Here is a 55,302-nt window from a genome sequence, read left to right on the forward strand (position 1 = left end):
CATCCTCCCCCCCCCCCCCCCCCCCCCCCCCCCCCCCCCTCCCCCCCCCCCCCCCCCCCCCCCCCCCCACCAACCCCCCCCCCCCCCCCCCCCCCCCCCCCCCCCCCCCGGCCCGGTCTCACCTCAGGGTCAGGTCGTGGATCCTCCTCGGTTCAGCCGACGGGGTTCCAGCCGTCGGAACCGGCGAGGTACCGCTGCGGGGTGTAGTTCGCCGCCTGTGAGTCGGGGAGCTGCGGACGGTTGGAGTTCGTCCCCGCACCTGATCCGGTGTTCCGGTACTCGAAGAACCGCGCGTTCCTCCATGAGTTTCCGGACATGTCGGTCCAGGGCTGGGAGGTCTTGATCGTCCCGCTCAGCGAGGACTCCCGGTAGAGCACCTGGGCGTTCGGACCCCAGGGACGTCCCAGCGTGGTGGTGTTGCCGGTCGCGCCGGTGATCCGCGACTTGTAGATCAGGAAGCCGTAGGTCTTGGCGGCCGCGGTGCGCGCCGCGGTGAGCGGCCCGCCGGTGCTGCGCTTCTCGTAGATGTCGCAGTTGTCGAACACGCCGGTGCCGCCGCCGAAGATGAAGTCGACCGTCCCCTCGACGTAGGAGCCTCTGACGTACGCGCGGGCCGAGTCGTTGACCAGCAGGGTGTCCTGGTCGCCGAGCAGCCGGACGTTCGTAAGGGTCGTGCGGTCGGCGTCCAGGCGCAGCGCGACGGCCTGCTGGTCGACCGTGGTGCCGTTCTCGTTGTAGTCGTTGGAGATCGTCAGGTTGGTCGCCGTGACGTCGCGGGCGGACACCATGGCGGTGTAGCTGCTGAACGTGCCGCCGCTGCTGCCCGCCGACCGGTTGTTCACGATCACCGTGTTCGCGGGCGAGGAGCCGAGGCCCTGCAGGGTGACGTACGGCTTGTTGACCGTGACGATCTCGCGGTAGGTGCCCGGCTTGATCGTGATGACGACCCTGCTGGTGTTGTTCGACGGGACGGCGTTGATGGCCGCCTGTACGGTCCGGTACTTCCCGCTGCCGTCGGACGCCACGGTCGGCTGACCGGTCGGCGTGGGAGTCGGTGTCGGTGTCGGTGTCGGTGTCGGTGTCGGCGTGGGCGTGGGTGTGGGTGTCGGCGTGGGTGTCGGCGTGGGTGTTGGTGTGGCCGGGCCGTTGCAGGTGGTGCCGTTGAGGGTGAAGGTCGTGGGGACGGGGTTGGCGCCCGTCCAGGTGCCGTTGAAGCCGAAGGTGGCCCCGGCCCCGGTGCCCAGTGCTCCGTTGTAGGAGACGTTCGCGGCGGTCACCGCGGCCCCGCTTTGCGTGAAGGAGGCGTTCCACCCTTGGGTGACGGTCTGTCCGGCGTCGAAGGACCACTGCAGCTGCCAGCTCGAGACGGGGTCACCCAGGTTGGTGACCGTCACATCGGCGTTGAACCCCCCGCCCCACTGCGAGGAGATCGCGTAGGACACCCGGCACGCCGCCGCCGCCGACGCGTGTGACGGCACCAGGACGAACGCCGAACACACGGCGGCCAGCGCTCCGCCGGCCGGCAGCAACCGTTTCAGCGACAGTTTCAGCGACATATGACCGTGCGCTCCTTCCCCGCGGCGCCGGCCGATGGAGGGAAGGGTGCGGCCGGCCGCGCATGGGAGCTAAGCCGGTTTAATTGGGTTAGTCAACAAACCTATCCGGAGAAACCCCGGGGCAGGGCGGCAGCCGCCGACCGCGTACCTGCGGCTTCGGGAGAGGGGCGTCCCAGCGACCGTCTCCATCGATACGAAACGTTCACGCCCGGAGCCGGTCCGCGAACGCTCCACGACGAGACCGGCCCTCTCGCCGCCGGGGAACCGTGAACGGGGAGAGGGCCGACATCGGCGGGCGAGCGCAGCCGGTCAGATGTTGAGCGACTTCTTGAGGAAGTCGACCTGGAGGTGCAGGAGGTTCTCGGCGACGACCTCCTGCGGGGTCATGTGGGTGACGCCCGACAGCGGCAGGACGGTGTGCGGGCGGCCCGCGGCCAGCAGCGCCGACGACAGGCGCAGCGTGTGCGCCGCCACGACGTTGTCGTCGGCCAGGCCGTGGATGAGCAGCAGCGGCCGCTGGAGCTTCTCGGCGTCGGCCATCAGCGAGGTCTGCTCGTACACCTCCGGCCGCTCGTCGGGGTGGCCGAGGTAGCGCTCGGTGTAGGCGGTGTCGTACAGGCGCCAGTCGGTGACCGGGGCGCCGGCGACGGCCGCGTGGAACACGTCGGGCCGGCGCAGCACCGCCAGGGCCGCAAGGTAACCGCCGAACGACCAGCCCTTGATGGCGACCCGGTTCAGGTCGAGGTCGTCGGGGTACAGCTGGGCGACGCCCCGCAGCGCGTCGATCTGGTCCTCCAGCACCGGACCCGGCACATTGTGCAGCACCTCGCGCTCGAACGCCGGGCCACGTCCGGGCGTGCCGCGGCCGTCGGCCACGATCACCGCGAAGCCCTGGTCGGCGAACCACTGAGGCTCCAGGAAGATGCGCCCGTTGGCCATGACCCGCTGGCCGTGCGGCCCGCCGTAGGGATCCATGAGGACGGGCAGCCGCCGCGAGCCCGGCACGTGCCCGCTCGGCAGCAGGACGGCGGTGGCCAGCTCGCGCCCGCCCGTGCGCACCAGCGAGACGCGGGGCTCCAGCGGGGGGCGTTCGGCGAGCGAGCCGATGTGCAGGCGGCGATCGCCGCGCCGCACCTGGACGGTGGTGGCAGGGCCGTCCAGGGTCTGGCCGCTGATCAGCAGGGTGCCCGCGCAGAGCCGGCCGGTGTACACGCCGGGCTTCTCGGTGAGCGGGGTGATGGACCCGGCCGACCAGGTCCACAGGTGGATCTCGGTCGGGTCGCCGCTCGCGCGGAACAGCACGGTGTCGCCGTCCACGCCCAGCACGTCGCGCACCTGCAAGGTGGGCGGGGTCACCGGGGCGTCCCCGATGATCAGGCGCCGCCCGCCGTCGGCGTCGGCCGTCCACACCAGCGTGCCGTCCGGCAGGCGCGCCGGCACCCCGCCGACGACGTCCACCCACGCCGCGTCGGTGTCCTCGCGCAGGAGCCGGGACGCGCCGGTGGCCGGGTCGACGGAGAAGATCCTGACCGCCTTCTGGTCGCGGGGCATGGTGACGATCACCAGGCCGTGCCGGTCCCAGACGGCCGTCACCAGGTACTCGTCGTCGAACGGGACCGGGACGCGCGAGCCGTCCAGCCCGAGGACCACCAGCTCCACCGTGGCGTTGGGGGTGCCGGCGGCGGGATAGGCCACCGCGGCCGGCGTGCGGGACGGGTTGGCCGGGTCGGCGATGTGCCACACCTGCACGGGGGACTCGTCGGCCCGTTCGGCGAGCAGCGCCGTGCCGTCGGGCGACCACCAGTGGCCGCGGAGGCGGTCGAGCTCCTCGGCGGCGACGAACTCGGCCAGACCGTAGGTGACGCCCTCGGCCTCGGGCGTGGCCAGAGCGCGGCCGGCGCCCGTGGCGACCTCCTGCACGTGCAGCGCCCCGCCGGTCACGTACGCGACCCTGGCGCCGTCGGAGGACAGGCGCGGATCGATCACCGGACCTGAGGTGTCCAGCCGCCGCACGGAGCCCGAGGGCAGGTCTGCCAGGTAGAGCCCGCCCGACAGCGCGAACACGGCCGAGGACACGGCGGCGTCCGTGGCGTAGGCGACGACGCCGCCGGCCTGCTCCCTGGCCCGTTCGCGGCGGGCCCGCTCTTCGGCGGGAAGGTCCTCGTCGGCCGCGCCGAGGTCGGCGGGGTCGACGACCAGGCGTTCGGCGCCGGATGTGAGGTCGAGCTCCCACAGGCAGGTCACGGGATCGGTGCCCGACCGGCTGCGCAGGAAGACGACGCGGCCGCCGTCAGGGGAGATGGTGAACCCGCGGGGCACCCCCAGGGTGAAGCGGCGGGTCTTCGCGTAAAGGCGGGCAAAGCTCTGACTCATCCTCTCATCCTGCCAGTTCGGCACTGAGAGGCGCTTTTCTGTCGGTGGGCTTGGCTAGCCTCTGGGTATGACCGACCGTCGCTTGATGCTCGTGCACGCCCACCCCGACGACGAGACCAGCAGTACGGGCGCCACGATGGCCAAATACGCCGCCGAGGGCGCCCATGTCACGCTGGTCACCTGCACCCTCGGCGAAGAGGGCGAGATCGTCGTGCCCGACCTCGCCCATCTCGCCTCCGACAAAGAAGACCGGCTGGGCGAGCACCGCATCGGCGAGCTGGAGGCCGCCTGCAAGGTGCTCGGCGTCGACGATCACCGCTTCCTGGGCGGCGCCGGCCGCTGGCGCGATTCGGGCATGATGGGAGTGCCCACCAACGACAACCCCGGCTGCTTCTGGCGCGCCGACCTCGACGAGGCGGCCGGCGAGCTGGTGAAGATCATTCGTGAGGTCCGGCCGCAGGTGCTGGTCACCTACGACGAGAACGGCTTCTACGGCCATCCCGACCACATCCAGGCCCACCGCGTCGCCTGGCGCGCCTTCGAACTGGCCGCCGACCCCTCCTTCGGCGAGGGCGAGCCCTGGCAGATCGCCAAGTTCTACTTCACCACCATGGCCAAGTCGGCGCTGCGCAGGGTCGGTGAGGCGATGCGCGAGGCCGGCACCGACTTCTTCACCGACGAGGCGATGGAGGACATCCCCTTCGGCTCCGACGACGCCGACGTCACCACCGCGATCGACGCCCGCGCGTACGGGGCGGCCAAGCTGGAGGCCATGCGGGCCCACCGCTCGCAGATCGACCTCACCGCGCCGTGGTTCGCCGTGTCCGAGAGCCTGGGCGAGTGGTCGCTCGGCATCGAGCACTACATCCTCAAGGCCGGCGTCCGAGGCCCGGCCGGCCACGCCCTGCCGGTCGACCAGGGAGGGCTCGGCGAGCCGTTCGACCGCGAAGACGATCTCTTCGCGGGCATCGGCTAGCCTTCCCAATATGGACGAAGAGCAGGCCAGGGCCGATGCGTTCCGCCAGGCCAGGGCCGACGGCGATGGCCTGCGCGCGGGTGACCATGCGGAGGCCGGCGCCGAGTCCTGGCTTGACAGGTGGCGGGAGGAGTACCCGCCCGAGGCCGAGCCGGGCGCGGCGGTCACCGGTGCCGCGTACGGCGCGCTCTTCGTGCTCGGCGTCGTCTACGGGGTCGTGTCCGGGCTGCAGCACTCCTGGGGTTTGGGCGACTGGGTGACGCCCGTCCCCATCGTTCTCTCGCTCCTGCTCTTCGGGCTGCTGTACGGCGCCGGCCGGCTGATGGGCACCAAGCTGGGCGCCTTCGTCCCCGGCATGGGCTGGATGCTCGCCGCGCTGATGTTCTCGGTCAAGCGGCCAGAGGGCGATCTGGTCGTGGCGGCCACTCCCGCCGGCTACTGGTATCTCGGCGGCGGGGCCGTGGCCCTGGTGGTCGCCGTCCTGCTCATTCCCTCGTCGGGCTCGTGGCTGCTGCGCCAGGGCCCGTTCGGCGCCAAGGCACGGCCCATGAACATCTCGGATGGTATGTCCGCATAAGCTGGCCAGCGTGCATCAGGGATCCGCGGAGAACCGCCTCGATCAGGAGGTCTTCCGGAAGGTGACCGGCCGCTTCGCCACCGGCGTCGCCATCGCCACCACCCTGTCGGGCGGGGTGGACCACGCCATGACGGTCAACTCCTTCGCCTCGGTCTCCCTGGAACCGCTGCTGGTGCTCATCTGCGTCGAGAAGATCGCCAGGTTCCACGCCGCCGTCCTCGACGCGGGCGTGTTCGGCATCTCGATCCTCGGCGAGGACGGCGAGGACGCCTCCCGGGCGTTCGCCACGCGCGGCCTCACGCTGGAAAGGCAGCTCGAACGCTGGTCCCACCGGCGCGGCTCGCTGGGGCTGGCCCTGTTCGACAGCGCCATCGCGACGCTGGAATGCCGGACGACGGCCGTGCACCAGGCGGGCGACCACTCCATCGTGGTCGGCGGCGTCGTCTCGGCGGATCTCCCGAGGAACGCCCCGCCGCTGATGTTCCACGAAGGCCGCTACCGCCGCTCAGGCGGCTGACCGTGCCAAGCCCTCGCCAGGTCGCCTGTTCGGTGGGGAGCTACCGCCCGTCCGGGTCGCTGAGCGACAATCGAGGCATGCGCGGTAGGCACCGGGCCAGGCAGGTGATCAACTATCTCAACCTGTCGACGCCGCTCGGGCTGCTCATCGCCGTGGCCGGGCGGGCCCGGGTGCGGCGTGGCGAGCATGGCCTGCTGTACGCGCACGGGTACCGCATCCGCTTCCCGGTCGCGGGCGCCTTCACGGTGGGCAACGTCGTCCTGACGGCCCAGGGGGAGGGCTACCTGACCGGGGCGCTGCTCAGGCACGAGGCGCGGCACGCCACCCAGTACGCCTTCTGCGTCGGGCTTCCCCTGCTGCTCCTGTACGTGCTCGCGGCCGGGTTCTCCCTGGTCGTCTGCGGCCATCCGGCCTCGTGGAACGTCTTCGAGCGCCTCGCCGACCTGGAGGAGGGGGGATACCCGAGACACGTCGCCCGATGGCGGAGGCGCACCCTGGAGTGAGAGAGGGGCCGGCAGCCCTCGGAAAGGTTACTACGTGTCACACCTGCACTGAGCAGGAGATTTCGGCACATCGTGTCGGCATAAGGGAGGACATGACGGATACCTCGGACGGCTGAGGCATGTTTTCCGCTCACGGGGGATCATGACAGCAGAGTGGCGATCTCCCAACGGAACAACCCGCCTCCACTCGGTGACGAACCAGGAGGGTCGAATGTCGCAAACCGTCAGTCCTGAGGTCCCCCCGGCTCCGCCGAGCGAACCCGTCACTTCCCCGCGCCCGTCCGCGACGCCGTCGCCCGGGCGGGGCGCCTCGGCGGCCGCGCCGGCCGTGCCTTCGACCCGTCCGGCCGTCACCTCCTCCCGCGCACCCGCGGCTCCGGCCCGCCGGCCGGCGCCTCCGTCCCGCGAGCCCGGTGGGCCGGCGCGCCGGCGTCCCTTTCCCGCCGACTTCAAGGACCGCCTGACCTGCCCGCTGCCCGACTTCCGGGAGATCGTCAGCGTCACCTGGCACGGTGGCCTGCGTCCCGACATCGGCGACGTCGACCAGATCCCGGTGCTGCGCGCCGGCCTGCCGCCGGTCGCCGCCCAGGACGCCGCGATCACCTGGGTCGGCCACGCCACGTACGTGCTGCGCATCGGCGGGCTCACCGTGCTGACCGACCCGGTGTGGTCCCGCAAGATCCCCGGCGTCCGCCAGCGGCTCACCCCGCCCGGTCTCGCCTGGAGCGACCTGCCGCCGATCGACGCCGTCGTCATCAGCCACAACCACTACGACCACCTCGACGCCCCGACGATGCGCCGACTGCCCCGTCACACGCCCGTGTTCGTCCCCGCCAACCTCGCGAGCTGGTTCACCAAGAGGGGGTTCACGAACGTCACCGAGCTGGACTGGTGGGAGAGCGCGCAGATCGGCGAGGTGAGCTTCGACTTCGTCCCCGCGCACCACTGGAGCCGGAGGACGCTGTTCGACACCTGCAAGTCGCTGTGGGGCGGATGGGTGCTGACGTCCCCGCACCAGCGGGTCTACTTCGCGGGCGACACGGCCTACGGGGAGCGCTTCAAGCAGATCGGCGAACGCTACCCGGGCATCGACCTCGCGCTCATGCCGGTGGGCGCCTACGAGCCGCGCTGGTTCATGCACGTCACCCACGTCGACCCGGCCGAGGCCGTCCAGGCGTGCGAGGACGCCGGTGCCCGGCGGATGGCGACCATGCACTGGGGCACGTTCGTCCTGTCCGGTGAGCCGCTGATGGCCCCCGTACAGGAGGCCCGCGCCGCCTGGATCGCCTCGGGCCGCGACCGCGCCGACCTGTGGGACCTCGCCATCGGCGAGACCCGCACGCTTACGGGCTGACCCCCGGGGCTCTGTTCGTCCGGCTCGCGTCCCAGGGCGCGGGCCGGAGGAGAACGCGATCACGATTGATTGAGCGGCACGGGTAGCTTTTTCACCATGTCCAGAAGCGGACAGTGGGTCGGATGACCCGGATGCCGCGATTCCGGATGCCGGGAAATGGGTGTCCCCAGGTGGCGCCTCGGTAAGGCGCCGGTCACCTGCCGTAAGTGCGAAACCGGAATACCGGCATCTGACTGTCCGACAGCGCCACTTACCAGGTGGCGAAATAACGGTCAAGACGTTGATTAGCCCTTTAATGCATGGAATACCGGATGCATCCCCGCAAGGAAGGTACGGAGGAGCATCCAGGTGAAAATCCCCCCGATCACCGAGAGAGCCCCGCGATCCACCCGTCGGCTGGCAATGGCGTTAGGAGTCGCCCTCGTCGCGGTCGGAATGGGCACCGCCCAGGCCGCAGCGGCTCCCAAGCCCGTCAAGGACACCGCCACCCAGCCCATCCAGCAGACCAGCGAGGTCCCTGGCGGTTTCGCCTCCTGGAAGGACCTGCTGGCCACCCAGGAGAAGCTGGTCAAGGCGGCCGACCGCGTCACCGCCGCCGCCAAGGGCCAGGGCGGCGCCGGATTCGCCGGCATCATCGCGGCGCCGGAGAACCGCGAACTGCGCGTCTACTGGAAGGGAGGGGTTCCCAAGCGCGTCGGCGACCTGGTCGGTGCGCTGCGCCAGGACGTCCCCGTCAGCGTCCTGCCCGCGGCCTACTCGGCCCGCGAGCTTGAGCGCGAGATGAACCGCCTCGTCCGTGTGTCGGGTGACGCGATCACCGCGATCGCGCCGAACGCCGACGGCTCGGGCCTCACGGTCTCGGGCGCCGACTACGGGCTGACCCGCTCGAAGGTCGCCGACTCCTCGGTGCCGGTCACCGTGGAGGCCGGCGTCAAGCCGTCGCTGACCACCCGCTGGAACGACACCTCGCCCTGGTGGGGCGGCGGTGCCTGGCGCAACGCCAGCACCGGCGGCGGCTGCTCGACGGGCTTCGCGGTCACCTACGGCGGGACGAGCAGGATGCTCTCCGCGGGCCACTGCGGCGACTCCGGTCAGACGGCCACCGACCCGACCGGTCAGGTGATCGGCTCGATCTCGCCGGACAACAACGGCCTCGACGTGCTGCTGATCAACGGCACCTCCGCGGGCCGGGTCTACAACAACAACCCCGGCTCCATCTCGCCGGAGTTCAGCAACCAGGTCATCGGCACCTTCAGCTCCTACGTGGGCCTGTGGGTCTGCACCTCCGGCGCCTACTCGGGCACCAACTGCAGCATCCAGGTGCAGCAGGTCGGCGTCACGATCAACGTGGGCTACCTGATCACGGGCACGGTCCGTGCCGAGCAGTCGGCGCACACCAACGCGGTCGGCCAGGGCGACAGCGGCGGCTCGGTGGAGGTCGTCAACTCGGCCAACACCGCCCAGGTGTACGCGGCGGGCGTCAACACCGCCATCGACGGCAGCACCGCGGTGGCCTGCACCGGCTACGTCACCAGCGGCCGTACCTGCGCCTGGCGGATGTACTACTCGCCGTGGAGCAACGCGACCGCGGCCTTCCCCGGCATCGCCATCGTCCTCGGATGATCGGCGAGGTCTGATCCGGGCGATCAGGGGCCGGCGCGCAGGTGCCGGCCCCTTTTCGTCGCCCGTACGCGGCCGGCCGGGCCCGCGCCGATGTGGACGAGGTACCGACCGGCCGTCGCTCGCGTGAAGTGCGGAGGCCGTCGCTTGGCAGTGCCGAGGTCGTCGCTCAGGAGGATCGCGAAAGTGAACAACCCCCCGAGAACCAGCAGGTCATCCCGATTCCGTTGTCTCGCCCTGGTGATCTGCTCCGTGGTCGCCGCCGCAGGGATGGGCACCGCCCAGGCCGCGAGCGCCCCGGACCCCGTCAAGCCCCGGACCACCGGATCCGTCGAGCACGCCGGGCCGGTGCCGGGTGGCTACGCCTCATGGAAGGACCTGCTGCTCGACCAGCGGAAGATGGTCAGGGCCGCCGACCGGATCACCGCCGCCCTGGCGGACGGCGACGGCGGCGGCGACGGTTACGCCGGCATGATCGCGGCCCCGGAGAGCCGCGAACTGCGCGTGTACTGGAAGGGCGAGCCCCCCAAGGCGATCAACGACCTCGTGGGCCGGCTGCGGCACGACGTGGCGGTCAGCGTCCTACCGGCGCGGTACTCGGCGCGTGAGCTGGAGGGGGAGGCGAACCGTCTCATCCGGGCCAACCGCGATCTTCTCACCTCCATCGAGCCCCTGCAGGACGGCTCCGGCCTGAGGGCCGCCACGGCCTCGGCCGGCGCGACCCGCACGGCGATCTCCGGCGCGGCGGTTCCGGTCACCCTTGAGCAAGGCGTGCGGCCCAAGGTCGCCGGCCGCTGGGACGACACCTCGCCCTGGTGGGGCGGTTCGGTGTGGGGCACCCCGTCACCCGCCTGCACGACCGGTTTCGCGGTGACCTACCAGGGCGTCAGCAAGATGCTGACCTCGGCGCACTGCGCGTCGGTCGGCCAGACCGCCGCGGACCCCACCGGCCAGGTCATCGGCGCCGTCACACACAAGGACTCCTCACGTGACGTGCTCCTCATCGGCACCAGCGCGGGGGGCCGGGTCTTCAACAACCCCCTCGGCAGCGTCGCCACGGAGTTCAGCAACGCCGTGGTCGGCACCACCAGTTCGATCGTCGGCCAGTACGTCTGCACCTCCGGCGGCTTCTCCGGCACCAACTGCACCATCAGGGTCACCGCGGTCAACGTCACGATCAACGTGGGCTGGCTGATCCAGGGCACCGTCCGCGCCGAGCAGCAGTCGTTCATGAACGCGGCCGGCGGCGGCGACAGCGGCGGCCCGGTCGAGGTCACCAACCCGAACAACACCAACCAGGTCTACGCCGCGGGCATCGTCACCGCCACCGACTACGGCACCCAGGTCCCCTGTACCGGCTACCGGCCCACCGGCCGTGTCTGCACCTGGCGCATCTACTACTCCCCGTGGAGCAACGCGACCACGGCCTTCCCGGGAATCGCGATCGTGCTCGGCTGACGTATCGACCGATCAAGAGGCCGGTCTCCGGCGCCGGCCTCTTTCCCGTTTTCCGTTTCACCGCGTTCATGAAGTTCGCCCCGACGCGATGATCGGCGGACGGGGTGGGCAATATATGACATCTAACCGACGAGCCGATAAGTCTCTGAAATATGGACAGTGTGCGGCGGGAACGGCGCGCCGCGGAAATGCGGTGAACGCCACACGGCCGATTTCCGTCTTATGTTCGTCAGGTGTGCGACAACCGGAATCCAGGAGGCGCCATCATGCACCATCAGCATCGCATCGGCACGACGTCCGTGCTCTTCGGCTGTGTGGTCACCGCCATGATGGCCTGCGCCGCCTCCACCCCGGCGGCCGACGACACCCCGCGGCCGCCCTCCGCGCCCCCGGCCGCGGGACGGAGCACGCCAGGGCGGCCCACCGGCGGTCCGGTCCCGGGGCCGAGCGGTCAGGATGAGCTCGCGGTCCTCGCCGGCCGGGTCGAGGACTACCTGCGGCCACGCTTTCCCGGCCATTACGCGGGCGTGGTCCTCGACGTGCCCGGCCACGCCGTGATCGTCTACCGGCGCCCGTCGGCCGAGCTGGACGCCGCCCTGCGACAGAAGTTCCCCGGCGCGCCGGTCAAGCCGCACGATGCCGCCCATTCGGCCCGCGACCTCGACGCGACAGCGCGACGGGTCACCCAGGACGTCCCATACTGGGCGGCACGCGGCATCACGATCACCTCGATCGCCGTCACCCCGGACGGCACGGCCGTGGAGGTCGGCGTGGACAACGTGACCAAGGCCGCCAAGGAACTACCCAAGCACTACGGCAAAGCCCCCCTGAAACTCATCAAAGCCACCCCAACCCTACTAACCCCCAAGCCAAGCACCTCCTGATCCAGCCTGGCCACACGCGGCGCTCCGATCGTCCATGGGGGCTCAGGACACGAACTGCCAGATGACACTGGGCGGCAGGGCGGGCAAGACGGGAAGGTCGTCCTCGGTCCAGGTGTTCATCAGGAGGTCGACCGCCCGGGCGGCGGAAATCGTGGCGCTGCGATAGAGCCGTAGAACCGCCTCCTCGTAAGCCCTGGCCATGAAGGGCGGACTCGGTTCGTTCCCCGGCACCAGGTTGAGTTCGACGAAGTCGGCTCTCGTCGTACAAAACTCGCGGACCTGCCCGGCCTCACCTGACGAGGTCAGCTCAAGCTCCACGAGTCGACGCGCCAGGGTGGACATGTCGACCTGGTATCGACTGGCGATCTTCACGGCGGCCGTGCGCAAGTCGGTATTCGCCCGAAGCCGGTTCCAGGCCTTCTGGAGTCCCTTCGGTGGCAGCAGAAGCCCGCGCGGATTTCAGAACAGCAGGCGAGGGGCCTCAACTATCGGCAGCTCAACGCTCTGTCACAGCTCATGTGGCCGTCATCGGCGGCTCGCCGCCGGCCAGGTGCCGCCGCGCGATCTGGCGTCTGCGGCGATCACGTTCTACCTGGGCGTGAACCTCTTCACCCACCTGGACGCCGACCGCTCCCACACCGAAGCCCTGTTCTCCCTCGCCGAACGAGTGGCCCCCGCGCCGAACTCTCCCGGACGCGCCCCCGGCCGTTGAGACGCGCAGGCGGCCGGGGGCGTCGGTGGTGTGGTTCAGCACTTGGTGTAGGCGCTGGGGGTGGCGGTGTAGGAGCAGGAGTCGATCAGGCGGGCGGAGGCGTCGCGCAGGTAGGCGGCGTCGGTGTCGTTGTTCCAGACGTACTGGCGCCGGTTCCAGTAGACCGTGCTGGTGCCGTCGGTCCCTTGGCCGGTGCGGATGGTCAGCGTCTTGCCGGCTCGAAGCGTCAGGACGCCGATCGTGTACCGGTAGCCGGTCCTGTCGCGCACCGTCCATCCCGTGAGGTCGACCGCCCGGCGGCCGGTGTTGGTCAGGCGGACGTACTCGGCGTTCAGGCTGGTGTTGGTCCGCCGGTCCACGCCCGGCGAGTCGTACCAGACCCGGGTGATCTGGACGGCCGCGGCCGCCGTGGCGGACGCGGCGTCAGTGGTCCCGGCGTGGGCGGGCTGTACGGCGATGGACATGCCGGCGGCGAGTGTCGCGATGGAGAGAAGGGACCTGGCACGCATATGTGCTCCTCATGTGATCGTTGGGGCGAAAGAGGACGGCACATATCAATGTCTGGTTCACAAAGCGTCCACATCCGGACACGCCCCGGCGTGACGATCACATGGTCGCGGCGGGCTTGCGGGCCATGAGGAAGCCCTGCTGAGCCTTCTCCGACTCGTCGGGCTCGCGGAGCAGCCGGGCGGTCAGCTCGAAACCGGCGTCGCGCAGCAGATCCGCGGTGCCGTCCGGGGACAGCCGGTGGAAGACGAGCGAGACCTGGTGGCCGAACGCCTCGGTGTAGACGACGGGCTCGTCGCCGACCTGGAAGGCGAGGAGCAGGTGACCGCCCGGGGCCAGCACCCGGTGGAACTCGGCGAGCACGTCCGGCCGGTGCTCGGGCGGGATGTGGATGAACGAGTACCAGGAGACCAGGCCGGCGAGGCCGCCGTCCGGCAGGTCGAGGGCCGTCATCGACCCCTCCTCGAACCGCAGGTCGGGGTGGGCCTTCCGGGCCAGCGCCACCATCTCGGGCGACAGGTCGATGCCGAAGATGTCCAGCCCCAGCTCGTGCAGGTGCCCGGTGATCCGCCCGGGTCCGCACCCCACCTCGGCGACCAGCCCACCGGCGGCCGTCCCGACGCTGTCGCGCACGATCTCGGCGAAAACCGCGAGCATCGCCCGATCCAGCGGGGTACGGGCCAGATGGCCCCGGACCATTTCCACGTAATCCTTCGCGATGGCGTCGTACCCCGCGCGCGTGTCCTCCAAAAATGACATGTCCGTCATGCCGGAGCACTGTAGTGACTCCGGCGCCCACCGGCCTGGGTATCAGTCGAGACGGCGCGTCGTGGCGTGATCTGCCGCGTCGCCATGTCCGGTCATTCAGGATGCAGGTCCAGGAGCCCGAGATCGCGGTGTCGTCGGCACCGATGGCACGACCGGGACGACCTTCGATCCGGGAGTTCGGCTCGTGTCGAGTCCCACGACTTGTGCGGGAGGGCACCGTGAATCTGATAATCAGATACTCTGGAAGTATGCGGACTATGACCGCCACCGAGGCGTCACGACGGTTCTCTGATCTCTTGGATGCTATCGAGCGTGGCGAGACGATCACGATCACGCGGGGAAATCACGCGGTCGCGGAGATCAGGCCGGCCCATCGGCGTACTGGAGCTGATCTCCGTACGGCGTTGGCCGACATCCCGCCGCCAGATGATCGCTTCGAGGAGGACATCGCGGCCGCGCTGACCCTTCTCCACGGTGAAGAGAGCGACCCGTGGGCCGACGCCTGATCCTGGACACCAACGTCCTCATCGCATATGAGCGTGGCTCCATCGACCGTGGTGCCTTCGACGCCGATGACCTGGCCATCGCGGCGGTGACCGTGGCCGAGTACCGGGTGGGCATCGAGCTCGCGGACTCGGTGGCACGCGCGGCTCAGCGGTCTCGCGCTCTCGCCGCGATCACGTCCGCTGTGGACGTGCTCGACTACACGGACGTCACGGCGGCTCATCATGCCCGCCTGATCGCACACGTGCGCCGAAACGGCACGCCGCGCGGGCCGCACGACCTCATCATCGCGGCGCATGCGCTGGAGTGCGGACGCACGGTCGTGAGTCGTGACGCGAAGGCTCGCTTCGGCGATCTGCCGGGCATCAGCGCTATAGCGGTCTGACGATCGGCGATCCCGCCTCGCCGAGGGGAGGTCCATGGGAAGCGCGGCCCGAGCCTGAGCGCCCCTGGGCGCGTAGGCGAGGGCCTTGGTGGGTCAGGACCAGGTTTGGCCTTCGGGGGTGTCGGTGACCTTGACGCCGAGGGCGGCGAGTTCGTCGCGGAGGCGGTCGGAGGCGGGCCAGTCTTTGGCCTCGCGGGCCTTGGCGCGGGCCTCCAGCAGTTCGGCCGCGCCCGGCGGGAGGACCGGGACGGCGGGCGGCTTGCCGATGTCCACCGACAGGTCGAGGCCCAGCATGTGGTCCAGGTGCAGGAACGTCTCGAACCGCGACCCGGGGTCCACCGTCTCGTCGCGTTCGAGCTCGCGCAGCACGCGCAGGGCGGCGGGGGTGTCCAGGTCGTCGTCGAAGGCGTCCTGGGCGCGGCGGGCGTAGTCGGCGGCGATCGGCCGGCTCGGGGACTCGGCCCACTCGGCGACGCGCTGCCGCCAGCGGCGCAGCGTGCGGTCGGCCGCGTGCAGGGTGTCCCAGGTGAGGTTCATCTGCTGGCGGTAGCGGTGCTCGAGGAACGCCAGCCGCACGGCGAGCGGGTCGAGGCCGGCGTCCTCGACGTCGGAGAGCAGGACGACGTTGCCGGTCGACTTGGCCATCTTGCGGCCGTCGAACAGCAGGTGCTCGCCGTGCACCCAGTGTTTGACGACGTCGTGGCCCACCGAGGCGTTGGACTGGGCGCGTTCGTCCTCGTGGTGGGGGAAGCGCAGGTCTTTGCCGCCGGTGTGGACGTCGATGTTCCCGCCGAGGAAGCGCAGGGACATGGCCGAGCACTCGATGTGCCAGCCGGGGAAGCCCCGGCCCCACGGGGTCTCCCACGTCATCTCGCGGTCGGCGCCCTTCCACAGCGCCCAGTCGGCGTGGAAGCGCTTGCGCTCGTCCACCCCTTCGACGCGGTGGCCGGGCTTGAGCGCGTCGAGCCGGTTGCCCGAGATCTCGCCGTAGGAGGGGAAGCTCTTGGCGTCGAAGAACACCGAGCCGTCGTCCACGGCGTAGGCGTGACCCATGTCGATGAGCTTGGCGATCAGCTCGATCATCAGGTCGATGCTCTCGGAGGCGCGCGGGGTGTACTCGGGGGTGCGCATGTTGAGCGCGGCGGTGTCCCGGCGGAAGGCGTCCTCGTAGTAGCGGGCGATCTCCAGCGCCGAGCGGCCCTCGCGGCGGGCCTGCTGCAGGACCTTGTCCTCGCCGGTGGGGTCGATGGCGTCGTCGTCGACGAGGTGGCCGACGTCGGTGATGTTCTGGCACACCACCGACCGGACGTGGTGCTGCTCGAGCACCCGGCGGATCAGGTCGGGCAGCAGGTACGACCGGAGGTTGCCCACGTGGGCGAACCGGTAGACGGTCGGGCCGCAGGCGTACACGCGCACGACCCGCCCGTTGTCGGGGACGATCGGCTCGAGCCGCCTGGACCGGGTGTCATAGAGCCGCAGCATGCCATCGAGCTTAGGCGATGGATCATCCCGTGTCCGTGGACCTGGCGCCGCCGCTCACCGCCTTTCGATCACGCGGCGCGCGGGGCCCGGCGGTCATGGCGCCTCCGGGTCGAGGAAGGCGAGGATGTCGCGGTCGCCGCGCTCGCGCAGCCGGGTCAGGATCTCCTCCCGGGACGCGCCCTCGGGCAGGCCGATGCGCGCCCCGATCAGGCGCAGCGCCTCCGCCTCCGACGCCACCGGCGCGGTGTACCCGATGAGGTGCAGCGCCATGTTGATCGGCGGCAGCCCGGTGGCGGCCTGCGGCAGGTAGCGGGTGAGCAGTTCGCCGCCGTCCGACACGGTCAGGAAGATCGAGTCGCCCTCGCCGGCGTTGTAGTCGGCCAGCACCGCCCTGATCGACCCCATCGTCGGCTGGTTGTGCCAGCTGATCACCACGTCGCCCGACGGCGTCGAGGTGGTGAGCTGGCCGCCGGGGGCCATGCCGAGGTGCGCGGCGAAGCCGGTCGGCAGCGGCGAGCCGGACCCGCGCAGGTGCTCGGCGTTGACGTCCACGCGGTGCCACCAGCGTCCGTCGCGGCTGCGGAAGGACCGGCGGGTCATCGACACGTCCCGGCGCGGCTGGTACGGCTCGGCCTGCTCGGGCGCGGCGACGCGGATCCAGCCCCGCTGGGTGCGCTCGAAGCCCGGCCCGCCCGCGTACGCGCGCACCGAGCTCTCGCTGACCTCGTAGCGGGTGGTCAGGTTGGCGACGATGCTGTTCACCGACGCCTCGCCGCCCGCCCGCTCGATCTCGCGCACGATCATCTCGCGGATGCCGATGTACTCTTCGCCGCCCCAGCGCGTCAGCCCGTACCTGTTGCGGTCGACGCGCAGGAACCGCTCGTCGGCGGTGAGCTGGTTGCGGATGCCGACCAGGCTGTAGTCCTCGCCGATGCGGCTCTGGATCTCCTCGGGGCTGAGCGGGCTCTCGGCGACGGCCAGCACGGCCTCGGCCTTCTCGTTGACGCTGCGCGGCCAGGGGACGACGTGGCCCTCCAGGATGCGCAGGTGGGGGACCGAGCCGAGCCAGCGTTCGGCGACGTCCTCGCGGATGCCGAGCTGGGCGACCATCGTGACCGCCTCCGGCAGCTTCACCGGGCCGTCGGTGAAGAGCTGACGCGTTTTTTCCTTCAGCTCGTCGCCGCCGCCGGCGACCAGCCACCCCTCCACCTGGTCGTACCCGGTCAGCAGGGAGCGGATGAACCGCCAGGTCGGCACGCCGAGCGTCGACAGGTCGGCGCGGTGCCAGGGGACGGCGGCCGCGAGGTCCTCGGCGGGCACGGCCGAGCCGAGGCGTCCCCGCAGCCAGGCCAGGTGGGCCGTCAGCGGGGCGGCCTCGGGGGCGGCGAGCCGGGCCTGGACGTGGTCGCGCAGGTCGCGTTCGATCTGCCGGATGCGCTCGCGGGTGACCGAGAACCGCTGCGCGAGCTCGTCCAGCGTCACCCGGCGCTCGGCGTAGACGCGGTCGGCGGCGATGGCCCGCTGCCGGTCGTCCAGCTCGGCGAAGATCGCGTCGATCAGCTCGGGGATCGGCCGCTCGGGCACGGCCGGCGGCACCGGCGCGGCGGCGGCGTCGCGTCCGGCGGCGTCGCGTCCGGCGGCGCCGCGCTGGGCGTCGTCGCGTCCCGCGGGGGCGTCGCGTCCGGCGGAGCCGTCCGGAAGGGTCCCGGACTCGGAGGCCAGCAGCCGCGCCAGCACGGCCCCGAACAGGGCCGCCACCTCCTCCCGCGACTGCGGGGGGCGCAGGCACTTGTCCGGGTCGGTCATGCGCAGCAGGGGCAGGATGTCGCCGAGCGGCAGGTGACCCCAGCAGGCCATGGCCAGATCGGCCAGCCGTCCCGCGATCTGCGCGGTTCCGGCGATCAGGCAGGCACGGTCCAGAGGAAGCGCCTGCCACCACGCGTCCGGGAGACGGGCGTCGCTCGCGATCGGCTCGACCTGGCCGGGCGATGTCCAGCGCAGGGGAGGCACGATGTCGCTAAGGCTCAGATTCATGGGGGTCCTACCGGCATGGGGCTTGAGTCGGGATGAGACTCGCTCTTATCCGCAGTTCAGGTTATTGGGTCATGGTGGCAGGAAGGGACTTGCGCGCCCCGAATAGGACACATACAGCCGTTCGGAGGCCCGGGTGCACGCCATGTACAGCAGGCCGCGCTCGCGTTGCAGGTCATGGGCGCGTGCGGTCGGGTCCTCGTCCACGGGGGTCAGCGTTTCCATGGCGGGCACGACGCCGTCGGCCACGCCGACCAGCGCGACGCGGCGGAACTCCAGGCCCTTCAGCCCGTGCATGGTGCTGACCCTGACGCCCGCCGCGGCCTGGCCGAGCGCCGCCCTGACCTGCCTGACCAGCTCGGCGGTGCGCGCCGCCACGGCGATCTCCTCGGCGGGGACGTCTTCCCGCAGCCAGCCGGCGACGTGCGCGGCCAGCCCGGCGAGCTCGGCCTCCGGTGAGGTGTACTCGCGCACCTCGGGACGGTGGCCGGGGCGCGCCGCGCGAAAGCCCACCAGGTCGGTGACGCCGTCCACCAGGCCGTCGACCGGCCCGCCGCCGCGCACCCGCACCGCCCACGTCAGCAGGTCCTGCGGCAGGCGGTGGGAGATCGACAGGCGGTGGCTCTCGGCCTTGACGCCGAGCGTGCTGAGCGCCACCCGCGTGTCGAAGACGCGCTGGTGCGGGTCGCCCACGATGAACAGGTCGTCCGGTCCGGGGGGCACCGCGGCCCGCAGCAGCCGCCACTGGGCCGGGTGCAGGTCCTGGGCCTCGTCCACGACGATGTGCCGGTACGGCTCGACCCGGGGCGCGTCGTCGCCGAGCAGGTCGCCGGTGTCGCGGCCCAGCAGCGTGGACGCCTGCGCGGCGAGCTGGAGCAGCGTGCGCCTGCCGGTGGCGCGCAGCCGCCCGGTCACGTGCTCGATGGCCTTCCAGACGGCCGTGCGCTCGTCGTCGTCCAGCTCCACGCTGCGGCCGAGGCGCCGCGCGGCGAGGTACTCCTGGACGGTGCACAGGTTCTGCGCCAGGATGACCTGCTCCCACTCGCGCAGCAGGAACGCCGCGCTGTGCACGTCTCCGGAGAGTTCGGCGGCCTCCTGCCACAGCGTGGCCAGGTCGGGGCCGCCGACGAGCAGCGGGGGACGCCCCTCCGCCTCGGCGACGATGCGGTGGGCCAGGCGCTCGACGTTGCCCACCTCGATGCGCGCACGGGCGTCGGCCTCCTCGACCATCAGGTCGAGCTTGGCCGCCACGTCGGCCGCGACGCCCTGCGAGAAGGTCACGAGCAGGACCCTGCCGTCTCCGGCGCGGGCCAGGTGGGCGGCGCGGTGCAGGGCGACCAGCGTCTTGCCGGTGCCCGCTCCGCCGGTGACCAGCACCGACCCCTCGAACCCGTCCTGGTGGGAGAGCCGGTACTGCGCCGGGTAGAGGAACGTGCACCAGTGCGGGACGGCGAGGAGCCGGTCGAGGTCGGCCGGGCCGGACACGAACACCGCGCGGTCGGGCGTGCGTTCGAGCGCGGCGGGCAGGTCGGCGACGTCCACGGCGGCGCCGCTCAGCGGCACGGCGGTCTGCCCGTCCAGCGCCCGCCACGCCTCGGCCACCGACCCTCCCTGGCCGAGCACCCACAGCGGGGCGAACTGGCTCTCGGGCAGCAGCGGTTCCAGGGCGTCGAGGTTGGCGTCGGTGGTGATCAGGCGCAACAGGGGGATGAGCTGGGTGTCGACGCCGAGCCCGATCAGGTCGGTGTCGCAGACGTGCGCGAACAGGCGTTCTTCGGTGGACTCCGCCGACCGGCGCAGCGCCGGCTCGACCCGTTCGAGCGCGTCGGCGTCCCACACCTCGGCGACCCCGATGGCCGAGTTGACCGCGAACCGGTGCCGTTGCGCGTACGACCACGCCTCGGCGTCCGGCAGCACGGTCAGCATCCAGTACACGTCCCGCTGGCGCGCCACCACCCCGCGGCACTGGTCGGCGAGCCGGAGCGTCGCGACCCGCGCGTCGCGGGTGTTGCGCACCCGCTCGGGGTGGGGGGCCGAGGTGGTGTTCCGCAGGAACCGGCGCATGGCGACCACGGCGTCCCGGCGCACGGGCTGGGCCAGCGCGTCCAGGTCCCGGGGGACCTCGGGGGCGATCGCGAGCCGGGGCATACGGCTCCCGTCAGACCATCAGGGACAGCAGGTCGCGGTCCCCGCGCTCGCGCAGCCGGTTCATCAAGTCGGGCAGTCCCACCGGCCCCGTCATGCCGATGCGGGTGGCCAGCACCCGGATCGTCTCCTCCAGCGACTCCGCCTTGTCCTTGGTGGTGTGGCCCGTGAGGCGCAGCGCCATCGTGTTCTTGTCCAGGTCGCCGGACGCCGCGGGCACCAGCCGGGCCCGCAGGACACTGTCCTCCTCGGCGACGGTCAGGAACAGGTGGGACCCCGGCTGGGCGCCCATCTCCTGCAGCAGCGGCCCGAGCGACTCGATGACCGGCCGGGCCTGCCAGCTCAGCGTGACGTCCCCGGCGGCGCCGGCCACCGTGTGGCTGTCTCCGGGGTTCAGGCCGAGATAGGACGCGAAGCCGCTCGGCAGCGGGCACTCGCCGCCGCCGAGCTGCTCGGGGGAGACGTCCAGCCGCAGCCACCACAGCCCGTCGGGGTGCTTGAAACACTTGCGGGTCATGGAGACGTCCTTGAGCATGCCGGACGGGGCGGCGTCGGAGCCCTCCGGTTCGGCCGGCCGCTCGCCGGTCGCCGGCGCCTCGGACACCGAGCCCTGGCCCGAGCTCTTGCCGGGCCTCTTGTTGCTCTGGATGCGGAGCTGCGGGACGTTCTCCAGCCACTCCTTGGCGACCTCGGGGTGGATGCCCAGGGTCGAGACCAGCTCCAGCGCGCGGGCCACCGTCGGAGGCCGGTCGGCGTTGAGTATCAGGGCGCAGGTCTGCTCGCGCAGCTCGGCGATGTCGCCGGCGACCAGCCAGTCGTCCTGCACGGTGTAGCCGGGGAGGGTGGCGAGGACGAACTGCCAGGCGGGGACGTCCAGCGAGCGCAGCTCCCTGGTGTGCCACTCGGCGGCGCCCATCAGGCGCGACTTGGGCGCGGCGAGGCCCAGGGCGCCGGGGAGCTTCTCCAGGTGCTGGGTGTACGGCGCGGCCTCGGCGCTGTCGAGCCAGCCGGCCAGCCGGGCGCGCAGCCCCTCCTCCAGGGCGACGATGTCCTCCGGCGTGACCGCGAACAGCTTGGCCAGCTCCTCGGGGGCGGCCGGGGCGTCGGTGAACACGTGGTTCTGCGCCACGGCCCACGTCTTGTCGTCCAGGTCGGCGAAGGCGGCGTCGATGAGCCCGGCGATGTCCGGCTCGGCGCGGTCGGCGCGGTCGGTGCTGAACTCGTCGGTGCCAGGGCCGGTCACGCCGCTCGCCTGCGCCTCGGCCCCGTCGCCGGTCTCGGCGGCGCCGCCCTCCTGGCCCTGGCCGCCGTCCTGGGAACGGTCGCCTGGCAGCGGGTTCTCGGAGGCGCCCGGGGCTCCTGGTGCGGCGACCGGGGCCGCCGGGGCGGCGACCGGGGCGGCCAAGAGGTCGGCGTCGACCGGGCGCGAGCCGACGCCGAACGGGCCGGTGTCCCTGCCCGTAGGCCCCTGGCCGTTGTCCCGGCTCAGGCCCGCCGGGCCGGTGTCCCGGCCGAGAGGGTCAGGGTTGTACGGCTCGGGCTCGGGGACGAAGGGCCGCGGCCCCGGCGGCAGCCCGATCTCGGGCAGCCCGAAGGGCGGGGCCTCGCCGGCCCGCGAGGGGAGCTCCGGCGCGAGCCTTTCAGAGCCTGGCTGCGGCCGGTCGGTGCGCGGCGGCGGGGTGAACAGCGAAGGACGGGGACCGCCCCGGCCGCCCGCGGCCTGCTGCTGCAGGGCCGCCTCGGCCATGCGGGCCGCGGTCAGGCCGAGCGGGTCACCGGCGTCGATGCGGTTGGCGCGGTTGGAGCGCCTCTTGGGCAGCGGCGGCGCGGGGGGACGCGCGGGAAGCGGGTCGGCCTGCGCGGGAGAGGCGGCGCGGCTCGGCGCGGCGGCGTTCGCCCCGGTTCCGGCGGGGCCGGCCACGTTCGCGCCGGGCCCGCTGGAGGCGGCGGCGTTCGCCCCGGCCCCGGTGGAGGTGTTCGTCCCGGTCCCGGCGGCGTTCGTCCCGGTTCCCGTGGAGGTGGCCGCGTTCGCCCCGGCGCCGGTGGAGGAGGCGTCGGCGGCGGGGGCTTCAGGGTGCGCGCTTTGGTCGCCGACCGGCGCCAGCCGGGCGAACACCGCCGTGAACAGCGCGTTCAGCAACGGCCGCGCGCGGATGAACGGCTGGTCGGAAAGCTCGCGGCCGGTCAGCGCCAGCAGACCGGTGTAGGAGCCGACGCGGTCGAGGGCGATCGAGACCTGCGGCTCGTCGGCCTCCTCGGGGTCCATGACGTGCAGCGCGGGCAGGATGTCGCCGACGGCGGCGGCCGGCCAGTGCTCGGTGGCCAGTTCGGTGATGAGCTCACCGAGCGCCTCGGGGCCGAACACCGCGAACACGCGGCTGAGCGGCACGGAGCGCCACCACGCGTCCGGCAGGCCGGGCGCGTCCCGTAGCTGCGCGAACCCGGTCGCGTCACTCCAGCGAAGCGGAGGCACGAGATCACTCAGGCAGAAGTTCATCCCGTTCCCTCTCCGGTGATTCCAATGACCAGACCATAGTCTGGCAAACCGCGCGATCGTAGACGGCCGTTAGGCCCGCACAGCCGCGAATCGCAGTCTCACGTAGTCGGCCATCCACCCCGATTCCCGGCGTAACGCGGGCGCGGCCAGCTCGTTCACCCGGCGCAGCAACGGCTCCACGGTGGCGGGCGGCACCGCGTCGAGCAGCGAGCCGGCGAACATGCGCACCCAGTCGGCGGCGCCGCCCGGGCACTCGTCGAGCGGCGTCGGCCGGTCGAAGTACTCCAGCAGGCGGACGGTGAACCCGCCCTTCTCCAGGCGGAGCGCGTACTCGGCGGGGGAGGGGAAGTACCAGGGCAGCTCGGGCTCGGGCAGACCGTACTCGCGCCAGGCGGTCAGCATCGCGGAGGTGAGCGCGGCGCAGTTGCCCGCGCCGCCCATCTCGGCGACGAAACGCCCGCCGGGGGCCAGAGCAGAGCGCACACAGCGGATCACCGCGTCGGGGTCGCGGCCCATCCAGTGGAGGGCGGCGTTGGAGAACACCGCGTCGTAGGGCACCGGGACGCCGAAGCCGGCGCCGTCGCCGACCATGAAGTCCAGCCCGGGATGGTGGGCGCGCGCCACCTCGATCATGGTGGTGGAGCCGTCGAGGCCCAGCACGGTGGTGCCCCGGGCCGCGATGTCGGCGGTCAGCACCCCCGTGCCGCAGCCGAGGTCGAGGATGCGCTCGCCCGGCCGGGGGTCGAGCAGCTCGATCAGCGGCACCCCTTGCGCCGAGACATAGCCGAACGAACTGTCATAGGCGCGTGCGTTCCACCGCATCAAGCTCGGCGTTTCGTGTCGCAAGGCCATCAGCTCGCATTCTCAGACATCGCTTCCCCGTGTGTCCGTAAGTACTGACACTTTAGAGCCTTGATGTCCTTGCGACACATCTGTCCGAAAGCTTGCCCGCCGGTGATGTCAGCCCATCGAGCGGGCCCAGTTGGCCCTGAGGTAGGTCTTGCCCTCGTCGGTCTGCGGGATGGTGAGCAGAACGGGGGTGCGGGGAACGGGCGGAAGCTTGGCCGCCGCACCCCGGTCGAGCTTGCCGGACATCTCCAGCGCCTCCATGCGCGCCGGCCGGGCGAAGCCCTTGAGGAAGAGGTTCTGCACCTCGTCGCTGTAGAGGAACTCCTCCCACAGGCGCGCGGCGGCCGGGTGCGGGGCCTTCTTGCTGATCGCCTGCACGTAGTAGGAGGCGAGCGCGGCGTCGGCGGGCACCACGGCCTTCCAGGCGGGTTTGTCGTCCCCGGCGGTCTGCGCGGCCTTCGCGGCGTTCACGTAGTCCCAGTCGACCAGCGCGTTCGCCTGCGAGGGCAGGCTGAAGCGGCCGGTCTTCTTGAGGTGGGTGAACAGGGCGAGCCCGCGCTCGGCCTTGGGCCTGCCGCCCTGCAGCGAGGCCGCCATGACGCCGTAGAAGGCCGCCGCCGTCTGGAGCGGATCGCCCGGCAGCGCCACGGCGTACCCGGGCTTGGCCAGGTCGGCGAAGGTTCTGGGGGCGGGGACCTTGCGCGGGTCGTACCCGATGGACATATAGCCGCCGTACCCCGCGTACCACCGGCCCTTGAGGTCCTTGACGCCGTCGGGGATGTCCTGCCAGGCGGTCACCTTGTACGGGGCGAAGCGCTGGGCGTTGGCCACCGCGACGTCCACGCCCACGTCGAAGACGTCCGGCACCCGCTCGGGCGCGGTGGCGCTCTTGGCCACGTCGATCTCGCGCTGGCTGCTCGCGCCCGGCTCCAGCACGTTGATCCGCACCCCGTACTCGCCGGTGAAGCGGTCGATGATGGCGCCGTAGTTCACCCAGTCGCGGGGAACGCCCACCAGGTTCAAGGAGCCTTCCTTGCGCGCCGCCTCGACGAGGCGGTCCATCGTGCCGAACCCCTGGGCGAGGCTGGCCGCCTTGGGGTTGACCGGAGGCTGCTTGGTGTCTGTGGTCGTCGTGGAGGAGCACCCGGCCACGGCTGTGGCGAGGAGCGCTGCTGCGGCTGCGGCACGTGATGTCACGAATCGAATACTCAGCGTCATATCCTCCCGCGTCGAGGAGGCACGCGGAAGTTTGCGGCAGCATTGCCACACGGCGGAGGGCGGGCGTCCCGGATGGCGGCGGGGCGGGCGTCGCCGGACGGCCGCGGGCCGGCGGCGCGCGGACGGGGGGTCAGCGCTCGGCGACGACCCTGGCCGCGACGATGGTCTCCTGGCGGATGGCGACGAGCGTTCCGTCGCGCTTGCGCACCCGCAGCAGGCCGTCCTGCCAGGACTCCAGCACGCCCACGGCGTCGCGGAAGCCGTCGGGATCGGCGCGCCGCACGGTGACGCGCCGGCCGACGTCGGAGGGCGAGATCGCCACCGTCAGCCTTCCGCCAAAGTGCGGTGTCACACGCTTCGCCCCCCTCCCGTTTCAGACATGTGGGTGGCACGGCAATACTAGGTCTAGCAACCCGCGGTCGAGTCGTGCGAAGGCGCGGAGAAGAAGGAGCCCGAGGTGACCTACGTCATCGCGCAGCCTTGCGTTGATGTGCTGGACAAGGCGTGCATCGAAGAATGCCCCGTCGATTGCATCTACGAGGGCAACCGCATGCTCTACATCCACCCAGACGAGTGTGTGGACTGCGGCGCGTGCGAGCCGGTCTGCCCGGTCGAGGCGATCTTCTATGAGGACGACACGCCCGACCAGTGGAAGGACTTCTACAAGGCCAACGTCGAGTTCTTCGACGAGCTGGGTTCCCCCGGCGGGGCGTCCAAGGTCGGCAAGATCAACCGCGATCACCCGATCGTGGCCGCGCTCCCGCCGCAGGTCGCGGAGCACTGACCTTCCGCACGTCGGCGATAGGCGAACGGGTACCGTGACCGTCAGGTCGCGGTACCCGCCGTCGCCATGAGCATCGCCGTCCACGATCGACCTTGGGGGTAATCGGTGATCGGGCTGCCTGACTTCCCGTGGGACCGGCTGGTGCCGTACAAGGAACGGGCGCTCGCCCACCCGGGCGGCATCGTCGACCTGTCGGTCGGCACGCCCGTCGACCCGGTGCCCGAGGTGGCCCGCGAGGCGCTCGCGGCCGCGGCCGACAGCCCCGGCTACCCGCTCACCCACGGCACCGAGCGGCTGCGCGCGGCCGCCGCCGGCTGGCTGGCCCGCAGGCACGGTGTCACGGTCGACCCGGCCGACGTGCTGCCGACCATCGGGTCCAAAGAACTGGTCGCCTGGCTGCCCACCCTGCTCGGCGTGCGGCCCGGTGACCGCGTGGTCATCCCTTCCCTGGCCTATCCGACCTACGACGTCGGCGCGCGCATCGCCGGCGCCACGGCGTACGCGGGTGACGGGCTGCTGGGGCTCGGCCCCGAGAGGGTGCCGCTGGTGTGGGTGAACTCCCCGTCGAATCCGACCGGCCGCGTGCTGCCCGCCGAGCACCTGCGCAAGGTCGTCGCCTGGGCACGCGAGCGGGGCGCGGTCGTCGCCTCCGACGAGTGCTACATCGAGCTGGGCTGGGAGGAGCGGCCGGTCTCGATCCTGCATCCCGACGTCTGCGGCGGCTCCCACGAGGGCCTGCTCGCCGTGCACTCGCTGTCCAAGCGGTCCAACCTGGCCGGCTACCGCGCGGCGTTCGTCACGGGTGATCCCGCGCTGGTCAAGCGGCTGCTGGAGGTGCGCAAGCACGCCGGCATGATCATGCCGGCGCCGGTCCAGGCCGCCATGGCCGCCGCGCTCGACGACGACGGGCACGCCGCCGAGCAGCGCGAGCTGTACGGCGCGCGGCGGGCCCTGCTGCGGCCGGCTCTGGAGAAGGCCGGCTGGCGGGTCGAGCACTCCACCGCCGGGCTTTATCTGTGGGCGACCGATGACCGGAACTGCTGGGATCAGATGGCCGCACTAGCCGAAATCGGCATTTTGGTAGCGCCGGGCGACTTTTACGGGCAAGCGGGAAAGTCGCATATCCGTATCGCTATGACGGCGACCGACGAACGGGTCAATGCGGCGGTGCTCCGCCTCCAGTAGGATCCCGCGGCATGACCGTTGCGGTCGTGCTCGCAGTGAGCGCAGCCATTTTCGTCGTCGTGCTGGGCGCGGTTCTCGGCACGCGACGGCCGAAAAAGACGGCTCGACCGGCTCCCAGACCCCCTGAGCCGGCACCCGAGCCGACTTCGCCGCACCCGGCGCTGGCCCGCCCGATCGTCCTCGACCCCGACTCCCTCGACCCCCGGACGATCAAGGTCGGCGACATCATCGAGCGCCAGTCCTTGCGGTCGCGCGTCCTCGGCGCCCTGCACGTGTCATGGCAGGGCGACCAGTGGACCGAATACCTGCTCGAAGAAGGCATGGGGCACTACCAGTGGCTGTCGGTCGAGGAGCGCCAGGGCCGCGGCCCCGACGACCCGCCGTACCTGGAGGTCTACCTCTGGACGCCGGTGCCGACCCAGGGCATGATCCCGGCCAAGAGCATGCTGATCATGGAAGGGGTCGAGTTCCATCCGATCGAGCGCGGCACCGCCACCTTCCGCTCCGAGGGCACGACGGGGTATCCCGAGCGCGGCCTGTTCGACTTCGCCGACTACCGCGCCGACGACGGGCGGCTGCTGACCTTCAACCGGGTGCAGGGCCAGGCGTGGACCGCCGCCTACGCCCAGCCGCTGGCCCCCGGCTCGATCAACGTCGAACGCATGCTGTGACCACGCCCGGCGGCGAGCCCTCGCCGCCGCCCGCGCGTCTCCGGCGGTTCCAGCACGTATGGGGACGACCTGGCGCCGGTGAGAGCCGGACGCTCGTGCCGGCTCAGATGATCTCGACGGTCTTGGCGGCCGCCTTGGCATCGGGGACCCAGCCGTCCTGGCCCGCGGCCGCCGACCACGCGACCCCGGCGTAGCGCACCTTGCGCAGCCCGTACTTCTGCGCGTGGGCGACCGACCAGGAGGCGATCAGCCAGCCGCGGCGGTCGGTAGGGGCGCTGATGTCGTTGCCCCGGCCGGGATCGTCGCCGAGGGCCCTGGCCAGATCTTTGCGGGCCTTGGCCGCCTGCACCGGCGCCGGCTTGTCGGGGACCGGGTACCAGCAGTGCACGGACTTGGGCGTCCGCCCGGTGAACGCCGCGGCGAGGATCTTGGCGTCCTCCTCGTGCTGGGCGTACGCCGAGCCGTCGGCGGACCGCTGCACGGCCTGAGCCGCCTCGTGCAGGGGCAGCCGCTGGTAGCGCTTGACCTTGACCAGCGCGGAGAAGAACTTGCGGGTCGCGTACACGGGGTCCTGCAGCTGCTCGACGGTGCCCCAGCCCTGCGAGGGCCGCTGCTGGAACACCCCCACCGAGTCGCGGTCGCCGAAGGGCAGGTTGAGCAGCTTGGACTCCTGGATGGCGGTCACGTACGCGATCTCCACGGCCCGCTCGGGCAGCCGGCGGTCGGTGGCGACCGCCGCGATGGTGGCGGCCGTACGCGCCTGCTCGATCTCGAGGTCGAGCGTGCCGAGCGAGGTCTTCACCTCGCAGTGCTCGCCGATGGCGAGCGGCTTGGCCCTGTTGAGCAGGTAGTACACCCCGAAGAATATGGCCGCGCCGAGAACGAGGACGATGCCTAGGATCGTCAGGACCGCCCGTGAGAATCGCCTCGCCACGGACAAGAACCTACCGGCCCCGCCGAGGTCCACGTGCGGCACTAAGCTTCCCTTGCATGAGCGAGACCTTCGAAAGCCCGTTGCCGGCCACTGTGGACGAGTTGTGGGAACGCCGCGCCGAACTGTCGCCCGATGACGGCGAGGCGCGCGGCGTGATCGTCGGGGCCGTGGACATGCTCGACACCGGCAAGGCGCGCGTCGCCTTCGTCGATGGCTCCACCGGCGAGGTGGTCGTGGACGAGCGCGCCAAACGCGCCATCCTGCTCAGCTTCCGGGTGCTCGGCATGGTCAGGAGCCAGGTGGGCGACTTCCACCACAACGACCGCATCCCGTTGAAGACGTCCCTGGAAGGCGTGCGCGTGGTGCCCGGCGCCATCGCGCGCTGGGGCTCCTACCTGGCCTCCGGCGTCGTGCTGATGCCCTCGTACACCAACATCGGCGCCTACGTCGACAGCGGCACCATGGTGGACACCTGGGCCACCGTCGGCTCGTGCGCGCAGATCGGCCGCAACGTCCACCTGTCGGGCGGCGTCGGCATCGGCGGGGTGCTGGAGCCCCCGAACGCCGTCCCGGTGGTCATCGAGGACGAGGCGCTGATCGGCAGCCGCTCGATGATCGTCGAGGGCGCGCGGGTCGGCAAGGGCGCCGTCGTCGGCGCGGGCACGATCCTGTCGGCGTCCATGCCGGTCATCGACGTGCAGACCGGTGAGGAGATCTCCCGCGGTCGCATCCCCGACTGGTGCGTCGCCGTCGGCGGCACGCGTCCCAAGGAGTTCCCCGGCGGCGCCTTCGGGCTGCCGTGCGTCCTGGTGCTCAAGCGCCTGGAAGAGGGGCAGCGCCACGACAAGGCCGAGCTGAACGACGTGCTGCGCCAGCACGGCGTCAATGCCTGACGTCCCGCCGCTGGACCTCGCCGGCGACGTGCGCGCGCTGACCGCCGCGCTCGTCGACGTCGAGTCGGTCAGCGGTGACGAGAAGGCCCTGGCGGACGCCATCGAGACGGCCCTCGCGCCGCTCGCGCACCTCACCGTCGTCCGCGACGGCGACGCCGTGGTCGCCCGCACCGAGCTCGGCCGCGCCGAGCGGGTGGTGATCGCCGGGCACATCGACACCGTGCCGCTGGCGGGCAACCTGCCGTCGCGTGTCGAGGGCGACCTGCTGTACGGGTGCGGCACCTCGGACATGAAGAGTGGCGTCGCCGTGGCCCTGAAGCTCGCCGCCGGCGTGCCGGAGCCGGCCAGGGACGTCACCTACGTGTTCTACGACTGCGAGGAGGTCGAGGCCGTGCGCAACGGCCTCGCCCGCCTCGCCCGCACCCGTCCCGAGCTGCTGGCGGGCGACTTCGCCGTGCTCATGGAGCCGACGAGCGGCGAGATCGAGGGCGGCTGCCAGGGCACCCTGCGGGCGCAGGTCGTCGTCCAGGGCCGGCGGTCGCACAGCGCCCGCTCCTGGTACGGGGTCAACGCCGTCCACGGCGCCGAGCCCGTCCTGGCCCGGCTGAACGCCTACAAGGCCCGCGAGCCGCTGGTGGACGGCCTGACCTACCACGAAGGGCTGAACGCCGTCGGCATCGCCGGAGGCGTGGCGGGCAACGTCATCCCCGACGAGTGCGTGGTGACGGTGAACTACCGCTTCGCCCCCGACCGGTCGATGGAGCAGGCCCAGGACCACGTGCGCGAGGTGTTCGAGGGGTATGAGGTGCGGTTCACCGACGGCGCCCCCGGCGCCCGTCCGGGGCTGACCCACCCGGTGGCCGCGGCCTTCGTGTCCGCCATCGGAGGCACTCCTCGGGCGAAGCTCGGCTGGACCGACGTCTCGCGGTTCTCCTCGCTCGGCGTCCCCGCCGTCAATTACGGGCCCGGCGACCCCAACCTGGCCCACCAGGCGGGCGAGTACGTCTCGCTGGAGATGACCGCCGAATGCGAGCGCAGGATGATCGCCTGGCTGAGCGCGCCGGTGGCCTGAGCGCGTGCGGCACAAAAGAAAGTGGCTTTCCTCGCCGGCCATTTGGCGGGGAAAGCCACTTTCAGTCCCGAGCAGCACCCTCGGTTCTTAGACGCGGCCTTGCGAAGAATCGGTTCCGCCGCCCGGCGCAGATTTTCCAAGATTCTTTTGCGGCTCCGGCGGGACGTCCCGATCCGGTACGGCTTGTGCGCTCCCGCGGGCGGTTAGCGTGATCGCATGAACAGAGCATCACGCGAGGAGCGCCGCCAGGGACCGTCTCTCGTCCGGGGGAAGTTCCTCCCCGACTCCACCTACGACGAGAGGCTGCTGGACCACCGGGGGTCGACCGAGTGGCTGCACATGGACCCCTGGCGGGTCCTGCGCATCCAGGCCGAGTTCGTCGAGGGCTTCGGTCAGCTCGGCGAGCTGCCGCCCGCCGTCACCGTGTTCGGCTCTGCGCGCACCGGTGCCGACGACCCCGACTACGCCATGGGCGAGAGGTTGGGCAAGGCGCTGGCCGAGGCCGGCTACGCCGTCATCACCGGCGGCGGGCCCGGCATCATGGAGGCCGCCAACAAAGGGGCGCGCCACGCCGGCGGCATCTCGGTGGGCCTGGGCATCGAGCTGCCCTTCGAGCAGAAGCTCAACGACTACGTGGACCTCGGCATCGAGTTCCGCTACTTCTTCGTGCGCAAGACGATGTTCGTGAAGTACGCGGTCGGGTTCGTGGCGCTGCCGGGCGGGTTCGGCACGCTGGACGAGTTGTTCGAGGCCCTCACGCTGGTGCAGACGCGCAAGGTGACGTCGTTCCCGGTGATCCTGCTCGGCTCTCGATTCTGGGGCGGCCTGCTCGACTGGATCCGCGACACCCTGCTCGCCTCCGGCAAGATCTCGCCGCAGGACGTCGACCTGATCCAGGTCACCGACGACGTGGACGAGGCGGTCCGCATCATCGCCGAGTCCGACCACGAGCGCAACTCCTCCCGCCGGCAGGTATGACGGCACGCGACGACCGACCCGCCCAGGCGCCCCCGTCGCCCGCGATCAACCTCGACGCCACAAGGCGGCACTCCACGTTCGACTCTCCGGATCTGACAATGTGAGAAATCAGAAGAACCTTCGAGGAGCTTGTCATCTGATACGAGTGACCTTCCTGCGTCGCATGCGTCGGAGCGCGGACGCGCCGAGGATGAGTGCGGTGAGCATGAGGGCGATGCCGCCGGCGCCGAGGGTCTCCACCCAGGAGGAGAGCGCGCTCTGGACGGCGACGGCGGCGTGCACGAGCGGGTCCCCGCTGGTGGCGCCGGAATAGAGGCGCAGCTCATACCAGCCGTAGTAGATGACGTACAGTCCGGCGGGGAGGAGCAGGGCGCCGCTGATTCGGGACAGGTAGGGCAGCAGCCGTCGCAGGCGCGCCACCGCGGCGGCGTGGGCCAGCGCGACGGTCAGCGACAGCAGTGCGATGACCAGTGCCATGCCGAGCGCGTAGGCCACGAAGATCGCCAGTCCGCCGGGCAGGCCGCCGCTCGCCACGGAGGCTGAGACGACCGCCAGGAACGGCCCGATCGTGCAGGAAAGCGACGCCACCGCGTACGACAGGCCGTAGCCGTACAACGACACGTCGGAGGTGGTGGTGGGCCGGCCGATGGCCAGCCGGGGCATGCGCAGCAGCAGTTCGCGACCGGCCAGCAGCCGGCCGCCGAGGCCCAGCAGGAGCACGCCGATGACGATCGTCACCCAGGGCAGGTAGCGGCCGACCGAGAGGGCCAGCGGGGCCACGACCAGCCCGAACAGGCCGAAGACGGTGACGAACCCGGCGCTCATCGCCGCCGACAGGACCAATGCCCGGCTGACCGGGCGGCGGGGGGAGGATCCGTCGCCGGTGATGAGCAGGGTGAGGTAGGCGGGCAGCATCGCGAACCCGCACGGGTTGAACGCGGCCACCAGACCCGCCGTCAGCGCCAGCGCGAGCGGAAGACCGGCGATCACCGGCGGCCTGCCCCGCTACGGGCGTCCGGCGGCATGAGCGGTCTCATCCGGCCAGGCGTTGGACGAGGTCGGCCAGTTCGGCGGAGTCGAGCGGGCCCGGCACCTTGGCCGTCACCCCGTCGGGTCTCATGAGCACGTACGTGGACTGCCGGCTGACGCCGAGCTTGGTCCACACCGTGCCCTTCTTGTCCGACAGGTGCACGATGGTGCCGGTGCCGGTTCGCCGGACGAATTCCTTCATCGCCGCCTCGGTGTCCAGACCGGCGACCCCGACGAAACTCACCTGCGTGAATCTGGCCGCGGTGGCCTTGACCGCGGGCGCCTCGGACAGGCAGTTGGGGCACCACGGCGCCCAGAACCAGAAGACGACCGGCTTGCCCGCCAGGCTCGCCCCCTCGAACTTGTCACCGCTCAGGGTCGTCGCGGTGAACCGCAGCGCGTCGGGCACGGCGACCCGGCCCGGTGTCGCCGATGCCGACGTGGCAGACGGCAGGGCGGTGGACGGTGGAGCCGCGCCGCCGGCCGGATCGGCCGCCTGACTGCCGTTGAGGCCGCCACACGCGGACACCAGCAACGCCGCTGAGGCGGCGGCGACCGCCGCGCGGGTCCCGCGAATTGGGATCATGCGATCAGACTAGAGACAGGAGCGGCGCTGAGACCTTACGAGCCGGTGACGCCTCCGGCGGCGGCCGGCGGCCGGCTCCGTTCGGCCGGAGCAGGCCGGGACGGCGGGCGGGCGGCGGCTTCGAAGACGGGGGAGGAGCGGTGGCAGGGCCCGCACCAGGCGGCCCACAGGCCGATGAGGGTGATCCCTGGTCGGTGACGTGCTCGCTCCAGTTGACGGCGGTGATGGTGATCGCCTTGGTCATGGCCTGCTCCCGTTCTCAATATCCCCAGGGCTGACGACGGCCGGGTGCGACGCGTGATTTCCCGGCGGTCGGCCGGCGTCGCCCCAGCGCGAGGACGACGCCCGACGCCAGTGCTGCCAGCGCCGCTCCGGCGGCGGTCCAAGCGCTGTGCAGCAGCGCGGGCGGTGCCTGTTGGAGGAGGACGAAGGCGCCCATGGCCAGCACGAACCATCCGAACGCCTTCCGCAGCCGATCGGCGTTGATTCGGCCGGCGAAGCTGCCGCCGATGAGCCCGCCGACGACGGCGGCCGCGGTCACCGGAAGAGCCAGCGCCCAGTCGATCGTGACGCTGTGCAGGTATCCGGCCAGCCCGGCCAGGGACTTCATGGCGATGACCAGCAGCGAGGTGCCCACCGCCACGCCCATGGGCAGGCCGCCGAGCAGCACCAGCGCGGGCACCACGAGGAAGCCGCCGCCCGCGCCGACGAGCCCGGTCACCATGCCGACGGCGACACCCTCGGCGATCACGTGCAGGACGGGTGTTTCCCCGTCCTTGGGCCTCGCGGCCGGGGCGCGGCGGTCGCGGATCATGGCGAAGGCGGTGGCGAGCATCATGGCCGCGAAGCCCGCCATGAGCAGCGCCTCAGGCAGGTACGGGCCGATCAGGCCACCCCCGTAGGCGCCCGCCATGCCGGCCGCGCCGAAGATCAACCCGGTGCGCCAGCGGATGCGTCCCGCTCTGGCGTGGCTGACGGCGCCGGCCGCGCTGGTGACGGCCACGACGAACAGCGACATGGCGATGGCCGCCCTGGCCGGCACGCCGGCGAGGTAGACCAGCACCGGCACGGTGAGGATGGACCCTCCGCCGCCGAACAGGCCGAGCGTCACGCCGATCACGACGGCGCCGGTGAGGGTCAAGGCGATCATAATTACCCCCGGGGGTATGTAAAGGGCAAGCGGAAGCCCCTGGTCACGAGCCCGGCCGCGAGGAGCTCTGACGCAGGCGGAGCAGGGCGGTCTCGATGTCCACGTCATCGGCGCGGTTGTAGGGCAGCTTGGCCAGCAGCATGCCCATGGCGCAGGTGCCGGTGAGCGCGGCGACCGTCAGGCCCGCGCCGATGACCGCGGCGAGGAGCAGCACGGCGGGGATCCAAAGGCTCGCCACGACGGAGGCGAGCACGATGCTCCCGGCGACGAGGCGGACCTGCCGCTCCAGCGTCCAGCGCGCCCGGCCGCGATTCACGGGCGCGCCGGCTGTGATCCAGGCGTTCATGCCGCCGTCCAGGACCGCGACGTCGGACAGCCCGGCCTTGCTCAGCGCCGACCGGGCGCGCTCGGCCCGATTGCCGGACTGGCAGATGAGCAGCATGCGCCCGCCCGCGTCGGTGACGATGCGCCGCAGGTGGGCGTCGACCTGGTCGAGGGGCAGGTTGATGGCGCCGTCGATGTGCGCGGAGGCGAATTCGGCCGGGGTGCGGACGTCCACGATGAGCACGTCCGGGTTGGCCGCTATCAGCGAGCGGGCGAAGGCGGCGTCGATACGGGACACGAAGGGGTTCTCCTGCCGGTTCTTGATGGAGTGGATCAGGCGGCGTCGCGCGTGCGGCGCAGCGCGGAGACCACCTCGGGGACGCCCGCGCCGGTGAGCGCGACCGGCCGGTAGCCCTCGCGGGCGAGCAGGCTCGCGGCGATGGCGGCGCGGCGGCCGGAGGCGCACGCGACGAGGACCGGACGCCCCCGATCGAGCTCGGCGGGGACACCTCGGGTGACCAGGTCGGGCAGGAAGCGCTCGACGGCGCCGGCCGCCCGGGCCTCCTCCCGTTCGCTGGGCATGCGCACGTCCAGGAACTGGGCGTCCGGCTGGGTCAGGCGCGTGAGGAAGGTGTCCAGTTCAAGCAGTTCGTAGGTCTGGGTGGCGGTCTCGCCGAGGGTGCGGACGACGCCCCGGACGGTGTCGATGCCGATCTGGGCGAGCTGGGTGACGGCCTCGGCGACGTCCTGGCCGGGTTCGGCGACCAGGGTGATCGGCGCGGCGTAGGGCAGCAGCCAGCCGGCCCAGCTGCCGAAGTCGTCGTCCACTTCGATGCCGAGCGAGCCGGGCAGCATGCCCCGGGCCTGGACGTGACGCGGGCGGATGTCGACGACGTGACCGGTGGGCCGGTCGAGTTCCGGCACGCGGACGGCCGGCATGGGCGGCACGCCGAGCGTGTTGGCCGGGCCCATGTGCCGGTAGAAGGCGGGGATGGGCAGAGGTGCCGCCAGCAGCGTGTCGGCGAACTTCTCCGGGTCGTCGATGGCCAGCAGCGGGTTATCTGTCAGCTCCGCGCCGATGGTGGAGGTGAGTCTGCCCGCGCCGGTGGCGGTGCAGAACGAGCCCTCACCATGGGTCGGGTACAGGGCGACGCCGGGCGGCAGCGCGGCAAGGCGGCGCAGCGAGATGTGCTGGAGGCGTGCCAGGGAACGCGCCCGCTCGGGACCGAGGAGGTCGGGCCGTCCGGCCGAGGCGACCAGCAGGCTGCCGCCGGAGAACAGCGCGACCGGCGCGCCGTCGATGAGCACCAGGTAGCTGGTGTGCTCGGGGGTGTGGCCGGGCGTGTGGATCGGGCGGACGGCCAGCCCGCCGCCGCCGTCGAGGTCCTCCAGGTGGAAGGCGGGCGTGTGCCGGTAGGCGGGCGCGGCGGCGGCCGGCAGCACCAGCTCGGCGCCGGTGCGCAGTGCGGCCTGCTCGCCGCCGGAGACGTAGTCGTTGTGCAGATGCGTCTCCAGCACGAACCGCAGCTCGACGTCCCGCTCCGTGGCGGCGTCCAGGAAGCGGCCGAGGTCGCGCTGCGGATCGACGAGCACCCCCCGGCCCTCGTGGGTCAGCAGGTAGGTCTGGTCGCCCAGACCGGGCGTCCGGAACGATATGACGTCCATCGTCCGACTGCTCCTCTCTATACCCCCGGGGGTATACATCGGTCACAAAAGTGCGGCCACGGTCGATCCGTGGCCGCTGGTCTCAGGCGAGGGCCAGGAAGAGCTTCTCCAGTTCGGCGACGCTCATGGGCGGCTCGCCGCCTTGCCTCTCGGCGTCCTGGCAGTGCCGCAGGCCGGTGGCGACGATCTTGAATCCGGCCCGGTCCAGAGCCTTGGAGACGGCGGCGAGCTGGGTGAGCACCTTCGTGCACTCCTCGCCCGCCTCGATCATCGCGATGACCCCGGCCAGCTGGCCGTGTGCCCGCTTCAGCCGGGTCAGCGCGTCACCCACCATGCCCTCGTTCAGCTCCATGTCCCGAATATACCCCCGGGGGTACCCTGCGGCAAGTCCGATGAGGCCGAAGGCCGCGCCGTGCGGGAACATCGCCCAGAGCCCGCGGGCCGGTGAGGACGAGCGTGCGCTCGGGACGTGCGCATCCGCAAGTAGGGGCTTTCGGCCCTCCGCCGAGGCCAGGAGCGGCAAATACACCTGGGGGTATGACAGGGCGGTCCTCGTCGTGGAGGAGGAGAAGGCGATCCGCGAGTTGCCGCGCCGCTGTCTCGAACGGGCCGGGCACGGCGTCCTCACGGAGCCGGCCGGCCTGCCGCGACCCACCAAAGGAGATCATCATGAACACCCATGACCGGACGGCCCCGCCCACTCACCAGCGCATGATCACCGCGTGTGGACGTGAGATCGTCGTCGGCCGCCTCCCCTTCGAGGGCGCCGGACACCCGTCCGGCCGGGTGACGCTGGATGTCGGCCTGCGCTCCTACGACCACGACGATGCCTGGCTCAGCCTCACCCCGGCCGAAAGCCGCCGCCTCGCCGAGCACCTGCTGGCCCAGGCCGCCGACGTCGAAGACCAGGGTCTGGACGGCATCGAGGTGACCCACGTCGGGGGAGAGGCGTACGCGATCACCGTCCGGCGGCATGCCCTGCTCGCCGACCAGCCCTGCGACCAGGGCGGCGACGACAGCGCCGCCACGCCGACCGAGTTGTTCGTCGCCTCGCTGGCCGGTTGCGTGGCCTTCTACGCGGGCCGCTACCTCGACCGGCACGGTCTGGCGCGCGACGACCTGCGAGTGAGCGCCGGATTCACCATGGCCACCGACCGGCCCGCACGCGTCGGCGAGATCCGCCTGCGAGTGTCGGCCCCTGGCCTGCCCGAGCAGCGCCGGGTGGGGCTGCTGGCCGTCGCCTCGCACTGCACCGTGCACAACACGCTGCGGCAGCCGCCCGAGATCACCGTCGAACTGACGTGATGAGTGGCAGCAGCCTGATCGCAAGCGCCCCTGAGCATGCCGTGCCGGTACAGCGCCGACAGTCTGCGTGCCAGGAGTCGTCGTCCGGCTCCTGGACTCCGGAGGGCAGCGGAGAGGGGGCTCGGAGCCTTCGGCGTCGCCCGCTACCTGGAGCCGGCGGGCCGCGAGCTGCTCGACCTGGCGGTGGACGACGGGCACGGGCTGGTCGGCCGGCAGGTGCGCGAGCGTCAGAACTGACCGACGAACGCTGCTACTCGTCAACGACGAGACCAAGGCCGGGGCGCCCGCCGGTCTCCATGGCATCTCCACACGCGCCACACGGCCCCTGCGTGCCGGCGCTGGAGCGTGAAGGGGACGGTAGAGAACAAGGAGCATCCAGGAGGAGTCATGAAGCGCACGCAGAAGATCGCTCTCACCCTCGCGGCCGGAGTGTTCACCGGCGGCGCGTTGATCGCCGGACCGGCCGTCGCGGCGTTCGACACCGGACACTTCGGGGGAGGCACGTCGCAGAGCCGGCAGTGGGGGCCGGGCGGCGGGATGGGGGGAGGAATGGGTGGCGGGATCGGCGGCTGCCACCTGTCGGACATCTCGACTGTGCCGAGCGGGACGCTGACCAGTGCTCAGAAGTCCACCCTCGCGTCGATGGCAGAGGAGGAGAAGCTCGCCCACGATCTCTACACCGCCTTCGCCGATCGCTACGACAGCCACGTCTTCGACCACATCGCCACCGCTGAGACTCAGCACCTGGCCGCCGTCCGGACGCTCCTGGCGCGCTACCACCTGGCCGACCCCACCGCGGGCAGAGCACAGGGCAAGTTCGCCACGGCCTCGGTCCAGGCCGCCTACGACCGCCTGCTGGCGCAGGGCGAGGCGAGTGAGCAGGCGGCGTTGCGGGTCGGCCTGACAGTGGAGAAGGACGATATCGCGTCTCTGAAGGAGGCCGTGACGGGACTCCACGCCCCCGATGTGGAGCGCGTCTACACACAGCTGCTGAACGCGTCGCGGATGCACCAGGTCGCGTTCGAACGCTGGATCAGTTGAGTACCCGAGGAACCGGAGGCCGCGCGCCTCTGGTTCCTCCCTCAGAGGTGCAAGAGCGGTCAGCCTTTCCAAAGCGGCCGGATTCTGGCGGGCACCGCACCTCAGTGCTCGGTGGCAGGTGGATGGTGACGGCCAGGCCGCCGGCCGTCCCCGGGGTGGCCGTCACCGTGCCGTGGTGGGCGGTGACCAGTTCGCGCACCACGGCCAGCCCTATGCCCGAACCGGTGATGCCGGCGCTGTGCGGGCCGCGCCAGAGCCGGTCGAAGATGTGGGGCAGGTCCTCGATGGCAACTCCGGGCCCGGTGTCGGCGACTTCCACGGTGGCCTGGCCGTCCGAAGGGCCGGCGGTGACCACGACCGCGTCGCCGGGGCGGCAATAGCGGGCGGCGTTGTCCAGCAGGTTGCCGACGGCCTGGCTCAACCGGTCGGGGTCACCTCGCACGATGGCGCCTTTGGCGAGGTCGGCACGTATGTCGAGGCCGGCCGCCCGAAGTTGCGGCTCCCTGCCCTTGAGAACTGTCGCGGTGAGTTCGGCCAGGTCCAGCTCGCACCGATGCAGCGACAGGGCCGCCGATTCGGCGGCCGAAAGCTCGGCGAGGTCGCCGACGATCCGGCCCAGACGCAGTGCCTGGTCATGCAGGGCGGCCAGGCGGTCCGGATCGGGTGCGGCCAGCCCGTCGCGAAGCTCCTCCAGCCCAGCCTGGAGCGCGCTGAGCGGGGTGCGCAGCTCGTGAGCGACGTCAGCGGCCAGGTGTCGTCGTGACCGCTCGGCCTGGGCGACCCGGCCGGCCATCTCGTCGAAGGCGCGCCCGAGCTCTCCCAGCTCTCCCGGGCCGGTCACCCCCGTGCGGGCGGCGCGGTCCCCGGCGGCGAAGGCACGGGCGGCGCGAGTGACACCGGAGATCGGCCTGGTCAACTCGCGAGTCACCAGCAGGCTCGCCGCCGATGCGACCGCCAGCGCGGCCAGGGCGGCTGCGGCGATCCACCACCAGGCCACGCTGCGCGCCGGCTGGGTCGTCGGCGAGCCGAACCGCAACTGGACCCATCCCGCCGTGGTGCCCTCGACGATCACCGCGGCCGTCGTGGCGCCCATCTTGGAGTGCATGCCGGATCCGGTCATACCGTCCTGCGGAACGGTACCTCCGGGGAAGAGGACCACTTGCTCGTTTCGGTCCACGATGAACAGCCGGGCCCCGGCGCCCGCCGCGATGGCGCGCGCCGATCCGAGATCGGCCGTGGCCCAGCCGCCGGCCGAGGTGTAGGCCGCCCCGGCGGACGCAGCGGTCGCGCGCGCGGCCCGCGCCCGGTCCGTCTCGCGTGCCGCGCTGATCCCGCGGTCGGTGCCTACCAGCGCCGCGAGGGCGAGCAGGGCCACCGACGAGAGGGCGACCAGCAGGAACGCCGCCAGTAGCCGCCTGCCCAGCGATCCCAGGCCGGTCGGCCGTTCAGCGATCACGGCCGACTCCCAGCCGGTAGCCCACGCCCAGGACGGTCTGGACGATGTGGGCCCCGGAAGGGCCGAGCTTGTGGCGCAGGTTCTTGATGTGCGAATCGATGGTGCGCTCGTAGCCGGCGAACTCGTATCCTCTGACCCGGTTGATCAGCTCGTAGCGGGAGAAGACCCGGCCGGGGACCGATGCCAGGGCGGTGAGCAGGCCCCATTCGGTCAGTGTGAGATCGAGCCGGTCGCCGTCCAGGCCGGCCTCGTGCCGGGCCTCGTCGATGAGCAGCCGGCCGCCGCTGTAGGAGGCGGCGGCGGGGCCGACGTCGCCGCAGGTCCGGTTCATCACGGCCTGCACCCGCAGCGTCACCTCCATCGGGCTGAACGGCTTGACCACGTAGTCGTCCGCGCCGAGCTCAAGCCCGTGGATCCGATCCTCGACCGTGCTGCGTGCCGTCAGCACCACCACGGGCACCCGCCTCTCGCCGCGCGGTGCGCGCAGCACCTCGGTGCCGTCGACATCGGGCAACCCCAGATCGAGCACGATCAAATCGACACCGCCCGCGTCGATCAGGCGCAGCGCCTCGGCTCCCGTACCGGTCGTCACCACTCCGTACCCGGCTCGCTCCAGATAACGGCGCAGCAGCTCCCGGATGTCCTTCTCGTCCTCTACGACTAGCACTGTCCTTGGCACAACCCACATGTAGCGCCTGATGCGAAGGGGCAACAAGGGACGAAAGCCCTGCCGCGCCAGGACTCCGGCCCATCCCGTGGGAACCGGCGGGCGTCACCCGTCGCCCTCACGCCTGGAGAACGCCGCCGGGCGGCAGAAGTGCCAAAGGTCCTGCGGGCCGGGGGACCTATGTCACTGCCGGGGCGGCCCTCCTGGGTCGTTGGCTGAGAAGAAGAACCGGACAATCAGTCTCTTTAGGGGCGCAATGTCTAGGAAGCAGTGGCATTTCACCCGTGAGTCCTCTGGGTCATCGATGCGCGCGGCGTCTGGATCCGGGACCGGGCCGGCCGACTACGTGTGGGCGATCACCCGGATCTGCCTGGGGTGGATCTTTCTGTGGGCTTTTCTCGACAAGACCTTCGGCTGGGGTTTCGCCACTCCCGCCGGTCGCGCCTGGATAAGGGGCGGCAGCCCCACCACCGGCTATCTCAAGCGCGTCTCGGGCAACGCGCTCGGCGGTTTCTTCGGCTCTCTGGCGGGGAGGGCCTATGTGGATTGGCTCTTCATGATCGGCTTGCTCGGCGTCGGCCTCGCGCTCATCCTGGGTGTCGCCATCCGGATCGCCGCCGTTGCCGGCGCTTTGATGCTGGTGCTCATGTGGGCCGCAGAGCTGCCGCTGGCCAACAACCCGTTCCTGGACGACCACCTCGTCTACGCCGTGGTCCTGGCCGGCCTCGCCCTGTCCCGCGCCGGCGACACCTTGGGGCTCGGCAGGTGGTGGGGCGGCAGGAGGCCGGTGCGTGACCATCCGGTGCTGAGATGAACCGTGACCGACAGCCCGGCGGGCCACCGGTCGGCGTTGAAGAGGCTTTTCTCACGTGAGCGCGGGGGTCTGCTGGGCGAGAACGAACAACCCCATGGCCGGGACCGACCAGCCGAACGCCCGGCGCGGCCGGAGCGCCGCGTCGCCCGCCATCGACTCGTTCATCTCCATGCTGCGGGACCATACCCGCCTGGGGTACCCTCAGTGAAGACCTCGCCGTTTCCTCGCCCTCGGCGGCCAGGCAGGACGGCTCCAGTCGGGTCTGCCTGACCTCGCCCGGCGGCGCCGCGTGCCGTTTTGGGGGTTGTGTAGGGTAACCGCCGTGGCGATGGCGATTTGTGTGTTCTGTGCGTCCAGCCAGAAGATCGATCAAAAGTATCTGGACCTTGCCGACGAGGTGGGCACGGAACTGGCACGACGCGGGCACACGCTCGTCAGCGGCGGGGCCACGGTCTCGTGCATGGGCGCGGTCACCAGGGCCGCCCGGCGGGCCGGCGGGCGCACGATCGGCGTGATGCCGCAGGCGCTGGTGGACCTGGAGATCGCCGACACCGACTCCGACGAGCTGATCATCACCGGCGACATGCGCGAGCGCAAGGGCATCATGGACGCCCGCTCGGACGCCTTCCTGGTGCTGCCCGGCGGCATCGGCACGCTCGAGGAGCTCTTCGAGATCTGGACCGCGCGCGTGCTCGGCCTGTACGACAAGCCGCTGGTCATCCTGGACCCGTGGGGCCTGTACACGCCGCTGCGGCAGCTCGTGGACGGCATGTACGAACAGGGTTTCACCCGCCCGAACGTCTTCGACGCCCTCTCGTGGACCACGACCGTCACCGAGGCCGTCGAACACCTGGAAAAGCCCGCCCGCCCCCTGACCCCCCACCCCGACGAACTAAGCGAATCCACCCCGACCTAACCCGACGACCACCCACCCCCCGGCTGCGCGTCCTCCCGTCCCCCGACCCCCACGAACTGGGCGGGTTCACGCCAACCTGGTGCGGTGACCGCCCACCTTCCCCGGGCGCGTGTCCTCCCGCCCGTCCGGTGGGTTCTCCCTCCCGTCCGTCCGTTGGGTTGTTTCATCGGCGCCGGGTCGGCGGGACGGTGGACGGCGAAGTCCGGCGCCGCCCTACGGCGGGGACCCGGCGAACCTGTCCGGTCATCGCACCAGGCGCCGGATCGGCCGTGGCCGTGGCCGCGGGTGCTCGTCAGGCGAGGCCGCGGCGGGTCAGGGTCGGGGGGCGGCGGCCGGCGAGCGACTCGGTCATGTCGAGCGCCAGCCGCACCTGCTCCACGTGGTCGGTGCGGAAGACGCGGGCCCCCAGCCAGCCGAACACCGCCGCCGAGGCGAGCTGGGCGGTCTCGTCGCCCGACAGCGTCACCACGACCGTCCGCCCCGTGCGGGCGTGCCGCTCGACCTCGGCCGCCGAGCAGGCCTCCACCCAGGAGGCGTCGAGCGGCGCGTCGGGGCCGGTCACGAGTACGGGCGTCACACGACCGATGCTGCCATACCGGTTCGGTCGCCGGGCCGCCCGCTCCGAGCAGGTCCCGCGCGAGGGGCAGAGCAGGTCCCGCGCGAGGGCGTGGCTCTCGGCGGGGTGGCGCCGGGATCAACAAGGCGCGCTCAAAGGCGCCGATGTGGCACGATTCGTATGTGCTGGTCCTTCTCGCTGTCGCCGCGATCGCCGTGCTGTACTGCGTGGTGATGGTCTCGCAAGGGCGGGGTGGCGAGCTGACGGAGTTCGCCCCCGACGTCCCGCCTCTGGACCTGCCCATTCCGCGGCAGCTCACGGCCACCGACTTCGTTGCGTTGCGGCTCCCGGTGAGCCTGGTCGGCTACCACACCCAGACGGTCGACGAGACGCTGCAGCGTGCCGCCATGGCCATCGGCGAGCGTGACACCCGCATCGCGGTGCTGGAGCAGCGCGTCGCCGAACTGCTGGCCGGGCGCGTCCAGGCCCGCCAGGAGGCGCAGACGCGGCCGTCGCGGGCCGCCGGCGAGACCGAGCCCTCCCGCAGGGGCCAGGGGCTCGCCGCGGCGCCGCATCCGCTCACGGAGCCTGAGACGTCGCCGGGTCCGGAAGGCTTCTCGGCGTGGGAGACCCTCGGGACGGTCGAGCCGGTCTCGGAGTCCGAGCCGCTGGCGATGCCGGAGGAGTACCCGCCCCCGGCCAGGTTCTCGGGCCTGACGGCGCGTGCCGCGCAGGAACCTCCCGCGCCCGCCGACCGGGCCTCGGGTCTTGGGACGCGTCCCGCGCACGAGCCTCCGGCGCCCGCCGAGACGGTCGCCGATCTCCGGGAGAGCCCCGTGGGCGAGCCTTCGACCGCCTCGGACGCGGCGGCGGTGCCGCCGGCGGAGGAGGACGTCCCCTCAGGCAGGCACGCGGCGTCCAACGGCGGCCCGGTGACGGCCGGCGACCGCTCAGAGGCGCGTGACCCCCAAGGCGGCGTCAGCGACGCCTGAGCCGGTAACCTCGACGTTCGTGGAACCTGAGCTCGTCAGATGCGGCTGGGCGACCAGCGCCCCCGACTACATCCTGTATCACGACGAAGAATGGGGCAGGCCGGTCCATGGCGACGACCGGGTGTTCGAGCGGCTGACGCTGGAGGCGTTCCAGTCGGGCCTGTCGTGGCTGACCATCCTGCGCAAGCGCGAGAACTTCCGCGCGGCCTTCGCCGGGTTCTCGATCGAGGCGGTCGCCGCGTTCGGCGAGGCCGACGTCGAGCGGCTGCTGGCCGACGCCGGGATCATCCGCAACCGCGCCAAGATCGAGGCGGCGATCGCCAACGCCCGCGCCGCCGCGCGGATACCCGGCGGCGTCTCAGAGCTGGTCTGGCGGTACGCCGACCCGTCGGCTCCGGTGCCCAAGACCGGTGCCGACGTCCCGGCGACGACGCCCGGCTCCAAGGCCCTGGCCAAAGAGCTCAAGCGCCACGGCCTGCGCTTCGTCGGCCCCACGACCGCCTACGCCCTGATGCAGGCCATCGGCCTGGTCAACGACCACCTCGCCGGCTGCTGGGTGCGCGAGCGCGCCGCCTGAGACGCGCCCGCGTCTCACGGACGGCGCATGTCCGGCGCAGGGCCGGTACAGGCCGGTGCGGGCCGGTGCTCACCGTGCCAAGACGGCCGGTGGGTCAGCGGCCCTCGTAGGTCGGCTGCCGCTTGGCGAGGAAGGCCTGGGTGGCGTTGTGGTGGTCCTCGGTCTTGGCGCAGGCGTCCTGCAGGTCGGCCTCCACCTCAAGGGCGTCCTCCAATGAGTGCGCGGCCGAGAAGTCCAGCGCCTGCTTGATCGCCCCGTACGCGAGGGTGGGGCCCTGCGCGAGCCGTACGGCCAGGTCGCGGGCGGCGCCCATCAGCTCCTCCGCCGGCACGGCCGAGGTCACCATGCCGAGCCGCGCCGCCTGGGCGGCGTCCACGGGGTCGCCGAGCATCAGCAGCTCGCGGGCCTTGGCCGCCCCGACCAGGCGGGGAAGGGTCCAGGAGGCGCCGGAGTCGGGGGCCAGGGCGATGCCGCTGAACGCCATCGCGAAACGGGCGTTCTCGGCCGCTACCCGGAAGTCGCACGCCAGCGCCAGCGAGACGCCCGCGCCCGCCGCGAAGCCGTTCACGGCGGCGACCACCGGCTTGCCCATGCCGGCGACCGCCAGGATGATCGGGTTGTAGTGGGCGCGGACGGTGTTGTCCAGGCCGACGCCCGCCTCCAGGTTCGCAGCGTGCTCGCGCAGGTCCTGACCGGCGCAGAAGGCGCGTCCCGCGCCGGTTAGCAGCACGGCGCGCACCGCGCCCTCGTCGCGGGCGCGGTCCAGCGCCTCAAGCAGGGCCGCCTTCATCGTGATGGTGAGGGCGTTCATGGCGTCGGGCCGGTTCAGCGTGATCGTGGCGACGCCCTGCTCGACGGAGTACAGGACGTGCTCGCCGCCGGCTTGGTGCTCCATCAGTGGACTCCTTTGTCCAGGTTGCGGTCGACGAAGGCGGCGGCCGCCGGGAGCAGCCGGGCCGCCTCCTGCTCGAAGTAGGCGCGGGCCTTCTCTCCCGGCCAGGCGGGCGGGAGCAGCTCGGGCGGCAGGCCAGGATCGCGGAACAGGAAGTTGCGCCATCCGTGGACCAGCCTGCTGCGGGCCGCGAAGACCTGATCGTCGGGGGCGTCGCACGGCAGGGCGCCCACCTGGTCGACGGCCCGCGCCATCCATTCCTCGTAGGCCCGCGCGATGGCGCCCAGGTCCCATGCGCGGGCGACGAGCTCGCGCGGGTCGCCGTCCAGGACGCTCTCGAACCGGTCGGCGCGCACCGCCTGGTCATCGAGCAGGGTCTCCAGCTCGGGGGAGGGGCGCGGCCCGATCCACACGGTCTCGCCCAGCGGGGCGTAGCCGAGGAACGCCAGGTCGGCGCGCAGCCGCTCGCGCTTGGTGCGGTCGCGCACCGGCTGGAAGACCAGCACGTGCCACCGCCCCGACCAGGGCGCCGAGCCGGTGCGGTAGATGCGCACGGCGGTCTCGTCCAGGCGGCGCAGGCACTTGGGCGTCAGCGCGTACCCCGGGCCCTGCGGCAGCCGGACCGGGGTGAGCCAGTCTTGCCGCACCATGCGGGAGATCGCGGTGCGCACCGCCGGCGCCGCGATGTCGAGCGGGGCGAGCAGGCGCACCAGGGCGGCCACGGACGCGCGCCCGGCACGGACGCGAAGGTGGTCTCCGTAGAGGTCGAAAAGTGCGGCGCGGGCGTTCACATGCACCAGTTTGATCGGCGTAAGGGCCCCGGACAACGCATTCTGGGAGGAGATCGTTACCCATGTGCGCTCGCGAGGCGGGATAATGGGACGTCACAGAAGACGTGAAAGCGGCGGGCGGCCGGGCGCGGAATGGCGCGCCGCGGCATCGCGCGGCCGAGGCAGGAAGGGATACACGCATGGCGGCGATGAAGCCGCGGACTGGCGACGGTCCGCTGGAGGTCACCAAGGAAGGACGGGGCATTGTCATGCGGGTCCCTCTGGAGGGTGGCGGCCGGCTCGTCGTCGAACTCTCACCGGATGAGGCCAGAGCCCTTGGCGACGCTCTGAAGAACGTCGTCGGCTGACATACCCCTGATACGACCAACTGACACAGGCGACTTGACGGCCCCGGCGGCCGGGTCAGACCCCCACGCCGGGGCTGTCGCACTTCCAGGCCGGGAGGCCACCATGCCCATCGAGACCGTGCTGAGTTTCGTCGACTCACCTTCGCAGGACGCAGACCTGCTCGCCGTGCCCTTCGGCGGCGATCTCACCGCTCAGGTCGAGCTGCCGGTGCCGGTCCCTGCCCTGCTGGCCCACCACGAGGCCAAGGGGGAGCCGGGCGAGGTGGTCGAGGTCCCCGTCTCGCACGGCGACGCGGTGGGCAGGGTCCTGCTGTACGGCATCGGCGACGGCGGGCCGCGCGCTCTGCGCAAGGCCGGCGGCACGCTGGCGCGGCGGGCGCGGGGGCGCGCGGCGATCGACGTCGTCCTGCCCGAGGACGCCGGCGAGCAGGGCTGGGCGGCCCTGGCCGAGGGCCTGCTCCTGGCCTCCTACACCCTGCGCATCGGCGCGAGCCGCACCACGGCCGTCCAGGAGATCCGCCTGTCGGGCCCCGAGCGCGCCCGCGAGGTGGTCGGGCGCGCCGAGGTCTTCGCCCGCGCCACCGCGCTGACCCGCGACCTGGCCAACACGCCGGCCTCCGAGAAGAACCCGGCCTGGCTGGCCGCGCGCGCCGCCGAAGTGGCCGAGGGCGAAGGCCTCACGGTCAAGGTGTGGGAGCCGGACGACCTCGCCTCCGGCGGGTTCGGCGGCATCCTCGCGGTGGGCCAGGGGTCGGTCAGCCCGCCGCGGCTGATCCAGCTCTCCTACGAGCCCGAGCGGCCGGCGGGCGAGCACATCGTGCTGGTCGGCAAGGGCATCACCTTCGACAGCGGCGGCCTGTCCCTGAAGCCGACCGAGGGCATGAAGTTCATGAAGACCGACATGGCGGGTGGCGCCGTCGTGATCGCCGTTCTCGGCGCGCTGCGCCGGCTCGGCGTGCGGGCGCGCGTCACCGGGCTGGTCGCCGCCGCCGAGAACATGCCGTCGGGCAGCGCGCAGCGCCCCGGGGACGTGATCACGCACTACGGCGGCCGTACGGTCGAGGTGCTCAACACCGACGCCGAGGGCAGGCTGGTGCTCGCCGACGCCCTCGCCTACGCCGACGATGTGCTGGAGCCCGACACCGTCATCGACCTCGCCACCCTCACCGGGGCCATCGGCATCGCCCTGGGGCGTGACATCGGCGCGGTGTACTCCACCGGCGACGACCTCGCCAAGGAGCTGCTGGAGGCCGGCGCGCGGTCCGGCGAGGCCCTGTGGCGCATGCCGCTCATCGACGAGTACCGCGCCGCCCTCGACTCCGAGATCGCCGACCTGACCAACATCGACGCCGAGAACAAGTACGGCGGGGGGTCGATCACCGCGGCGCTGTTCCTGCGCGAGTTCGCCGGCGGGCGGCGCTGGGCCCACCTCGACATCGCCGGCGTGGCCCGCACCACCGCCGACGACGGCGTCTTCACCAAGGGGGCCACCGGCTTCGGCGCCCGCCTGCTGCTCGACTGGCTCACCGCGCACCACGCCTGACCGGTGCCGCCGGCGGCGCCGCGAACGCGCGGCGAAGGCGCCGCCGAAGCCGCCGCGACGGGCTGAGACAGGCTCCGGCGGGCTGCGGCGGGCGGGTGACGCCGCCGGTCAGTTCGCGATCTTTATGGCGGCCAGCAGGCCGTCGCCCAGCGGCATCATCAGCGGGCGCAGCCGGTCGTCCGACTTGATCAGCTTGCCCAGCTCGCGGATCGCCACGGTCTCGGGGTCGCGCTGCGCCGGGTCGGCGACCCTGTTGTGCCACAGCGCGTTGTCGAAGGCGACGATGCCGCCGAGCCGCAGCAGGCGCACGGCCTCCGCCAGGTAGTCGCCGTACTCCTGCTTGGCGGCGTCGCAGAAGACCATGTCGTACCCGCCGTCGGCGAGTCGCGGCAGCACGTCGAGGGCGCGTCCTCCGATGAGGCGCACCCTGCTGCCGGAGAACCCGGCCTCCGCGAACGCCTGCCGCGCGAGCCTCTGGTGTTCGGGCTCGACGTCGACGCTGGTCAGCGTGCCGTCGGCGCGCATGCCGCGCAGTAACCACAGCCCTGAGACGCCGCAGCCGGTGCCGATCTCGACCACGGACCTGGCGCTGATCGCCGTGGCGAGAAAGCACAGGGCCGCGCCGCCGCCGGGCAGGATGGGGACGGCGCCCACCTCCATGCCCCGCTGTCTCGCGTCGCGCAGAACCTCGTCTTCGGGATGGAACTCCTCCGCGTAGGCCAGCGTGGCCTCCACCGGACTGGTCGGCGTCGGGGCCATCGGCCTCTCCTCCCCGCCTTCGCCGTGGCACGTATTGGTCGCAGCCTAGGGGAGTCGGGGCCGAACGGGAACTCACGCCACAACGGGTACGTTGCACGCTTTGAACGACCTTTGTTCAAGGCCTTCGAAGAACACGGTCCGGCTTCATTGGTCGGCGGGTACGCAGGAAGGGACGAAAGCAGGCACTATGGCTGTAGCGGTGGTCCCGGAGAGAGGAGTGCTGGTGGAGGACAACCACCAGGCCGATGCTCCCAACAGTGCGTCGCCGGGGGGAGACTCCCGGCTGCCCGATGGAGGCTGGACGCCTCCGACCTGGGAGGAGGTCGTCCGCGCCCATTCGGCGCGCGTCTACCGCCTCGCCTACAGGCTGACCGGCAACGTCCACGACGCAGAAGACCTCACCCAGGAGGTCTTCGTCCGGGTGTTCAGGTCGCTGTCCAGCTACACCCCGGGCACCTTCGAAGGCTGGCTGCACCGCATCACGACGAACCTCTTCCTCGACATGGCGCGGCGCAGGCAGCGCATCCGCTTCGAGGGGCTCGGCGACGACGCGGGTGAACGTCTGCGCGGACGCGAGCCGTCCCCGGCGCAGGTGTTCGACGACGCCCAGCTCGAACCGGACATCCAGGCGGCGCTCGACTCGCTCCAGCCCGAGTTCCGCGCGGCGGTGGTGCTCTGCGACATCGAAGGTCTGTCCTACGAGGAGATCGCGGCGACGCTCGGCGTGAAGCTGGGCACCGTCCGCAGCCGGATCCATCGCGGTCGCAGTCAGTTGCGTGAGGCGCTGGAACACCGCGCGCCGCGTCGCGGCGAACTCCCCCCGACCGTAAGCAGGGAGGGAGCATGAGCCATCTCGGAGAGCGCGCCTCGGCGCTCATCGACGGCGAGCTCGGCCACGCCGAGCGCGAACGCGCGCTGGCGCATCTGACGTTCTGCGCGGACTGCCGCGCCGAGCTTGAGTCGATGCGCGCGCTCAAGAGCCGTCTGAAGTCACTCGACCCGCCCGCCGTCCCGGCGGATCTCACCATGTCGCTGCTGCGGATGTCCGAGCCGGGGGGGCCGCTCCCGCCGCGCGTCCGCCCCTTTCCCGCTCCGTCCTACTCGCTGAGCGGCGCTCCCGCCGACAACCGCCCGCGCCGCCGCGGCGGCTTCGCCGGGCCTGGACGCGAGGAGCGCGGCCGCAGGGCCGGGTACGTCGCGGTCGGCGTCGCCTCGGCGGCCGTCGCGCTGGGCACGCTGTTCATGGTCGGCGGCGTGAACAACCGGCCGCCGTCGCCGCCGGTCGAGATGTTCGCCAACCAGCACAGGGCGACCGTCCCGGCCGGGCCGCTCGCACCCGGACGGGCCGTCACGCCGACTCAACGGCCCTGAACCCGCCGCCGCCTGGGTCACGTCACGGCCATCGCGGGCATACGATCGGAAGGACTCGTGGGGACGTTTACGGCGCTCGTATGCGGTCCGAGCGAGAATCTGGCGTAGCCACGTAGACCGGCCTCGGGAGTGAGCCTTCGATGACCGACGAGACACGTACCTTCGACAGCGGGGACGTGGCCACTCCACCCCAGCGGTCCGAGGATGGCTCGACGTCGGGATCCCCGGACGGCGGCATGCGGGTCAGGCCCGAGTTCCTGCCGGCCTCCGACACCTGGCCGTCCGGCGGTCCAGGGCACGATCCTTTCGCGGGCGAGCAGTCCGCCTCCGCGCGCGACCCGTTCGCCGGCGAGGGCGGTTCCCGGCGGGACGCCTTCGGCGCCGGCGGCGGCATGCCGTTCGGAGGCGAGGGCGACCGGCCCGCGCCGCGCTCCGGCGAGCCGACCGGCCCCATCCCGTTCGCCGGCGAGGCCTCCGCGTCGTTCGGCTCCGAGGGCAGGGTCCCCGGCGGCCGCCCGCCAGAGGGCGCCGGCTGGGGCAACCCGTCGGGCGGGCCGCTCCCGCCCTCGCCAGGGGGGCCGTACGGGCCCCCGCCGCCTCCTCCTCCGCGCAGCGCCTTCGGCATGGGGCCCGGCTGGGCGCCGCCGCCGGGCGCGCCAGCCGCCGGCGTCGGTGCCGGCGGCTCCCGCGGGCCGAAGACCGGCGCGCTCGCCGTGATCGCCGTCGTCATCGCCGTGGTGGCCTCGACGCTCGGCAGCCTGGGCACCTACCTGCTCACCCGGTCGGGCGGCCCGGGCCTCAACCCGTCCTACACCCTCGGCACGCCGACCGGCGTCGTGGTCAACCGTCCTCCCGAGTCCGTGGCGGGCATCGCCGCGAAGGTCCTGCCGAGCGTCGTCTCGCTCGACGTGCGGGGCAACAGCGAGGCGGGCACCGGCTCCGGCTTCCTGATCAAGGGCGGCTACGTCGTCACGAACAACCACGTGGTGGCCGCCGCGGCGCAGACCGGCAACATCAAGGTGATGTTCAACAACAAGAAGTCATCGACGGGCACGATCGTCGGCCGCGACCCGAGCTCCGACATCGCGGTGGTCAAGCCGGCCGACACCTTCGGCGCCCCCGAGATCACCCTGGGCAACTCCGACCGCGTCGTCGTCGGCGACCCGGTCATCGCCATCGGCTCCCCGCTGGGACTGTCCGGCACGGTCACCACGGGCATCGTCAGCTCGCTCAACCGCCCGGTCACCGCCGGCGGCGAGAGCGGGTCGGAGTCGTCGTTCATCAACGCCATCCAGACCGACGCCGCGATCAACCCCGGCAACTCGGGCGGCCCGCTGGTCAACGGCGCGGGCGAGGTGATCGGCGTCAACTCGGCCATCGCGACGCTGGGCAACTCCTCCCTCGGCGGGCAGAGCGGCAGCATCGGGCTCGGGTTCTCCATCCCGGTCAACCACGTCCGGCGCATCGCCGAGGAGCTCGTGACGACGGGTTCGGCCAAGAAGTCCCGCATCGGCGTCTCGATCGACGAGAACTACCAGGGCGAGGGCGTCCGCATCGCCACCGCGGCGCAGGGCGGCCAGCAGCCGGTCATCCCCGGCGGCCCGGCCGACAAGGCGGGGCTGAAGCCCGGCGACGTCATCCTGGAGGTCGACGGCACGCCGGTGACCCAGCCGTCGGAGCTGATCGTCACCATCCGCAGCAAGGCGCCCGGCGACAAGGTGACCATCAAGTACCAGCGGGACGGCGGCGAACGCACCACGACCGCGACCATCGACGCCGTCCCCGTGCCGACGCCGCAGCCGTCATGATCAGGCCGTCCTCATTGCGCCTCATGCCGGACCGGGCACTACTCTGGGGGGAGCCATGTCGCCCCTCGGACGAGCCCGGCCGACGGCAGGCGTGGGCGTAGGAAAGCGTAGGAGATCGCCGTGTTCGGACTCGGCTGGCCTGAGGTCTTGGCACTCGTGGTCATCGCCCTTCTCGTCTTCGGCCCAGAGAAGCTGCCGCAGGCCGCCGCCCAGGCGGGCCGCACGCTGCGGCAGATCCGCCAGATGGCCAACAACGCCAAGAGCGACCTGCAGGACAACCTGGGCCCCGAATTCGCGAACTTCGACCCGACCGATCTGCATCCGAAGAACTTCGTCAGGAAGCACCTCCTGCAAGATCTGGAGGACGACTGGAAGCGACCGGCCGCCGACGACCACGGCCCCGGCCAGAGCGAGCCGTACACCGACGCCTATGGCAGCACGGTGGACTCCTACGCCACCACGGCGGCCGGTGAGCTCGGCTATGGCGAGATCCCCCCGTACGACTCCGAGGCCACCTGAGCCGTCTCTCAGGCCGTCTTGAGCCGCGCCGCACTCAGGCCGCCCTGAGCCACGAGGCATGAAGAACATGCAGAAGGGGCCGCTCCCGTCCGGGAGCGGCCCCTTCTCGCGTCGCAGGCCCCCTGGCCTGCCTCAGGGCAGGGACCGGGGGGCGGCACGTCCCGGCCCCGGCGGGGCGGGACGGCCGGTCAGCGGCCGGAGGGCGACAGGCCGAGCTGGAGGCCCTTGATGCTGCTGGACCTCTTGCTCAGGCCGTCGGCGATGCGCCGCAGCTCGGTGGCGGCCGGGGAGTCGGGGTCGGTGAGGACGAGCGGCTTGCCCTCGTCGCCGCCCTCGCGCAGGCGCAGGTCGATCGGCACCTGGCCGAGCAGCGGGACGCGCGTGCCCAGAGTGCGGGTGAGGCCGTCGGCGACGGCCTGTCCGCCGCCCTCGCCGAAGACCGCGATGCGCTCGTCGCAGTGGGGGCAGGGCAGCCACGCCATGTTCTCGATGACCCCGGCGATCTGCTGGTGGGTCTGCGAGGCGATCGACCCCGCGCGCTCGGCCACCTCGGCGGCGGCCTGCTGCGGGGTGGTCACGACCAGGATCTCGGCGCCGGGCATGCGCTGCGCCACCGAGATCGCGATGTCGCCGGTGCCCGGGGGCAGGTCCATGAGCAGGACATCGAGGTCGCCCCAGTAGACGTCCGCCAGGAACTGGTGCAGCGCCCGGTCGAGCATCGGGCCGCGCCAGACGACCGGGCTGTTGCCCGGGGGCTTGAACATGCCGACCGAGATGACCTTGATGTCGTGCGCGACCGGCGGCATGATCATGTCTTCGACCTTGGTCGGCCGGTCGCTCACCCCCAGCATGCGGGGGACGGAGTGACCGTAGATGTCGGCGTCCACGACGCCGACCTTCAGGCCGGAGGAGGCCATCGCCGCGGCCAGGTTGACGGTGACCGACGACTTGCCGACCCCGCCCTTGCCGCTCGCGACGGCGAAGACGCGGGTGAGCGAGCCGGGCTTGGCGAAGGGGATCTCCTTCTCGGGGCCCCGGTTGCCGCGCAGCTTGGTCTGCAGGCCCTGGCGCTGCTCGGCGCTCATGACGTCCAGGTCGACCTGGACGCCGGCGACGCCCTCGACCTTGGACACCGCGGCGGTGACGTCACGGGTGATCGTGTCGCGCATGGGGCATCCGGCGACGGTGAGGTAGACGCCGACCCGCACCACCCCGTCGGGGGAGATATCGACGCTCTTGACCATGCCGAGGTCGGTGATCGGCCGGCGGATCTCCGGGTCGTTGACCGTCGCCAGGGCGGCCGTCACCAATTCTGGGGTGGGTGCCATGGATCCATGCTACGAACCCAGCGCCGATCCTACGAACTCCGCCTCTCCTCTGCCGCGGAAAAAGCGTGTTCTCCCGTCGGTCCGGGCGCCGGCGGCGCGCCGCGGCCGCGGCTACCCGCGATGACCTCCGGCGCCGTCCTCGCGGGCGGGTGACTCGCGTACTTCCTCCAGCAGGCGCTCCAGCTCGCCCCTGATGTAGTCGCGGGTGGCCAGCTCGCCGAGCGCCAGGCGCAGGCCGGCGATCTCCCGGGTGAGGTACTCCACCTCGGCCTGGTTGCGCTCGCTCGCCATCCGGTCCTGCTCGCCCTGCACCCGGTCGCGGTCGGCCTGGCGGTTCTGGGCCAGCAGGATCAGCGGGGCCGCGTACGACGCCTGGAGCGACAGGATCAGCGTCAGGAAGATGAACGGGTAGGGGTCGAACGCCAGGTTTCTGGGGGCCAGAGCGTTCCACAGCACCCAGATCGTGATGAACCCGGTCATGTACACCAGGAAGCGCGCCGTGCCGAGGAACCGGGCGATCTGCTCGGACAGCCGGCCGAACGCCTCGGGGTCGTAGTGCGGGCGGATGGTACGGCGGATCTCGCGAGGCTGATCCAGCCGGTTAACCGCCACCGTCCACCTCCCCGGCCGCTCCGTCGCCGCTCTCTGAGGCCTCTTCCCCGTTCGGCTCCCTTTCGTCGCGCTCGCGCCAGCCGGACGGCAGCAGGTGGTCCAGCACGTCGTCCACGGTGACCGCGCCGACGAGCCGTCCCAGCTCGTCCACCACCGGGGCCGCGACCAGGTTGTAGGTGGCCAGGTAGGCCGTCACCGCGGGCAGGGGCAGGTGCGGCCGGATCGGGTCGATGCTGCCGTCGATGGCGCCGCCCACGAGCGAGGAGGGCGGCTCGCGCAGGAGCCGCTGGAAGTGCGCCACACCCAGGTACTTGCCGGTCGGCGTCTCGCTCGGCGGCCGGGCGACGTAGACCTGGGCGGCGACGGCGGGGGTGATGTCCTGGCGCCGGATCTCGGCGAGCGCCTCGGCGATCGTGGCGTGCGGCGGCAGCACGATCGGCGCGCTCGTCATCATGCCGCCCGCGGTGTTCTCCGCGTAGGTGAGCAGGCGCAGCACCGGGGCCGCCTCGCGGGGCTCCATGCGCGCCAGCAGCGCCTCCGCCTGCGCCTGCGGTAGGTCCTGCAGCAGGTCGGCGGCGTCGTCGGGGTCCATGGCGGCCAGCACGTCCGCCGCGCGCTCGGCGTCCAGCCGGCTGAGAATGCCGATCTGGTCGCGTTCTGGCAGCTCCTCGAGCACGTCGGCGAGCCGCTCGTCCTCCAGCGCGGAGGCGACCTCCGCGCGCCGCTTGTCGGGCAGGTGGCGCAGGGCGTTGGCCAGGTCGGCGGGGCGGGTCTCCTCGAACGCGGCCAGCAGGTTGGCCGCCCCCTGGTCGGCCTGGACC

General features: G+C 71.8%; 57 protein-coding genes and 1 pseudogene (1 of these 58 only partly in view). 30 read left to right on the forward strand and 28 right to left on the reverse strand.

Going from position 1 to position 55,302, the window contains the following annotated elements; translation table 11 throughout:
- Positions 1-152 precede the first annotated feature (152 nt).
- Together ACZ6QO_RS33620 and ACZ6QO_RS33625 are read right to left on the reverse strand one after the other, a co-directional pair.
- On the reverse strand, positions 153-1,556 hold the full coding sequence (locus tag ACZ6QO_RS33620) for a pectinesterase family protein (RefSeq protein WP_465856805.1): 1,404 nt from the start codon (positions 1,554-1,556) through the stop codon (positions 153-155).
- Between the two features lie 309 nt (positions 1,557-1,865).
- Positions 1,866-3,929 carry a S9 family peptidase gene (locus ACZ6QO_RS33625; RefSeq protein WP_465856807.1) on the reverse strand — a complete coding sequence of 688 codons (2,064 nt, stop codon included), beginning with the start codon at positions 3,927-3,929 and terminating at the stop codon, positions 1,866-1,868.
- 67 nt (positions 3,930-3,996) lie between these two features.
- Here ACZ6QO_RS33625 and mshB point away from each other — a divergent pair, with 67 nt between their 5' ends.
- From mshB to ACZ6QO_RS33665, 8 genes are all read left to right on the forward strand, one after another.
- Positions 3,997-4,905: an N-acetyl-1-D-myo-inositol-2-amino-2-deoxy-alpha-D-glucopyranoside deacetylase gene (mshB, locus tag ACZ6QO_RS33630; protein WP_465856809.1), complete on the forward strand. Its 909-nt coding sequence runs from the start codon at positions 3,997-3,999 to the stop codon at positions 4,903-4,905.
- A 10-nt stretch (positions 4,906-4,915) separates the two neighbouring features.
- Positions 4,916-5,482, forward strand: a complete 567-nt coding sequence (locus ACZ6QO_RS33635) for a DUF6113 family protein (protein ID WP_465856811.1) — start codon at positions 4,916-4,918, stop codon at positions 5,480-5,482.
- A 10-nt stretch (positions 5,483-5,492) separates the two neighbouring features.
- Positions 5,493-5,999, forward strand: a complete 507-nt coding sequence (locus tag ACZ6QO_RS33640; RefSeq protein WP_465856813.1) for a flavin reductase family protein — start codon at positions 5,493-5,495, stop codon at positions 5,997-5,999.
- Between the two features lie 77 nt (positions 6,000-6,076).
- Positions 6,077-6,502, forward strand: coding sequence for a hypothetical protein (locus ACZ6QO_RS33645; RefSeq protein ID WP_465856815.1), 426 nt, complete (start codon positions 6,077-6,079; stop codon positions 6,500-6,502).
- A 211-nt stretch (positions 6,503-6,713) separates the two neighbouring features.
- Entirely contained in the window at positions 6,714-7,856 is a 1,143-nt protein-coding gene (locus tag ACZ6QO_RS33650) for an MBL fold metallo-hydrolase (RefSeq protein ID WP_465856817.1), read from the forward strand.
- Positions 7,857-8,204: 348 nt separating this feature from the next.
- The gene (locus ACZ6QO_RS33655) at positions 8,205-9,479 is read left to right on the forward strand and encodes a chymotrypsin family serine protease (protein ID WP_465856819.1); all 1,275 of its coding nucleotides are present in this window, start codon (positions 8,205-8,207) and stop codon (positions 9,477-9,479) included.
- A gap of 237 nt (positions 9,480-9,716) precedes the next feature.
- Positions 9,717-10,934 carry a chymotrypsin family serine protease gene (locus ACZ6QO_RS33660; protein ID WP_465856821.1) on the forward strand — a complete coding sequence of 406 codons (1,218 nt, stop codon included), beginning with the start codon at positions 9,717-9,719 and terminating at the stop codon, positions 10,932-10,934.
- A 266-nt stretch (positions 10,935-11,200) separates the two neighbouring features.
- Entirely contained in the window at positions 11,201-11,818 is a 618-nt protein-coding gene (locus ACZ6QO_RS33665; protein WP_465856823.1) for a hypothetical protein, read from the forward strand.
- 42 nt (positions 11,819-11,860) lie between these two features.
- Here the strand turns inward: ACZ6QO_RS33665 and ACZ6QO_RS33670 are convergent, their stop codons facing one another.
- The gene (locus ACZ6QO_RS33670) at positions 11,861-12,160 is read right to left on the reverse strand and encodes a hypothetical protein (protein ID WP_465856825.1); all 300 of its coding nucleotides are present in this window, start codon (positions 12,158-12,160) and stop codon (positions 11,861-11,863) included.
- A gap of 208 nt (positions 12,161-12,368) precedes the next feature.
- On the opposite strand from ACZ6QO_RS33670, the pseudogene ACZ6QO_RS33675 reads away from it, so the two are divergent.
- Positions 12,369-12,530, forward strand: a pseudogene (locus ACZ6QO_RS33675) (hypothetical protein); the annotation flags it as partial.
- A gap of 35 nt (positions 12,531-12,565) precedes the next feature.
- Here ACZ6QO_RS33675 and ACZ6QO_RS33680 read toward each other — a convergent pair.
- Together ACZ6QO_RS33680 and ACZ6QO_RS33685 are read right to left on the reverse strand one after the other, a co-directional pair.
- A complete protein-coding gene (locus tag ACZ6QO_RS33680; protein WP_465856827.1) occupies positions 12,566-13,039 on the reverse strand; it encodes a lamin tail domain-containing protein in 474 nt (157 codons plus the stop codon).
- Between the two features lie 97 nt (positions 13,040-13,136).
- Entirely contained in the window at positions 13,137-13,805 is a 669-nt protein-coding gene (locus ACZ6QO_RS33685; RefSeq protein ID WP_465856829.1) for a class I SAM-dependent methyltransferase, read from the reverse strand.
- A 257-nt stretch (positions 13,806-14,062) separates the two neighbouring features.
- On the opposite strand from ACZ6QO_RS33685, the gene ACZ6QO_RS33690 reads away from it, so the two are divergent.
- A complete protein-coding gene (locus ACZ6QO_RS33690) occupies positions 14,063-14,311 on the forward strand; it encodes a type II toxin-antitoxin system Phd/YefM family antitoxin (protein ID WP_465856831.1) in 249 nt (82 codons plus the stop codon).
- Positions 14,296-14,694 (forward strand): PIN domain-containing protein, encoded by a 399-nt coding sequence (locus ACZ6QO_RS33695; protein ID WP_465856833.1) that lies wholly within the window; start codon positions 14,296-14,298, stop codon positions 14,692-14,694. Before ACZ6QO_RS33690 ends, ACZ6QO_RS33695 begins: the two co-directional genes overlap by 16 nt.
- A 93-nt stretch (positions 14,695-14,787) precedes the next feature.
- Here ACZ6QO_RS33695 and cysS read toward each other — a convergent pair whose 3' ends face one another.
- The 7 genes from cysS to ACZ6QO_RS33730 form a co-directional block, all read right to left on the reverse strand.
- Positions 14,788-16,176 carry a cysteine--tRNA ligase gene (gene cysS, locus ACZ6QO_RS33700; protein WP_465856835.1) on the reverse strand — a complete coding sequence of 463 codons (1,389 nt, stop codon included), beginning with the start codon at positions 16,174-16,176 and terminating at the stop codon, positions 14,788-14,790.
- Between the two features lie 93 nt (positions 16,177-16,269).
- Complete coding sequence (locus tag ACZ6QO_RS33705; RefSeq protein ID WP_465856837.1) at positions 16,270-18,210, reverse strand: sigma factor-like helix-turn-helix DNA-binding protein; 1,941 nt, start codon at positions 18,208-18,210, stop codon at positions 16,270-16,272.
- Positions 18,211-18,279: 69 nt separating this feature from the next.
- A complete protein-coding gene (locus ACZ6QO_RS33710) occupies positions 18,280-20,355 on the reverse strand; it encodes a UvrD-helicase domain-containing protein (RefSeq protein ID WP_465856839.1) in 2,076 nt (691 codons plus the stop codon).
- A 10-nt stretch (positions 20,356-20,365) separates the two neighbouring features.
- Positions 20,366-22,825, reverse strand: a complete 2,460-nt coding sequence (locus tag ACZ6QO_RS33715) for a hypothetical protein (RefSeq protein WP_465856841.1) — start codon at positions 22,823-22,825, stop codon at positions 20,366-20,368.
- 93 nt (positions 22,826-22,918) lie between these two features.
- The gene (locus ACZ6QO_RS33720) at positions 22,919-23,701 is read right to left on the reverse strand and encodes a class I SAM-dependent methyltransferase (RefSeq protein WP_465856843.1); all 783 of its coding nucleotides are present in this window, start codon (positions 23,699-23,701) and stop codon (positions 22,919-22,921) included.
- Positions 23,702-23,809: 108 nt separating this feature from the next.
- Entirely contained in the window at positions 23,810-24,895 is a 1,086-nt protein-coding gene (locus tag ACZ6QO_RS33725; RefSeq protein ID WP_465856845.1) for an ABC transporter substrate-binding protein, read from the reverse strand.
- Positions 24,896-25,046: 151 nt separating this feature from the next.
- On the reverse strand, positions 25,047-25,238 hold the full coding sequence (locus tag ACZ6QO_RS33730) for a putative acetyltransferase (protein ID WP_465856847.1): 192 nt from the start codon (positions 25,236-25,238) through the stop codon (positions 25,047-25,049).
- A gap of 135 nt (positions 25,239-25,373) precedes the next feature.
- Here ACZ6QO_RS33730 and fdxA point away from each other — a divergent pair, with 135 nt between their 5' ends.
- From fdxA to ACZ6QO_RS33745, 3 genes are all read left to right on the forward strand, one after another.
- Positions 25,374-25,700 (forward strand): ferredoxin, encoded by a 327-nt coding sequence (gene fdxA, locus ACZ6QO_RS33735; RefSeq protein ID WP_465856849.1) that lies wholly within the window; start codon positions 25,374-25,376, stop codon positions 25,698-25,700.
- Between the two features lie 105 nt (positions 25,701-25,805).
- Positions 25,806-26,885: a succinyldiaminopimelate transaminase gene (gene dapC, locus ACZ6QO_RS33740; RefSeq protein ID WP_465856851.1), complete on the forward strand. Its 1,080-nt coding sequence runs from the start codon at positions 25,806-25,808 to the stop codon at positions 26,883-26,885.
- Positions 26,886-26,896: 11 nt separating this feature from the next.
- Positions 26,897-27,556, forward strand: coding sequence for a DUF4178 domain-containing protein (locus ACZ6QO_RS33745; protein WP_465856853.1), 660 nt, complete (start codon positions 26,897-26,899; stop codon positions 27,554-27,556).
- 103 nt (positions 27,557-27,659) lie between these two features.
- Here the strand turns inward: ACZ6QO_RS33745 and ACZ6QO_RS33750 are convergent, their stop codons facing one another.
- Positions 27,660-28,490 carry a hypothetical protein gene (locus ACZ6QO_RS33750; protein ID WP_465856855.1) on the reverse strand — a complete coding sequence of 277 codons (831 nt, stop codon included), beginning with the start codon at positions 28,488-28,490 and terminating at the stop codon, positions 27,660-27,662.
- Between the two features lie 56 nt (positions 28,491-28,546).
- On the opposite strand from ACZ6QO_RS33750, the gene ACZ6QO_RS33755 reads away from it, so the two are divergent.
- The 3 genes from ACZ6QO_RS33755 to ACZ6QO_RS33765 all read left to right on the forward strand — a co-directional run bounded on the left by ACZ6QO_RS33755 (position 28,547) and on the right by ACZ6QO_RS33765 (position 31,433).
- Positions 28,547-29,383, forward strand: a complete 837-nt coding sequence (locus tag ACZ6QO_RS33755; RefSeq protein ID WP_465856857.1) for a 2,3,4,5-tetrahydropyridine-2,6-dicarboxylate N-succinyltransferase — start codon at positions 28,547-28,549, stop codon at positions 29,381-29,383.
- A complete protein-coding gene (gene dapE / locus ACZ6QO_RS33760) occupies positions 29,376-30,455 on the forward strand; it encodes a succinyl-diaminopimelate desuccinylase (RefSeq protein ID WP_465856858.1) in 1,080 nt (359 codons plus the stop codon). The genes ACZ6QO_RS33755 and dapE overlap by 8 nt, the downstream gene beginning before the upstream one ends.
- 216 nt (positions 30,456-30,671) lie before the next feature.
- Positions 30,672-31,433, forward strand: coding sequence for an LOG family protein (locus tag ACZ6QO_RS33765; protein ID WP_465856860.1), 762 nt, complete (start codon positions 30,672-30,674; stop codon positions 31,431-31,433).
- A 132-nt stretch (positions 31,434-31,565) separates the two neighbouring features.
- Here ACZ6QO_RS33765 and ACZ6QO_RS33770 read toward each other — a convergent pair whose 3' ends face one another.
- The 6 genes from ACZ6QO_RS33770 to ACZ6QO_RS33795 all read right to left on the reverse strand — a co-directional run bounded on the left by ACZ6QO_RS33770 (position 31,566) and on the right by ACZ6QO_RS33795 (position 36,539).
- Positions 31,566-32,423 (reverse strand): cytochrome c biogenesis CcdA family protein, encoded by an 858-nt coding sequence (locus tag ACZ6QO_RS33770; RefSeq protein ID WP_465856862.1) that lies wholly within the window; start codon positions 32,421-32,423, stop codon positions 31,566-31,568.
- Positions 32,424-32,466: 43 nt separating this feature from the next.
- The gene (locus tag ACZ6QO_RS33775; RefSeq protein ID WP_465856864.1) at positions 32,467-33,048 is read right to left on the reverse strand and encodes a TlpA family protein disulfide reductase; all 582 of its coding nucleotides are present in this window, start codon (positions 33,046-33,048) and stop codon (positions 32,467-32,469) included.
- Positions 33,049-33,307: 259 nt separating this feature from the next.
- The gene (locus ACZ6QO_RS33780; RefSeq protein WP_465856866.1) at positions 33,308-34,198 is read right to left on the reverse strand and encodes a sulfite exporter TauE/SafE family protein; all 891 of its coding nucleotides are present in this window, start codon (positions 34,196-34,198) and stop codon (positions 33,308-33,310) included.
- A 43-nt stretch (positions 34,199-34,241) separates the two neighbouring features.
- Entirely contained in the window at positions 34,242-34,820 is a 579-nt protein-coding gene (locus tag ACZ6QO_RS33785; protein ID WP_465856868.1) for a rhodanese-like domain-containing protein, read from the reverse strand.
- 35 nt (positions 34,821-34,855) lie between these two features.
- Positions 34,856-36,187 carry an MBL fold metallo-hydrolase gene (locus tag ACZ6QO_RS33790; RefSeq protein WP_465856870.1) on the reverse strand — a complete coding sequence of 444 codons (1,332 nt, stop codon included), beginning with the start codon at positions 36,185-36,187 and terminating at the stop codon, positions 34,856-34,858.
- Between the two features lie 82 nt (positions 36,188-36,269).
- On the reverse strand, positions 36,270-36,539 hold the full coding sequence (locus ACZ6QO_RS33795) for a metal-sensitive transcriptional regulator (RefSeq protein WP_465856872.1): 270 nt from the start codon (positions 36,537-36,539) through the stop codon (positions 36,270-36,272).
- 317 nt (positions 36,540-36,856) lie between these two features.
- Between ACZ6QO_RS33795 and ACZ6QO_RS33800 the strand changes: the two genes are divergently transcribed.
- From ACZ6QO_RS33800 to ACZ6QO_RS33810, 3 genes are all read left to right on the forward strand, one after another.
- The gene (locus ACZ6QO_RS33800) at positions 36,857-37,492 is read left to right on the forward strand and encodes an OsmC family protein (protein ID WP_465856874.1); all 636 of its coding nucleotides are present in this window, start codon (positions 36,857-36,859) and stop codon (positions 37,490-37,492) included.
- A 36-nt stretch (positions 37,493-37,528) separates the two neighbouring features.
- Complete coding sequence (locus ACZ6QO_RS33805; protein WP_465856876.1) at positions 37,529-37,729, forward strand: hypothetical protein; 201 nt, start codon at positions 37,529-37,531, stop codon at positions 37,727-37,729.
- Between the two features lie 150 nt (positions 37,730-37,879).
- Complete coding sequence (locus tag ACZ6QO_RS33810) at positions 37,880-38,533, forward strand: DUF2202 domain-containing protein (protein ID WP_465856878.1); 654 nt, start codon at positions 37,880-37,882, stop codon at positions 38,531-38,533.
- Here ACZ6QO_RS33810 and ACZ6QO_RS33815 read toward each other — a convergent pair.
- Positions 38,526-39,989 (reverse strand): sensor histidine kinase, encoded by a 1,464-nt coding sequence (locus ACZ6QO_RS33815; protein ID WP_465856880.1) that lies wholly within the window; start codon positions 39,987-39,989, stop codon positions 38,526-38,528. The two genes, ACZ6QO_RS33810 and ACZ6QO_RS33815, sit on opposite strands and share 8 nt — an antisense overlap.
- Positions 39,979-40,656, reverse strand: coding sequence for a response regulator transcription factor (locus ACZ6QO_RS33820; RefSeq protein WP_465856882.1), 678 nt, complete (start codon positions 40,654-40,656; stop codon positions 39,979-39,981). The genes ACZ6QO_RS33815 and ACZ6QO_RS33820 overlap by 11 nt, the downstream gene beginning before the upstream one ends.
- Before the next feature lie 304 nt (positions 40,657-40,960).
- On the opposite strand from ACZ6QO_RS33820, the gene ACZ6QO_RS33825 reads away from it, so the two are divergent.
- Positions 40,961-41,470, forward strand: a complete 510-nt coding sequence (locus tag ACZ6QO_RS33825) for a hypothetical protein (RefSeq protein ID WP_465856884.1) — start codon at positions 40,961-40,963, stop codon at positions 41,468-41,470.
- A gap of 328 nt (positions 41,471-41,798) precedes the next feature.
- The gene (locus ACZ6QO_RS33830) at positions 41,799-42,386 is read left to right on the forward strand and encodes an LOG family protein (protein ID WP_465857033.1); all 588 of its coding nucleotides are present in this window, start codon (positions 41,799-41,801) and stop codon (positions 42,384-42,386) included.
- 292 nt (positions 42,387-42,678) lie between these two features.
- On the opposite strand, the gene ACZ6QO_RS33835 is transcribed toward ACZ6QO_RS33830, so the two are convergent.
- On the reverse strand, positions 42,679-42,963 hold the full coding sequence (locus tag ACZ6QO_RS33835) for a hypothetical protein (protein ID WP_465856886.1): 285 nt from the start codon (positions 42,961-42,963) through the stop codon (positions 42,679-42,681).
- Between the two features lie 161 nt (positions 42,964-43,124).
- On the opposite strand from ACZ6QO_RS33835, the gene ACZ6QO_RS33840 reads away from it, so the two are divergent.
- Both ACZ6QO_RS33840 and ACZ6QO_RS33845 read left to right on the forward strand, forming a co-directional pair.
- Entirely contained in the window at positions 43,125-43,934 is an 810-nt protein-coding gene (locus ACZ6QO_RS33840; RefSeq protein WP_465856888.1) for a hypothetical protein, read from the forward strand.
- Between the two features lie 19 nt (positions 43,935-43,953).
- Entirely contained in the window at positions 43,954-44,511 is a 558-nt protein-coding gene (locus ACZ6QO_RS33845) for a DNA-3-methyladenine glycosylase I (RefSeq protein ID WP_465856890.1), read from the forward strand.
- Between the two features lie 94 nt (positions 44,512-44,605).
- Here ACZ6QO_RS33845 and ACZ6QO_RS33850 read toward each other — a convergent pair whose 3' ends face one another.
- A complete protein-coding gene (locus tag ACZ6QO_RS33850; RefSeq protein ID WP_465856892.1) occupies positions 44,606-45,406 on the reverse strand; it encodes an enoyl-CoA hydratase-related protein in 801 nt (266 codons plus the stop codon).
- A complete protein-coding gene (locus tag ACZ6QO_RS33855) occupies positions 45,406-46,194 on the reverse strand; it encodes a PaaX family transcriptional regulator (RefSeq protein ID WP_465856894.1) in 789 nt (262 codons plus the stop codon). The genes ACZ6QO_RS33850 and ACZ6QO_RS33855 overlap by 1 nt, the downstream gene beginning before the upstream one ends.
- Before the next feature lie 179 nt (positions 46,195-46,373).
- Between ACZ6QO_RS33855 and ACZ6QO_RS33860 the strand changes: the two genes are divergently transcribed.
- Positions 46,374-46,541: a DUF3117 domain-containing protein gene (locus ACZ6QO_RS33860; RefSeq protein ID WP_114033903.1), complete on the forward strand. Its 168-nt coding sequence runs from the start codon at positions 46,374-46,376 to the stop codon at positions 46,539-46,541.
- Between the two features lie 103 nt (positions 46,542-46,644).
- Entirely contained in the window at positions 46,645-48,084 is a 1,440-nt protein-coding gene (locus tag ACZ6QO_RS33865) for a leucyl aminopeptidase (RefSeq protein ID WP_465856896.1), read from the forward strand.
- Between the two features lie 108 nt (positions 48,085-48,192).
- On the opposite strand, the gene ACZ6QO_RS33870 is transcribed toward ACZ6QO_RS33865, so the two are convergent.
- Positions 48,193-48,843, reverse strand: coding sequence for an O-methyltransferase (locus tag ACZ6QO_RS33870; protein ID WP_465856898.1), 651 nt, complete (start codon positions 48,841-48,843; stop codon positions 48,193-48,195).
- A 187-nt stretch (positions 48,844-49,030) separates the two neighbouring features.
- Between ACZ6QO_RS33870 and sigE the strand changes: the two genes are divergently transcribed.
- From sigE to ACZ6QO_RS33890, 4 genes are all read left to right on the forward strand, one after another.
- The gene (sigE, locus tag ACZ6QO_RS33875) at positions 49,031-49,690 is read left to right on the forward strand and encodes an RNA polymerase sigma factor SigE (RefSeq protein ID WP_465856900.1); all 660 of its coding nucleotides are present in this window, start codon (positions 49,031-49,033) and stop codon (positions 49,688-49,690) included.
- The gene (locus ACZ6QO_RS33880; RefSeq protein WP_465856901.1) at positions 49,687-50,214 is read left to right on the forward strand and encodes an anti-sigma factor family protein; all 528 of its coding nucleotides are present in this window, start codon (positions 49,687-49,689) and stop codon (positions 50,212-50,214) included. Before sigE ends, ACZ6QO_RS33880 begins: the two co-directional genes overlap by 4 nt.
- A gap of 140 nt (positions 50,215-50,354) precedes the next feature.
- The gene (locus ACZ6QO_RS33885; RefSeq protein ID WP_465856903.1) at positions 50,355-52,022 is read left to right on the forward strand and encodes a S1C family serine protease; all 1,668 of its coding nucleotides are present in this window, start codon (positions 50,355-50,357) and stop codon (positions 52,020-52,022) included.
- A gap of 120 nt (positions 52,023-52,142) precedes the next feature.
- Complete coding sequence (locus ACZ6QO_RS33890) at positions 52,143-52,541, forward strand: sec-independent translocase (RefSeq protein ID WP_465856905.1); 399 nt, start codon at positions 52,143-52,145, stop codon at positions 52,539-52,541.
- Between the two features lie 188 nt (positions 52,542-52,729).
- Here the strand turns inward: ACZ6QO_RS33890 and ACZ6QO_RS33895 are convergent, their stop codons facing one another.
- The 3 genes from ACZ6QO_RS33895 to ACZ6QO_RS33905 all read right to left on the reverse strand — a co-directional run.
- The gene (locus ACZ6QO_RS33895; RefSeq protein WP_465856907.1) at positions 52,730-53,869 is read right to left on the reverse strand and encodes an Mrp/NBP35 family ATP-binding protein; all 1,140 of its coding nucleotides are present in this window, start codon (positions 53,867-53,869) and stop codon (positions 52,730-52,732) included.
- Positions 53,870-53,980: 111 nt separating this feature from the next.
- On the reverse strand, positions 53,981-54,481 hold the full coding sequence (locus ACZ6QO_RS33900) for a DUF1003 domain-containing protein (protein ID WP_465856909.1): 501 nt from the start codon (positions 54,479-54,481) through the stop codon (positions 53,981-53,983).
- A protein-coding gene (locus tag ACZ6QO_RS33905) for a magnesium transporter MgtE N-terminal domain-containing protein (RefSeq protein WP_465856911.1) crosses the window boundary here: on the reverse strand, positions 54,471-55,302 show its 3' portion. 458 nt of this gene lie beyond the right edge of the window; 832 of the gene's 1,290 nt are visible here — the last part of the coding sequence; its start codon lies off the right edge, out of view; it ends in the stop codon at positions 54,471-54,473. The genes ACZ6QO_RS33900 and ACZ6QO_RS33905 overlap by 11 nt, the downstream gene beginning before the upstream one ends.

It is taken from the genome of Sphaerisporangium sp. NPDC049457 (genome assembly GCF_055586705.1).

Coding starts and splice junctions, on each gene's coding strand:
- ACZ6QO_RS33710 (WP_465856839.1), bottom strand. CDS start 20,355: ATGCCCCGGCTCGCGATCGCCCCCGAGGTCCCCCGGGACCTGGACGCG.
- ACZ6QO_RS33625 (WP_465856807.1), bottom strand. CDS start 3,929: ATGAGTCAGAGCTTTGCCCGCCTTTACGCGAAGACCCGCCGCTTCACC.
- ACZ6QO_RS33790 (WP_465856870.1), bottom strand. CDS start 36,187: ATGGACGTCATATCGTTCCGGACGCCCGGTCTGGGCGACCAGACCTAC.
- ACZ6QO_RS33780 (WP_465856866.1), bottom strand. CDS start 34,198: ATGATCGCCTTGACCCTCACCGGCGCCGTCGTGATCGGCGTGACGCTC.
- ACZ6QO_RS33795 (WP_465856872.1), bottom strand. CDS start 36,539: ATGGAGCTGAACGAGGGCATGGTGGGTGACGCGCTGACCCGGCTGAAG.
- ACZ6QO_RS33645 (WP_465856815.1), top strand. CDS start 6,077: ATGCGCGGTAGGCACCGGGCCAGGCAGGTGATCAACTATCTCAACCTG.
- ACZ6QO_RS33680 (WP_465856827.1), bottom strand. CDS start 13,039: ATGCGTGCCAGGTCCCTTCTCTCCATCGCGACACTCGCCGCCGGCATG.
- ACZ6QO_RS33685 (WP_465856829.1), bottom strand. CDS start 13,805: ATGACGGACATGTCATTTTTGGAGGACACGCGCGCGGGGTACGACGCC.
- ACZ6QO_RS33830 (WP_465857033.1), top strand. CDS start 41,799: ATGGCGATTTGTGTGTTCTGTGCGTCCAGCCAGAAGATCGATCAAAAG.
- mshB (WP_465856809.1), top strand. CDS start 3,997: ATGACCGACCGTCGCTTGATGCTCGTGCACGCCCACCCCGACGACGAG.
- ACZ6QO_RS33670 (WP_465856825.1), bottom strand. CDS start 12,160: ATGTCCACCCTGGCGCGTCGACTCGTGGAGCTTGAGCTGACCTCGTCA.
- ACZ6QO_RS33665 (WP_465856823.1), top strand. CDS start 11,201: ATGCACCATCAGCATCGCATCGGCACGACGTCCGTGCTCTTCGGCTGT.
- ACZ6QO_RS33800 (WP_465856874.1), top strand. CDS start 36,857: ATGAACACCCATGACCGGACGGCCCCGCCCACTCACCAGCGCATGATC.
- ACZ6QO_RS33880 (WP_465856901.1), top strand. CDS start 49,687: ATGAGCCATCTCGGAGAGCGCGCCTCGGCGCTCATCGACGGCGAGCTC.
- ACZ6QO_RS33690 (WP_465856831.1), top strand. CDS start 14,063: ATGACCGCCACCGAGGCGTCACGACGGTTCTCTGATCTCTTGGATGCT.
- ACZ6QO_RS33635 (WP_465856811.1), top strand. CDS start 4,916: ATGGACGAAGAGCAGGCCAGGGCCGATGCGTTCCGCCAGGCCAGGGCC.
- ACZ6QO_RS33620 (WP_465856805.1), bottom strand. CDS start 1,556: ATGTCGCTGAAACTGTCGCTGAAACGGTTGCTGCCGGCCGGCGGAGCG.
- sigE (WP_465856900.1), top strand. CDS start 49,031: ATGGCTGTAGCGGTGGTCCCGGAGAGAGGAGTGCTGGTGGAGGACAAC.
- ACZ6QO_RS33705 (WP_465856837.1), bottom strand. CDS start 18,210: ATGAATCTGAGCCTTAGCGACATCGTGCCTCCCCTGCGCTGGACATCG.
- ACZ6QO_RS33865 (WP_465856896.1), top strand. CDS start 46,645: ATGCCCATCGAGACCGTGCTGAGTTTCGTCGACTCACCTTCGCAGGAC.
- ACZ6QO_RS33720 (WP_465856843.1), bottom strand. CDS start 23,701: ATGGCCTTGCGACACGAAACGCCGAGCTTGATGCGGTGGAACGCACGC.
- ACZ6QO_RS33650 (WP_465856817.1), top strand. CDS start 6,714: ATGTCGCAAACCGTCAGTCCTGAGGTCCCCCCGGCTCCGCCGAGCGAA.
- ACZ6QO_RS33765 (WP_465856860.1), top strand. CDS start 30,672: ATGAACAGAGCATCACGCGAGGAGCGCCGCCAGGGACCGTCTCTCGTC.
- ACZ6QO_RS33805 (WP_465856876.1), top strand. CDS start 37,529: ATGCCGTGCCGGTACAGCGCCGACAGTCTGCGTGCCAGGAGTCGTCGT.
- ACZ6QO_RS33895 (WP_465856907.1), bottom strand. CDS start 53,869: ATGGCACCCACCCCAGAATTGGTGACGGCCGCCCTGGCGACGGTCAAC.
- ACZ6QO_RS33860 (WP_114033903.1), top strand. CDS start 46,374: ATGGCGGCGATGAAGCCGCGGACTGGCGACGGTCCGCTGGAGGTCACC.
- dapE (WP_465856858.1), top strand. CDS start 29,376: ATGCCTGACGTCCCGCCGCTGGACCTCGCCGGCGACGTGCGCGCGCTG.
- cysS (WP_465856835.1), bottom strand. CDS start 16,176: ATGCTGCGGCTCTATGACACCCGGTCCAGGCGGCTCGAGCCGATCGTC.
- ACZ6QO_RS33825 (WP_465856884.1), top strand. CDS start 40,961: ATGCGCGCGGCGTCTGGATCCGGGACCGGGCCGGCCGACTACGTGTGG.
- ACZ6QO_RS33870 (WP_465856898.1), bottom strand. CDS start 48,843: ATGGCCCCGACGCCGACCAGTCCGGTGGAGGCCACGCTGGCCTACGCG.
- ACZ6QO_RS33745 (WP_465856853.1), top strand. CDS start 26,897: ATGACCGTTGCGGTCGTGCTCGCAGTGAGCGCAGCCATTTTCGTCGTC.
- ACZ6QO_RS33755 (WP_465856857.1), top strand. CDS start 28,547: ATGAGCGAGACCTTCGAAAGCCCGTTGCCGGCCACTGTGGACGAGTTG.
- ACZ6QO_RS33885 (WP_465856903.1), top strand. CDS start 50,355: ATGACCGACGAGACACGTACCTTCGACAGCGGGGACGTGGCCACTCCA.
- ACZ6QO_RS33850 (WP_465856892.1), bottom strand. CDS start 45,406: ATGGAGCACCAAGCCGGCGGCGAGCACGTCCTGTACTCCGTCGAGCAG.
- ACZ6QO_RS33810 (WP_465856878.1), top strand. CDS start 37,880: ATGAAGCGCACGCAGAAGATCGCTCTCACCCTCGCGGCCGGAGTGTTC.
- ACZ6QO_RS33775 (WP_465856864.1), bottom strand. CDS start 33,048: ATGATCCCAATTCGCGGGACCCGCGCGGCGGTCGCCGCCGCCTCAGCG.